The 55,534-nt window shown below is 70.9% G+C and carries 53 protein-coding genes and 3 pseudogenes (2 of these 56 cut by a window edge); 25 read left to right on the top strand and 31 right to left on the bottom strand.

Translation table 11 applies throughout. The features are described from left to right. The 3 genes from treS to AAFF41_RS05425 form a co-directional block, all read right to left on the bottom strand. Positions 1-880, bottom strand: partial view of a maltose alpha-D-glucosyltransferase gene (treS, locus tag AAFF41_RS05435; protein WP_343323580.1) — the 5' portion only. Its footprint begins 860 nt before the window's first position; only the first 880 of its 1,740 coding nucleotides appear in the window; it begins with the start codon at positions 878-880; its stop codon lies beyond the left edge, outside the window. Further along, positions 877-2,880 (bottom strand): alpha-1,4-glucan--maltose-1-phosphate maltosyltransferase, encoded by a 2,004-nt coding sequence (locus AAFF41_RS05430; protein ID WP_319754796.1) that lies wholly within the window; start codon positions 2,878-2,880, stop codon positions 877-879. The genes treS and AAFF41_RS05430 overlap by 4 nt, the downstream gene beginning before the upstream one ends. A gap of 77 nt (positions 2,881-2,957) precedes the next feature. After that, entirely contained in the window at positions 2,958-3,269 is a 312-nt protein-coding gene (locus tag AAFF41_RS05425) for a DUF5133 domain-containing protein (protein WP_319754795.1), read from the bottom strand. A 304-nt stretch (positions 3,270-3,573) separates the two neighbouring features. Between AAFF41_RS05425 and AAFF41_RS05420 the strand changes: the two genes are divergently transcribed. Together AAFF41_RS05420 and AAFF41_RS05415 are read left to right on the top strand one after the other, a co-directional pair. Further along, positions 3,574-4,089 (top strand): pep a2, encoded by a 516-nt coding sequence (locus tag AAFF41_RS05420; RefSeq protein WP_343323579.1) that lies wholly within the window; start codon positions 3,574-3,576, stop codon positions 4,087-4,089. Positions 4,090-4,225: 136 nt separating this feature from the next. Continuing rightward, a complete protein-coding gene (locus AAFF41_RS05415) occupies positions 4,226-5,623 on the top strand; it encodes an FAD-binding oxidoreductase (protein WP_343323578.1) in 1,398 nt (465 codons plus the stop codon). Here the strand turns inward: AAFF41_RS05415 and AAFF41_RS05410 are convergent, their stop codons facing one another. The 4 genes from AAFF41_RS05410 to AAFF41_RS05395 all read right to left on the bottom strand — a co-directional run bounded on the left by AAFF41_RS05410 (position 5,624) and on the right by AAFF41_RS05395 (position 8,248). Continuing rightward, the gene (locus AAFF41_RS05410; RefSeq protein ID WP_097282833.1) at positions 5,624-6,433 is read right to left on the bottom strand and encodes an SAM-dependent methyltransferase; all 810 of its coding nucleotides are present in this window, start codon (positions 6,431-6,433) and stop codon (positions 5,624-5,626) included. A gap of 54 nt (positions 6,434-6,487) precedes the next feature. After that, positions 6,488-6,964 carry a hypothetical protein gene (locus tag AAFF41_RS05405; RefSeq protein WP_343323577.1) on the bottom strand — a complete coding sequence of 159 codons (477 nt, stop codon included), beginning with the start codon at positions 6,962-6,964 and terminating at the stop codon, positions 6,488-6,490. A 213-nt stretch (positions 6,965-7,177) separates the two neighbouring features. Then, entirely contained in the window at positions 7,178-7,423 is a 246-nt protein-coding gene (locus AAFF41_RS05400; protein ID WP_054229261.1) for a DUF397 domain-containing protein, read from the bottom strand. A 3-nt stretch (positions 7,424-7,426) separates the two neighbouring features. Continuing rightward, on the bottom strand, positions 7,427-8,248 hold the full coding sequence (locus AAFF41_RS05395; protein ID WP_054229271.1) for a helix-turn-helix domain-containing protein: 822 nt from the start codon (positions 8,246-8,248) through the stop codon (positions 7,427-7,429). 295 nt (positions 8,249-8,543) lie between these two features. Between AAFF41_RS05395 and AAFF41_RS05390 the strand changes: the two genes are divergently transcribed. Then, entirely contained in the window at positions 8,544-9,956 is a 1,413-nt protein-coding gene (locus tag AAFF41_RS05390) for an NsdA family TPR-like regulatory protein (RefSeq protein WP_343323576.1), read from the top strand. A gap of 194 nt (positions 9,957-10,150) precedes the next feature. Here the strand turns inward: AAFF41_RS05390 and AAFF41_RS05385 are convergent, their stop codons facing one another. Continuing rightward, positions 10,151-10,963: an SDR family NAD(P)-dependent oxidoreductase gene (locus tag AAFF41_RS05385; protein ID WP_343323575.1), complete on the bottom strand. Its 813-nt coding sequence runs from the start codon at positions 10,961-10,963 to the stop codon at positions 10,151-10,153. 152 nt (positions 10,964-11,115) lie between these two features. Between AAFF41_RS05385 and AAFF41_RS05380 the strand changes: the two genes are divergently transcribed. From AAFF41_RS05380 to AAFF41_RS05370, 3 genes are all read left to right on the top strand, one after another. Then, the gene (locus AAFF41_RS05380) at positions 11,116-11,598 is read left to right on the top strand and encodes an ATP-binding protein (protein WP_319754426.1); all 483 of its coding nucleotides are present in this window, start codon (positions 11,116-11,118) and stop codon (positions 11,596-11,598) included. Next, on the top strand, positions 11,595-12,227 hold the full coding sequence (locus tag AAFF41_RS05375; RefSeq protein ID WP_343323574.1) for a DUF6624 domain-containing protein: 633 nt from the start codon (positions 11,595-11,597) through the stop codon (positions 12,225-12,227). Before AAFF41_RS05380 ends, AAFF41_RS05375 begins: the two co-directional genes overlap by 4 nt. 181 nt (positions 12,228-12,408) lie before the next feature. Continuing rightward, positions 12,409-13,017 (top strand): hypothetical protein, encoded by a 609-nt coding sequence (locus AAFF41_RS05370; RefSeq protein WP_343323573.1) that lies wholly within the window; start codon positions 12,409-12,411, stop codon positions 13,015-13,017. Here AAFF41_RS05370 and AAFF41_RS05365 read toward each other — a convergent pair. Further along, positions 12,947-14,098: an MFS transporter gene (locus tag AAFF41_RS05365; RefSeq protein ID WP_319754436.1), complete on the bottom strand. Its 1,152-nt coding sequence runs from the start codon at positions 14,096-14,098 to the stop codon at positions 12,947-12,949. The two genes, AAFF41_RS05370 and AAFF41_RS05365, sit on opposite strands and share 71 nt — an antisense overlap. A gap of 565 nt (positions 14,099-14,663) precedes the next feature. Here AAFF41_RS05365 and AAFF41_RS05360 point away from each other — a divergent pair. Further along, the gene (locus AAFF41_RS05360) at positions 14,664-15,116 is read left to right on the top strand and encodes a hypothetical protein (protein ID WP_343323572.1); all 453 of its coding nucleotides are present in this window, start codon (positions 14,664-14,666) and stop codon (positions 15,114-15,116) included. 34 nt (positions 15,117-15,150) lie between these two features. Then, on the top strand, positions 15,151-15,717 hold the full coding sequence (locus AAFF41_RS05355; protein ID WP_319751588.1) for a hypothetical protein: 567 nt from the start codon (positions 15,151-15,153) through the stop codon (positions 15,715-15,717). A 90-nt stretch (positions 15,718-15,807) separates the two neighbouring features. Here AAFF41_RS05355 and AAFF41_RS05350 read toward each other — a convergent pair whose 3' ends face one another. From AAFF41_RS05350 to AAFF41_RS05335, 4 genes are all read right to left on the bottom strand, one after another. Beyond that, entirely contained in the window at positions 15,808-16,677 is an 870-nt protein-coding gene (locus AAFF41_RS05350) for a LysR family transcriptional regulator (protein WP_319751589.1), read from the bottom strand. A gap of 97 nt (positions 16,678-16,774) precedes the next feature. Then, positions 16,775-17,455, bottom strand: coding sequence for a response regulator transcription factor (locus AAFF41_RS05345; RefSeq protein ID WP_319751590.1), 681 nt, complete (start codon positions 17,453-17,455; stop codon positions 16,775-16,777). Continuing rightward, positions 17,452-18,666: a sensor histidine kinase gene (locus AAFF41_RS05340; RefSeq protein WP_343323571.1), complete on the bottom strand. Its 1,215-nt coding sequence runs from the start codon at positions 18,664-18,666 to the stop codon at positions 17,452-17,454. The genes AAFF41_RS05345 and AAFF41_RS05340 overlap by 4 nt, the downstream gene beginning before the upstream one ends. 203 nt (positions 18,667-18,869) lie before the next feature. After that, positions 18,870-19,469: a TetR/AcrR family transcriptional regulator gene (locus AAFF41_RS05335; protein ID WP_319751593.1), complete on the bottom strand. Its 600-nt coding sequence runs from the start codon at positions 19,467-19,469 to the stop codon at positions 18,870-18,872. 305 nt (positions 19,470-19,774) lie between these two features. On the opposite strand from AAFF41_RS05335, the gene AAFF41_RS05330 reads away from it, so the two are divergent. Further along, on the top strand, positions 19,775-20,353 hold the full coding sequence (locus AAFF41_RS05330) for a MarR family winged helix-turn-helix transcriptional regulator (RefSeq protein WP_319751594.1): 579 nt from the start codon (positions 19,775-19,777) through the stop codon (positions 20,351-20,353). 251 nt (positions 20,354-20,604) lie between these two features. Further along, positions 20,605-21,300, top strand: a complete 696-nt coding sequence (locus AAFF41_RS05325) for a response regulator transcription factor (RefSeq protein ID WP_343323570.1) — start codon at positions 20,605-20,607, stop codon at positions 21,298-21,300. A 184-nt stretch (positions 21,301-21,484) separates the two neighbouring features. On the opposite strand, the gene AAFF41_RS05320 is transcribed toward AAFF41_RS05325, so the two are convergent. Then, the gene (locus AAFF41_RS05320; protein ID WP_319751596.1) at positions 21,485-22,165 is read right to left on the bottom strand and encodes a TetR/AcrR family transcriptional regulator; all 681 of its coding nucleotides are present in this window, start codon (positions 22,163-22,165) and stop codon (positions 21,485-21,487) included. 112 nt (positions 22,166-22,277) lie between these two features. Here AAFF41_RS05320 and AAFF41_RS51485 point away from each other — a divergent pair. Together AAFF41_RS51485 and AAFF41_RS51480 are read left to right on the top strand one after the other, a co-directional pair. After that, positions 22,278-22,481, top strand: a pseudogene (locus AAFF41_RS51485) (AMP-binding protein); the annotation flags it as partial. 232 nt (positions 22,482-22,713) lie between these two features. After that, positions 22,714-23,166, top strand: a pseudogene (locus AAFF41_RS51480) (amidohydrolase family protein); the annotation flags it as partial. 12 nt (positions 23,167-23,178) lie between these two features. Here the strand turns inward: AAFF41_RS51480 and AAFF41_RS05310 are convergent. Both AAFF41_RS05310 and AAFF41_RS05305 read right to left on the bottom strand, forming a co-directional pair. Continuing rightward, positions 23,179-23,949, bottom strand: a complete 771-nt coding sequence (locus tag AAFF41_RS05310) for an SDR family NAD(P)-dependent oxidoreductase (protein ID WP_319751599.1) — start codon at positions 23,947-23,949, stop codon at positions 23,179-23,181. Between the two features lie 5 nt (positions 23,950-23,954). After that, positions 23,955-24,353: pseudogene (locus AAFF41_RS05305) on the bottom strand (acyl-CoA dehydrogenase family protein); the annotation flags it as partial. Between AAFF41_RS05305 and AAFF41_RS05300 the strand changes: the two are divergent. Next, positions 24,283-25,569, top strand: a complete 1,287-nt coding sequence (locus tag AAFF41_RS05300; protein WP_343323568.1) for a CaiB/BaiF CoA transferase family protein — start codon at positions 24,283-24,285, stop codon at positions 25,567-25,569. The pseudogene AAFF41_RS05305 and the gene AAFF41_RS05300 overlap by 71 nt on opposite strands. Positions 25,570-25,642: 73 nt before the next feature. Then, the gene (locus tag AAFF41_RS05295; RefSeq protein ID WP_343323567.1) at positions 25,643-25,855 is read left to right on the top strand and encodes an enoyl-CoA hydratase/isomerase family protein; all 213 of its coding nucleotides are present in this window, start codon (positions 25,643-25,645) and stop codon (positions 25,853-25,855) included. Between the two features lie 16 nt (positions 25,856-25,871). Here the strand turns inward: AAFF41_RS05295 and AAFF41_RS05290 are convergent, their stop codons facing one another. After that, positions 25,872-26,414, bottom strand: a complete 543-nt coding sequence (locus AAFF41_RS05290) for a hypothetical protein (protein WP_319751604.1) — start codon at positions 26,412-26,414, stop codon at positions 25,872-25,874. Between the two features lie 139 nt (positions 26,415-26,553). On the opposite strand from AAFF41_RS05290, the gene AAFF41_RS05285 reads away from it, so the two are divergent. Next, a complete protein-coding gene (locus AAFF41_RS05285; RefSeq protein ID WP_319751605.1) occupies positions 26,554-27,126 on the top strand; it encodes a YbhB/YbcL family Raf kinase inhibitor-like protein in 573 nt (190 codons plus the stop codon). Positions 27,127-27,378: 252 nt separating this feature from the next. Beyond that, positions 27,379-28,029, top strand: coding sequence for a DUF4360 domain-containing protein (locus AAFF41_RS05280; protein ID WP_099924705.1), 651 nt, complete (start codon positions 27,379-27,381; stop codon positions 28,027-28,029). 110 nt (positions 28,030-28,139) lie between these two features. Here the strand turns inward: AAFF41_RS05280 and AAFF41_RS05275 are convergent, their stop codons facing one another. After that, positions 28,140-28,346: a hypothetical protein gene (locus AAFF41_RS05275; protein WP_095856636.1), complete on the bottom strand. Its 207-nt coding sequence runs from the start codon at positions 28,344-28,346 to the stop codon at positions 28,140-28,142. A 196-nt stretch (positions 28,347-28,542) separates the two neighbouring features. Between AAFF41_RS05275 and AAFF41_RS05270 the strand changes: the two genes are divergently transcribed. Then, a complete protein-coding gene (locus tag AAFF41_RS05270) occupies positions 28,543-28,776 on the top strand; it encodes a chaplin (protein ID WP_319751606.1) in 234 nt (77 codons plus the stop codon). 875 nt (positions 28,777-29,651) lie between these two features. Here the strand turns inward: AAFF41_RS05270 and AAFF41_RS05265 are convergent. Both AAFF41_RS05265 and AAFF41_RS05260 read right to left on the bottom strand, forming a co-directional pair. Next, complete coding sequence (locus tag AAFF41_RS05265; protein ID WP_343323566.1) at positions 29,652-31,181, bottom strand: M81 family metallopeptidase; 1,530 nt, start codon at positions 31,179-31,181, stop codon at positions 29,652-29,654. Next, the gene (locus AAFF41_RS05260; protein ID WP_319751608.1) at positions 31,178-32,416 is read right to left on the bottom strand and encodes an ROK family transcriptional regulator; all 1,239 of its coding nucleotides are present in this window, start codon (positions 32,414-32,416) and stop codon (positions 31,178-31,180) included. The genes AAFF41_RS05265 and AAFF41_RS05260 overlap by 4 nt, the downstream gene beginning before the upstream one ends. A gap of 193 nt (positions 32,417-32,609) precedes the next feature. Here AAFF41_RS05260 and AAFF41_RS05255 point away from each other — a divergent pair, with 193 nt between their 5' ends. The 8 genes from AAFF41_RS05255 (at position 32,610) to AAFF41_RS05220 (ending at position 41,455) form a co-directional block, all read left to right on the top strand. Next, positions 32,610-34,403, top strand: a complete 1,794-nt coding sequence (locus AAFF41_RS05255; protein WP_343323565.1) for a peptide ABC transporter substrate-binding protein — start codon at positions 32,610-32,612, stop codon at positions 34,401-34,403. 4 nt (positions 34,404-34,407) lie between these two features. Next, positions 34,408-35,367, top strand: a complete 960-nt coding sequence (locus tag AAFF41_RS05250) for an ABC transporter permease (RefSeq protein ID WP_343323564.1) — start codon at positions 34,408-34,410, stop codon at positions 35,365-35,367. Then, positions 35,364-36,245: an ABC transporter permease gene (locus AAFF41_RS05245; RefSeq protein WP_319751611.1), complete on the top strand. Its 882-nt coding sequence runs from the start codon at positions 35,364-35,366 to the stop codon at positions 36,243-36,245. The genes AAFF41_RS05250 and AAFF41_RS05245 overlap by 4 nt, the downstream gene beginning before the upstream one ends. Then, positions 36,242-37,906 (top strand): ABC transporter ATP-binding protein, encoded by a 1,665-nt coding sequence (locus AAFF41_RS05240; RefSeq protein ID WP_319751612.1) that lies wholly within the window; start codon positions 36,242-36,244, stop codon positions 37,904-37,906. Before AAFF41_RS05245 ends, AAFF41_RS05240 begins: the two co-directional genes overlap by 4 nt. 32 nt (positions 37,907-37,938) lie before the next feature. Then, positions 37,939-38,853 (top strand): ROK family protein, encoded by a 915-nt coding sequence (locus AAFF41_RS05235; protein ID WP_319751699.1) that lies wholly within the window; start codon positions 37,939-37,941, stop codon positions 38,851-38,853. 132 nt (positions 38,854-38,985) lie between these two features. Continuing rightward, complete coding sequence (locus tag AAFF41_RS05230) at positions 38,986-39,867, top strand: hypothetical protein (protein ID WP_319751613.1); 882 nt, start codon at positions 38,986-38,988, stop codon at positions 39,865-39,867. Between the two features lie 107 nt (positions 39,868-39,974). Then, positions 39,975-40,226 carry a hypothetical protein gene (locus AAFF41_RS05225; RefSeq protein ID WP_054235283.1) on the top strand — a complete coding sequence of 84 codons (252 nt, stop codon included), beginning with the start codon at positions 39,975-39,977 and terminating at the stop codon, positions 40,224-40,226. Positions 40,227-40,237: 11 nt separating this feature from the next. Next, the gene (locus AAFF41_RS05220; protein WP_319751614.1) at positions 40,238-41,455 is read left to right on the top strand and encodes an SPFH domain-containing protein; all 1,218 of its coding nucleotides are present in this window, start codon (positions 40,238-40,240) and stop codon (positions 41,453-41,455) included. Between the two features lie 501 nt (positions 41,456-41,956). On the opposite strand, the gene AAFF41_RS05215 is transcribed toward AAFF41_RS05220, so the two are convergent. From AAFF41_RS05215 to AAFF41_RS05165, 11 genes are all read right to left on the bottom strand, one after another. Further along, positions 41,957-43,450 carry an NADase-type glycan-binding domain-containing protein gene (locus AAFF41_RS05215; protein WP_343323563.1) on the bottom strand — a complete coding sequence of 498 codons (1,494 nt, stop codon included), beginning with the start codon at positions 43,448-43,450 and terminating at the stop codon, positions 41,957-41,959. After that, a complete protein-coding gene (locus AAFF41_RS05210; protein WP_060901264.1) occupies positions 43,447-44,004 on the bottom strand; it encodes a phage tail protein in 558 nt (185 codons plus the stop codon). Before AAFF41_RS05210 ends, AAFF41_RS05215 begins: the two co-directional genes overlap by 4 nt. After that, positions 44,001-45,959, bottom strand: coding sequence for a putative baseplate assembly protein (locus AAFF41_RS05205; RefSeq protein WP_343323562.1), 1,959 nt, complete (start codon positions 45,957-45,959; stop codon positions 44,001-44,003). Before AAFF41_RS05205 ends, AAFF41_RS05210 begins: the two co-directional genes overlap by 4 nt. Continuing rightward, positions 45,959-46,399, bottom strand: coding sequence for a GPW/gp25 family protein (locus AAFF41_RS05200; protein ID WP_319751618.1), 441 nt, complete (start codon positions 46,397-46,399; stop codon positions 45,959-45,961). Before AAFF41_RS05200 ends, AAFF41_RS05205 begins: the two co-directional genes overlap by 1 nt. A 40-nt stretch (positions 46,400-46,439) precedes the next feature. Further along, entirely contained in the window at positions 46,440-48,356 is a 1,917-nt protein-coding gene (locus AAFF41_RS05195; RefSeq protein ID WP_319751619.1) for a VgrG-related protein, read from the bottom strand. Then, a complete protein-coding gene (locus tag AAFF41_RS05190) occupies positions 48,356-49,081 on the bottom strand; it encodes a CIS tube protein (protein WP_097282743.1) in 726 nt (241 codons plus the stop codon). The genes AAFF41_RS05195 and AAFF41_RS05190 overlap by 1 nt, the downstream gene beginning before the upstream one ends. Positions 49,082-49,096: 15 nt before the next feature. Beyond that, on the bottom strand, positions 49,097-49,522 hold the full coding sequence (locus AAFF41_RS05185) for a phage tail protein (RefSeq protein ID WP_054235291.1): 426 nt from the start codon (positions 49,520-49,522) through the stop codon (positions 49,097-49,099). 3,615 nt (positions 49,523-53,137) lie between these two features. Further along, on the bottom strand, positions 53,138-53,296 hold the full coding sequence (locus AAFF41_RS05180; RefSeq protein ID WP_095856654.1) for a DUF6760 family protein: 159 nt from the start codon (positions 53,294-53,296) through the stop codon (positions 53,138-53,140). Beyond that, positions 53,293-53,769 (bottom strand): hypothetical protein, encoded by a 477-nt coding sequence (locus AAFF41_RS05175; RefSeq protein ID WP_319751621.1) that lies wholly within the window; start codon positions 53,767-53,769, stop codon positions 53,293-53,295. The genes AAFF41_RS05180 and AAFF41_RS05175 overlap by 4 nt, the downstream gene beginning before the upstream one ends. After that, entirely contained in the window at positions 53,769-54,212 is a 444-nt protein-coding gene (locus tag AAFF41_RS05170) for a phage tail protein (protein WP_054230236.1), read from the bottom strand. Before AAFF41_RS05170 ends, AAFF41_RS05175 begins: the two co-directional genes overlap by 1 nt. A gap of 65 nt (positions 54,213-54,277) precedes the next feature. Continuing rightward, positions 54,278-55,534: the 3' portion of a phage tail sheath subtilisin-like domain-containing protein gene (locus tag AAFF41_RS05165; protein WP_319751622.1), read on the bottom strand. Its footprint extends 324 nt past the window's final position; the window shows 1,257 of its 1,581 coding nt (coding positions 325-1,581); its start codon lies beyond the right edge, outside the window — the gene reads right to left on this strand; it ends in the stop codon at positions 54,278-54,280.

Raw genomic sequence — 55,534 nt, 5'->3', positions numbered from 1 at the left:
TCCGCGGCATGACGGGGAAGTGGAACGCCATGTGGCACTCGTCGCCGCCGGAGGGGAAGTCGCCGAAGTAGTCGACGACGTCCTCGGGCCACTGGTTCGCCTCCGCCAGCAACACCGTGTCCGGGTACTGGGAGTCGATCTCCTTGCGCACCCTTTTCAGGAACGTGTGCGTGGCGGGGAGGTTTTCGCAGTCGGTTCCTTCGACCTGGTAGAGGTACGGCACCGCGTCGAGGCGGAACCCGTCGATTCCGAGGTCCAGCCAGAAGCGGAGGGCCGCGAGGATCTCTTCCTGGACGGCGGGGTTCTCGTAGTTGAGGTCGGGCTGGTGGGAGAAGAAGCGGTGCCAGAAGTACTGCTTGCGGACCGGGTCGAAGGTCCAGTTGGAGGCCTCGGTGTCGACGAAGATGATCCGGGCGTCCTCGTACTGTTTGTCGTCGTCGGCCCAGACGTAGTAGTCGCCGTAGGGTCCGTCGGGGTTGGTGCGGGACTCCTGGAACCACGGGTGCTGGTCGCTGGTGTGGTTCATGACGAAGTCGATGATGACGCGCATGCCGCGCTGGTGGGCGGCGTCGACGAACTCGACGAAGTCGGCGAGGTCACCGAACTCGGGCAGGACGGCGGTGTAGTCGGAGACGTCGTAGCCGCCGTCCCTGAGGGGTGATTTGAAGAACGGGGGCAGCCACAGGCAGTCGATGCCCAGCCATTGCAGGTAGTCGAGTTTCGCGGTGAGGCCCTTGAGGTCGCCGATGCCGTCGCCGTTGCTGTCCTGGAAGGAGCGGACCAGGACCTCGTAGAAGACGGCGCGTTTGAACCAGTCGGGGTCGCGGTCCCTGGCCGGGGTGTCCTCGAAAGTGTCCGGGACGGGCTCGTTGACGATCATGTGGTGGGTGACCCTCCGATCCGCGGTGAGGTGTCGACGGCGAGGACATGCGCACCGCCCGGCCCCAGTCGCACGAAGTTGGCCCTGCCCCAGCGGTAGGTCTCGCCGGTGAGCTCGTCGTGCACGGGCACGGACTCGTGCCAGTCCAGGCCGAGTCGCGGCATGTCCAACGAGACCGTCGCCTCCTGGGTGTGGTGGGGGTCGAGGTTGGCCACCACCACGACCGTGTCGTCGCCCGAGCGCTTGCTGTAGGCGATCAGGGCCTCGTTGTCGGTCTGGTGGAAGTGCAGGTTCCGTAGCGCGTGCAGAGCCTTGTGGCGCCGTCTGATCCGGTTCAGCTCCGTGATCAGCGGTGCGATCGTGCGGCCCTCGCGCGCGGCGGACTCCCAGTCACGGGGACGCAGTTCGTACTTCTCGGAGTTCCGGTACTCCTCGCTTGCGGGCCCGACCGGAGCGTTCTCGCACAGCTCGTACCCGGCGTAGACCCCCCACGAGGGCGAGAGGGTGGCGGCGAGCACGGCGCGTACCTCGAAGGCGGGCCGGCCGCCCCGCTGGAGATGGCCGGGCAGGATGTCGGGGGTGTTCACGAAGAGGTTGGGCCGCATGAAGGCGGCCGTTGCGCCCGACAGTTCGGTGAGGTAGTCGGTCAGCTCCTGCTTGGTGTTGCGCCAGGTGAAATAGGTGTACGACTGCTGGAAGCCGACCGCCGCGAGCGTGTGCATGATCGCGGGCCGGGTGAACGCCTCGGCCAGGAAGATCACGTCCGGGTCGGTGCGGTTGATGTCCGCGATGACCCGCTCCCAGAAGACGACCGGCTTGGTGTGCGGGTTGTCGACGCGGAAGATCCGCACACCGTGGTCCATCCAGTGCCGCAGCACCCGCAGCGTCTCCTGGATCAGCCCCGGCATGTCCTGGTCGAAGGCGATCGGATAGATGTCCTGGTACTTCTTCGGCGGATTCTCCGCGTACGCGATCGACCCGTCCGCCCGGTGGTGGAACCACTCGGGATGCTTCTGCACCCACGGATGGTCCGGCGAGCACTGGAGCGCGAAGTCGAGGGCGACCTCGAGCCGCAGTTCCGTGGCCCGGCGCACGAACGCGTCGAAGTCGTCGATCGTGCCGAGATCCGGGTGGATCGCGTCGTGGCCGCCCTCGGGAGAACCGATCGCCCAGGGCACGCCGACATCCCGACGGCTCGCCGACAGGCTGTTGTTGGGGCCCTTGCGGAAGGTGGTGCCGATGGGGTGGATGGGCGGGAGGTACACGACGTCGAAGCCCATCCCGGCGATGGCGGGCAGGCGTTCGGCGGCGCTGCGGAACGTGCCGTGCACCGGCGGATCGAGCTGTCCGCTCTCCGAACGCGGAAAGAACTCGTACCAGGCGCCGTACAACGCCCGCTTCCGTTCCACGAGCAGAGGCATCGGCAGCGAGCGGGAGACCCGTTCGCGCAGGGGGTGTGCGGTGAGAACGGCGACCGCTTCCGGGGCCAGGGCGGCGGCGAGACGGGCCGTCGGCCGCCAGGAGTCGTCGCGCAGGGCGTGCGCCGCGGCGCGTACGACCGCTTGGCCGGCCGGGTCCGGTACCGCGTCCGCGGCCCGCTCGTACAGCGCGGCGCCCTCCTCCAGGACCAGACCGGCGTCGATCCCGGCCGGGACCTTGATCGCGGCGGTGTGGCGCCAGGTGGCCACGGGATCGCTCCAGGCCTCCACCAGACAGGTCCAGTGGCCCACGGATTCCGGTGTGACCTCGGCGCCCCAGCGGTCGGTGCCCGGGGCGAGTTCACGCATCGGGGCGCGCGGGCCGGGCCGGCCGCTCTGGTCGCACAGGACGACTTCGGCGCCGAGCACATCCCGGCCCTCGCCGAAGAGGGTGGCGGTGACCTCGAAGGTCTCCCCGACGACCGCCTTCGCGGGGCGCCGGCCGTGCTCGACGACCGGCTGGACGTCCACGATCGGGATACGGCCGATCGGGTCACGGCCATGGGCCGGATGTGCCTCCATGTTTCGCCTCCGCCGTCCTCGCGCCCTGCCCCCTCGGTTCAGAGCTGCACCGAAAATTCCCGACACCACGGTCCGCCTCAGCGACGCCTGCCGACCGCTCGACCCGCTCCCCGCCCCGGAGGCTCCTGGGAGAGCTGAGAGCCCCGCGCGCCGTGCGCCACCGTCATCGACGACAGCGCGGCAGCCGGTGCCTCGTCCCGCAGATAGTGCTCGGCGGCGTCCACCGCCTCCCGCGCGCAGCGCTTTCCCATCAGCACGCACAGGGTGTACCCCGCGTTCTCGAAGTTGCCCCGCACCGTGTGGTCGGCGGGGGCCACGAGCAACAGGCGTTCCCAGGCCCGGTATTGCTCCAGATGCCTGGCGACCTCGGCTTTGGCAGGAAGCAGCATGGGCCGGTCACCTTTCCACTCTCGCGACTGCGCACGGGACACCCGGCTGATGCCGGAGGGCCGTGCACGGAAGGGCACCGGCCCATTACGGAGGGCGGTGCCCTCACTCATGGTGCCCGCACGGACACTCAGCGTCTTGTTGGCTCTTCAATCACATGGGGTCGGGCTCTCGTGTTGCACGAACGGAGTAGTGCTCGCACTCTGGGAATGACTCAAAAGCGATCAGTGCTCACGCTTCGTGATCGGGGCTCGGTCCGAGAAGGGCGAGGAGAGGCGAGAGCTTCGCCGTGAGGAGCCAACGAAGATGAAACCTGCAGTGCCCTGCTACTACCACCTCGACGTGGAGGTCAGCCCGGAGCGGGTTGGCCAGGTCAAGCGCATATTGGGGGCCCATCTCCGGTACTGGAACCTGGATACGCTCGTCGATTCCGTCTGTCACTGTGCGGAAGCGTTGCTGCACACGATCGACCGGCACGCGACGGACAAGAACACCACCATCGAGATGTGGTGGAACGGTTCCCACCTCATCACCGCGGTCTCCGACAACGACCAGGATCTGCGCCCGCACAACGAGCCCCAGGGCTGTCTGGCGCAGATCGCCGCACTCAGCGACGGCTGGGGCTGCTGCGCCACCGGCGCCGGTGGCAAGATCATCTGGTTCTCCTGGCGGGCCCGCGCCGCCGAGCATGCTCCGCTGGTCCCGACCACGCCCATGCCCAGCCTGCGCGAGGCGCGCCGGACGCCGCGTCAGGAGGCGTTGCCGGAACCGGCGCTCGCGGTGTCCCGTCATGGCACGGAGGCCGTGATCGCCGTGACGTGATCACGGCGACCGAGGGGCGGGGACCACCCGCCCCAGCGGTTGCGCAGAACAGGCGCGTCGGATCCATCGGAGAGAGACTGGAGCCAAGGCCCCGGACACGGGTGCCCTGAAACCGGCCCCCAGGCGGGGGAGACGTATGTCCATCACGACGGCAGCGGCAGCGCGCCAGGAACTGACGGCATTCAAGGGGCAGTTGATCGGTCCCGGCGACTCCGGGTACGACGAGGCACGCACCGTCTACAACGCGATGATCGACCGGCGGCCCGCCCTGGTGGCGAGGTGCACCAGCGCCGAGGACGTCTCCCACGTCATCGGCTTCGCCCGCGACCACGGCCTCCCGCTCGCCGTGCGGGGCGGCGGCCACCACGGCGCGGGCCTGGGGGTCTGCGACGACGGCGTGGTCCTCGACCTCTCACCGCTCAAGGACATCGAGGTCGATCCGGGGGCCCGTACGGTACGGGTCGGAGGCGGCTGTGTGTGGGGCGAGGTCGACCGTGCCACCCACGAGTACGGTCTGGCCACACCCGCCGGCATCATCTCCACGACGGGAGTCGCCGGCCTCACCCTGGGCGGCGGCATCGGGCATCTCTCCCGCAAGTACGGGCTGACCGTCGACAATCTCCTGGCGGCCGACCTCGTCCTGGCGAGCGGCGAGCGCGTGCGCGCGAGCGACACGGAGAACACCGACCTGTACTGGGCGATCCGCGGGGGCGGCGGCAACTTCGGAGTCGTCACCTCGTTCCTGTTCCGGCTGCGTGAGGTGAGCACCGTCGTCGCCGGCCCCACCTTCTGGCCCGCCGAAGTCGGCGCCGAAGTCCTCACCACCTATCGAGACTTCCTCCCGGACGCCCCCCGCGAACTGAACGCCTTCTTCCTGTTCGGCTCCGTGCCGCCCGGCCCGCCGTTCCCCGAGGAGATCCATCTGCGCAAGGTCTGCGGGGTCGTCTGGTGTCGCGTCGGGGACGACACCGAGGCGGCGGCCGCGGAGATGGCACCTCTCCTCGACGCCGTGCCCGAGCCGCTGCTGCACGGAGCCGCGCCGATGCCGTACCCCGCGCTCCAGTCCGCGTTCGACGGGATCTACCCGCCCGGCGACCAGTGGTACTGGCGCGCGGACTTCGTCGACGAGATCCCCGACGAGGCGGTCGCGTCACACCTCGGATACGGCACCGAACCGCCGACCTGGAAATCGACGATGCACCTGTACCCGATCGACGGCGCCGTCCACGACATCGCACCGGCGGACACCGCCTGGAGCTACCGGAACGCGCGCTGGGCGACCGTCTACGCGGGCGTGGACTCCGATCCGGCCGGCGCCGAGCGCGTCAAGCGGTGGAGCGTCGACTACTCCGACGCCCTGCACCCGTACTCCGCGGGCGGGGCCTACGTGAACATGATGATGGACGAGGGCCAGGAGCGCGTACGGGCCAGCTACCGCGACAACTACGCCCGCCTGGCCCGAATCAAGGCCGACCGCGACCCGGACAACCTGTTCCGCCTCAACCTGAACATCCACCCGGCGCCGCGCACCTGATCACGGCTTGAGCGCCACCCCGCCGTGCACGTCCGTGGGCTCCGGTGCGGTGCCGGGCTCGGGGCGCCACAGGGGGCAGGAGACGATGCCGGGTTCGATCAGCTCCAGGCCCTCGTAGTACGCGGTGATCTGCTCCGGGCTGCGCAGCACGTAGGGGACGGCGCCCGTGTCGTCGTAACCCTGCTGGGCCTGCTTGAGCGCGGCGTCGGTGTCGGTGCTGTCGTAGTGGACGAAGTAGCTGCCGGAGGGCAGGGCGGCCTGGAGGGTGCGGACGATCGACTTGGCCTCCTCGTAGTCCTGGATGTGACCGAGGATGCCCATGAGCATCAGGGCGACGGGCCGGTCGAAGTCCAGGATCCGGCTCGCCGCCTCGACGATCTTCTCGGGCTCGTGCAGATCCGCGTCGATGTAGTTGGTGACGCCCTCGGGAGTGCTGGTCAGCAGCGCCTGGGCGTGACGCAGCACCAGGGGGTCGTTGTCCACGTAGACGATGCGCGACTCGGGCGCCACCCGCTGGGCGACCTGGTGGGTGTTGTCGTACGAGGGCAGACCGGTGCCGATGTCCAGGAACTGGCGGATGCCGAGCTCACCGGCGACGAAGGTCACGGTCCGGATCAGGTACTCGCGCGAGGCCCGGGCCATCGTCTCGATGTTCGGCGCGACCTCGCGGTAGGCGTCGCCCGCGATCCGGTCGACCTCGTAGTTGTCCTTCCCGCCCATCCAGTAGTTCCAGATGCGGGCCGAGTGCGGCACCGTGGTGTCGATCTTGGACAACGCCTCTTGGTCGGGGTTGGGTCGGCCGTCTGCCATGGATGTCTCCTGCCTCCGTCACGCGGTCTGTCGCTAACCTACCGTCAACTGCCTCTAGCGCAGCTCGAGTTGATGCTCCGGGCAGGCAGGGCCGCGGATGGGGTGGCCGAGGTCTTTGGCCTCCAGGGTCACCACGGGAACATGCTGGGCGAGGGTGTGCAGCGCCCGCTCGTACGCGTCGACCGCCTCCGTGTCGTCCGTCTCCCCGGTCACATGGACGAGGGCTCCGTCGCGTTCCGCCACTGCTTCGGCGAAGTCGAGGGCCTGGATCCAGGTCACCCGGGAGCGTCCGCGGCGCAGCGGTCCGTAGACCAGCTCGTGGACGAGACTGCCGTCGACGGCCAACCGGCCGGACGCGGCGAGGAGTTCGCGGTACGGCTGGGTGGGGTCCACGTGATGGAGGGGCCCGCGGCAGAGCCGGACCAGGAAACCGTGCCGGGCCAGCTCGGCGATCAGGGCGCCTCTGCCGATGCCGTCCGGACCGTCGACGACCAGGGTCCGGCACTGGGCGAGGGCCTGGCCGAGGATCATCCCCGCTCCTCGCGACAAGGACCGGCGCGCATACCGCTCCCTCCGGGACGACCGATTCCCTCAGTGTGAACGGACGACCCGCACGGCGGGAGGGGGCGTGCGGGTTGTCCGGTTGTGCGGGCGTAGTGGTGGTGCGGGCGTGGTGACGGTGCGGCTCCGGTGGTTGCCCGAGGGGCGGACGGCTCTCCCGGCCTCAGGCGGTCTGCCGGCGCCTCAGGCGACGAGGAAGTCGGCCTGGCCGGACTTCGCGCCTTCGAGGAACGAGATCATCTCGTCCCGGGTGTACACCAGCGCGGGCCCGTCCGGGTCCGTGGACTGGCGGAAGGCCACACTGCCGTCGGGCAGCCGCTTGGCCTCGACACAACTCCCGCCGTTCGTACCGCTCCAGGGCTTCTCCCAGCCCTCGGTGCCCAGGTCGACGGCCGGCATGCCACTGTAGATGGGGCCCTTGGATCCCATGGATCACAACTCCTTACGCAATTCAGCCAGGATGGCCCTGGTCCGAGCGACCGGTTCCGCCTGCACGGACATCCGGTCCAGTACTTCGAGATAGGTGACGACGTCGCCGGGCCGGTCGACATAGACCGCGCCGGCGAGGCTTTCCGTGTAGATGACGTCGGGCAGCTCGGAGAAGCCGAAGCGGAAGTGGTGGAACGGGCCGAAGGCGCCGGGGTGTGCCCCCACCCCGAAGCGCATGACCTGGATCCGGACCTTCGGCATGTCCAGGACCTCGTGCAGCCGGTCGATCTGAGCCCGCATCACCTCGGCCCCGCCCACAGGCCGGCGCAGCACCGTCTCGTCGAGGATGGCCCATATGGCGGGCGCGTCCGGCTTGGCGAGCAGGTCCTGCCGCCTGGTCCGCAGGGCGACTCGACGGGCGACGTCCTCCTTCGACTCGTTGGGGAAGCCCACGCGCATGAGCGCGGTGGCGTAGTCGTTCGTCTGCAACAGGCCCGGGACGTAGTGGGGTTCGTAGAGACGGATGACGCTGGCTTCGCTCTCCAGGCTCACGTAGGCGCTGAACCACTCGGGCAGCACGTCGCGGTACTTGTACCACCAGCCCGGCTGGTTGGCCTCCCGGGCCAGCGCGAGGAAGTCGTCGATCTCCGTCGCCGGCACCCCGTAGGTGCGCAGCAACTCCTTCACATAGGGGATCCGGAGGCCGACCTCGGCCTTCTCGATCCGGCGGACCGTCAGTGGAGTGACCTCGATCGCCCGTGCCGCCTCCTCGAACGACACTCCCGCCTGTTCCCTCAGCTGCCTCAGCCGCTTGCCGAGAACCATCCGCAGGACCGTGGGTGCGCTGCCGCCCGAGCGGTTGTCACTCACGTCCTACCTCCCGGTACGGCTGTATCACAGCGTGCAGTGTGCCACGCGGTCGTTGACAGAGACAGGGTGATGCGGATCGTTCTGAAATTATCAGAACGCCGGTTGCGTGTTGAGCCTGTCGGCGACCATAGTGATCGGGCGACCGGTCGCACAGTCCCTGGCGGCATACGTTCAACTGTGCTGTGTCGCAACGGAATTGCTGGATCAGCAGATACGGGCGCAGCCGTACGGACCGTGATGTGAGACCTGGGTGGCCACCGTGACCGACGGACAATCAAGGAGCGCGGGAAAGGGCCCTGGCGGGGCCAACTCGGCGCTGGCGGTCGCTCTCAAGGAAGCCGGTTGCTCCTACGCCTCCCTCGCCCTCAGGGTCAACGAACTGGGCCGCCGCCAGGGCGTGGACTCCAACTACGACAAGGCGTCGGTCACCCGCTGGCTCCAGGGGCAGCAACCACGCGGCACCACACCGGAGTTGATCGCCGCCGTGCTCTCCGGGCGGCTCGGCCGCGCCGTGTCGCCCGCGGACCTCGGCTTCCCCTCCGATCAGCGGCGCCCGGTCTCGGGCCGGGCCCTGGTCTACGGCGAAGACGTGGCGGAAACCCTGCACACCCTGGCCGAACTGGGCTCCACCGACATCTCCCGCCGCAGCCTCCTCGGCTCGGTGCCCTTCGTCGCCGCCGCGCTGACGAACCCCCAACGCCAATGGCTGCTGTGGCTGTTGGAGCAGCAGGATGCCTTCCGCCCTACGGCGGTGACGAGCGGCGGGCCGGTCGAGCAGGTACACGCGATGATCGCCATGTTCGACCAGATGGACAACCACTACGGCGGTGGCGGGGTGCGCACCAGCATCGTGCACTACCTCTCCACCGAGGTCGTCCCCATGCTCCAGCGCCGCGGCACCCCGCCACAGCTGCAACGGCAGTTGTACGCCGCGGCCGCGCGCCTCGCAGCGATGGCCGGCTGGAGCTCGTACGACGCGGGGGAGTACGGGCTCGCGGAGCGGTACATGATCCAGGGGCTGCGCCTGTGCGCCGAAGGGCGCGACCGGGTGCTGGGCGGCCAGATCCTGGCCGGGCTCTCCCATCTCGCCACCAACCTCGGCCGCCCCGACGAGGGGGTGGCACTGGCCCGGGCCGGAGTCGCCACCGCGAAGGGGGCGGGCAGCCCGCTCGGACTGATGCGCCTGTACGCCATGGCGGCACGCGGACATGCCGCGCAGGGGCACTCGTGCGAGGCCTCGGAGGCGCTGCGCCTGGCGGAAGGGCAACTGGACACGAGCCGGGGCCCCGACCAGGAATCCGTCTGGGTGCGCTACCTCGACCACCACTATCTCCAGGCCGAGGCCGCCCTGTGCTTCCGTGACCTGGGGCTCGCCGCCCAGGCCGAACGTACGGCGAGCGAGTCGCTGAGCGCGAACGCCGACCGGCGCAGACGCCAGGCCATCAGCCGCTCGGTGCTCGCGACCGCGCATCTCCAGCAGGACCGGCTCGACGAGGCCGTCGGTACGGCCACCGAAGCGCTGGACACCCTCAGTACCGTGCACAGTGAACGGTCGATCCAGGCCCTGCGCGACTTCCGTACCCGTTTGGAGCCACGCCGCCACGAGCCGATGGTGCAGGAGTTCGAGCGCAGGTCCCGTGCGGTGCTGGGGGCGGTCGCATGACGGGGAGTGCGGCGGTCGGTCCGGTGGGTGACTTAGCGGGAGCGGTCGCTGAGACGGGAGCGGTCCCCGAGATGGATGTGGCGCCTGAGGCGGGAGCGGTCGCTGAGACGGGTGTGGCGCCTGAGGCGGGAGCGCTCCGCGAGACGGATGTGGCCCCTGAGACGCGAAGGGTTCCTGAGGCAGGAACGGTCTGCTCAGTAGCCGTCCGGCGAGGGTGCGTTCTGGGCGCGGTCGACGGGGAGGTGCGCTCCGGAAATACCGCTCGACCAGTCGGACAGCAGAAACGCCACCACCCGGGCGACCTCCTCCGGAGCGACCGGCGCTCCGCTCGGAAGCTCCGTCGCCACGAATCCCGCGTACGCCTCGGGGTCCTCCCGGCGCATCCGGTCCCAGCGCCTGCCCGGGATGAGCATCGATCCGGGGGAGACGGCGTTCACCCGGATTCCGTCCGTCCCCAGTTCACGGGCGAGCGAGGCGGCCAACTGGATCTGGGCGGACTTCGCCACCCCGTACTGGACGGGCGGCCCCGGCTTCCAGCCGGAGATCGACGAGATCACCACGACGGATCCGCCCCCAGCGGCCCGCAGATGCGGCACCGCGGCCCGGACGAGGCGCGCGGCATGGCCGACGTTCACCTCCCAGGTCGCCGCCCAGTCCTCGGCGTCCGTCTCCTCGAAGCGGCCGCCGCGCGAACCGCCCGCACAGGCCACCACCCCGTCGAGCCCGCCGAAACGATTCGCCATGGCCGCGACGAACTCCTCCAGGCGCTCCGGCTCGGTGACGTCGAGCGCCTGGGTGAACAGCGGGGAGTCCAGCGATGCCGCCAGCGCCGCCAGATCGCCCGCGCCGCGCGCGCAGGTCGCCACCCGGGCCCCTTCGGCCGCGAGCAGCCGCACGATCTGTTCGCCCAGACCCCGCGTTCCACCGGTGACCAGGACGCGCTTGCCGCGCACCCCCGACCACCCGGTGGGATCGCCTGGGCGCACCGGCGTCCGGCTCCCGCTCACGTTCCTCACCTGATCGAACATACATCCCATGCCACTACGTGCCTGCAACCGGACAACCCCGATACCCCCTGGTCGGCGGGGGGCCGTGCCCTGTTGGCTGCACGGGCAGCCATCGAGCACATCCCCCACCGCGCTGCGATGAAGGAGGACCGATGACGGCATCCAGGGCTCATCGCCGCGGGCCGTCGCCCACACCGCAGCACGACGCCGCCGTGCTGCCCAGGACGCACCCCAGCCTGGTGCGGACCACGGTCCCCGCCCAACCCTCGCGCGCGGCCGGCGTGCGGGACATGGTCGCCGAGCACCTCACCCCTCTGCGCCTGCCCTCCGAGTGCCTCGACAACGCTGTCCTCGCCACGGACGAGCTGTTCGCCAACGCGGTCAGACACGGCAGTCCCGGCCCCCGCGACACGATCACCGTCACCCTGGAACACCTCGGGCACGAGCTGCGTGTGACGGTCGCCGACCGTTCGTCCGCACTGCCGCGAGCACGCGACACGGGCGGCGCCGAGGAGTCGGGACGCGGACTGGCCATCGTGGCCGCTCTGACGGACGACTGGGGCATCGCACCGGCCGACCCCGGCACCACGGGCAAGAAGGTGTGGTTCACCCTGGCGCTCCGGGGCATGCCATGAAGCGATCACCGGGGCACTTGACGGTCGGCGCGCGGGTGGAGCCGGACGGAGCGCCGGTGGAGCCGGACGGAGCGCCGGTGGAGCCGGACGGAGCGCCGGTGGAGCCAGTGCCCGCGTCGCCGGGGATCCTCCCGGCACTCGCCGCCGCGCTCGCCCGGGAACTCTCGCGCCGGGCCGACGAGGAGCGGCACCTGATGCGGCAGGCGCGGACGAACCCCACCCCACAGGTCCGGCGCGGCCTCGTCGAATGCCGCAGGACCAATGCCGACGCCCTCGGGACGATCGTCCGCCGACACGGCTGGCCGACCGCGGACCTGGTCGGCGCGCCGGCCTCGACCGCGGCCCTGATGATCCTGCTGCACGCCCCGGACCTCGACTTCCAGCTCCGCTGCCGCGACCTGATCGCCCTGGCCACCGCGGACGGCCGCTGCCCCGGTCCGCACCACGCCTACATCGCCGATCACTGCGCGGTCGAACTGGGCCAGCCCCAGTTCTACGGCACCCGGGTCGACCCCGCGACCTTGCGCCCGTATCCGATCCGACGGCCCGAGACCCTCGAGGAGCGGCGCCGCGACGTCGGCCTCGGCCCCCTCGACGAGCAGATGCGGGCGCTGCGCCGCGGCGCCTGAGAACGTGATGTGCAGCACGCACGGAAATGTCCTCGCAACGGCGGGGACACGGGTTCTGGCTGGGCACGGCTTGATCGCCGATCCAGGCGGGCGAAAACGCTGGCCACGGTGCGTTCCGCCCATTTGACACCCCGTTGAGGGCCCCGATAGGAAACAGCTCTCTGAGGTGGAGAGGTGGACCGTGCACGAACCGAACGTGGTCGGGGACTGGCAGGAGTACGACGAGCACGCCGGCCTGCGCGTCCGCGTCCACGGGGTGGAGCGGGCGGAGCCGCCGCGGGGACGCGACGACGCCGCCGAAGGGCTGACGTACTTCCGGTGCCGGGTGACCGTCGAGAACCGTGGTGGCGAGCACTTCGGCATCCATCTCGAGGACGGCCAGATGGACATCCGGGTCGGCCCCGACGGCGAGAGCGCCTTCCTGGACTGGCGGAACTCCCAGTTCATCGAGGGCTACGACGTCTACCCCCTGCGCCGGGCCACCGCGGTCCTCTTCGCCGCGGGCCCCGACGCCTCCCTGCCCCGGGTGGACATCCAGATCCAGCTGAAGGTCGACGACGAGTGGACCGACCGGTACCTGTGGGTCGGCGGCATCGACCTCTACGAGGGTTCGGTCGACGCCGCCGCCCGCTCCGACTCGGCGCGGGACAGCCTCGCCTGTCAGGTGAGCAACTTCCTGCGGGGGAAGCGGGATCGTGACCCGCTCCCGGGGTCACTGATCAGGCCGTACGGCGTTCCGTCGTCCAGTGGAGCAGGCCCAGCACCGGCAGGGCGGCGCCCAGGACGGTGACCGCGGTCCAGCCGGCCGCGTGGTAGGCGATCGAGCCGAGCTGGGAGCCGAGCGCGCCGCCGACGAAGAAGATCGCGATGAACGCGCTGTTGAGGCGGGCGCGGGCGTTCGGGTCGAGCTGGTAGATGGTGTGCTGGCCGAGGATCAGGGTGGACTGTACGGCCGTGTCGATCAGGATCGCGGCCAGGGCGATCAGGGTGATGTGGGACTGACCGAAGCCCGCGAGCGCGAAGGCCAGGGCCGCGACGGCGAAGGCGATCCCGGTCATGGGACGGACGAGCCCGCGGTCGGCCCAGTGACCGGCCAACGGGGCGACGGCCGCACCGGCCGCGCCGACGAGCGCGAAGAGGCCGACACCGATGGGGGAGTAGTGGAAGTGGGGGCCGGTCAGGACGTACGACACGGTGGTCCAGAACGCGCTGAACGCACCGAACATCGCCGCCTGGTAGAGACCCCGGCGCAGCAACACGGGGTGGCGGCTTACCAGTTGGAGCGTGGAGCGCAGGACATGGGCGTACGGAATGGTCGTGGTCGGCGCGTGCTGCGGCAGGGCCGCGCGCAGGGCCAGGGCCAGCAGGGCCATCAGGACGGCGGAGCCGAGGTACACCACCCGCCAGCCCGCCACGTCGGAGACCAGGCTGCTGAGGGTGCGGGAGAGCAGGATGCCGGTGAGCAGGCCGCTCATCACCCTTCCGACGATCCGGCCACGGGCGTGGTCGGGGGCGAGGCTCGCCGCGAAGGGGATCAGTATCTGGGCGACGACCGAGGTGCCTCCGCTGATCAGGGAGGCGATCAGCAGCATGGGGAAGTTGGTGGCGAGACCCGCGGCGACCAGGGCGAGCGTGGTGACCGTCAGGAGCACGCTGATCAGTCCGCGCTTCTCCAGCCGGTCGCCGAGCGGGACCAGGAAGAGCATGCCCAGGACATAGCCGATCTGGGTGAGGGTGATGAGTCCGCCGGCGGCCGCCGTGCCGACATGGAACACGTCGCGCAGCGAGGACAGCAGGGGCTGGGCGTAGTACAGGTTGGCGACCGTCATGCCGGAGGCGACGGCGAAGAGGGCGACCAGCCAGCCCGGCACGCCGTGCTCCGCCTGCGCGGTGGCGGACTGGCCCGGTGACTTGAGGACGGGGGACTTGGACACGGACACCTTCTCGGGAAGGGAACCGGTGGGAGCGGTTCGGGAAACGCTGGGTGGTGGTCGAGCGGCCTCGTTGCCGCTCGCACGGTTTCCTCAGCGCCCGTGGAGCCTCCGTGCTTCCTCTGCCGTGGCGATGATTTCGAATGTCAGTCATCTCCGAACGAGATGGGCGGAAACTCCGTGAACACACCGATCGTCGAGGACGGGTGGGAATCGGCGACGTGAGGTGCACGGCCGCCGTCCGTCCGGCCCGGTCCCGTCGCTGTACCTCGGACACCACGGACGTGGAGCGGCAGGCCGTCGCGGCGGTGCAGCCGTGGCCGGCATGGCCGGACGGCCACGGCGGGCGGCCGGAGGAGTACTGCCGCTGGACCGTGTGGCCGCTGTGGCTCGACCGCCCCCGTGACCCCCTCCTGGCGCTCGTGCCGGCGGAACCGTTTCACCGGGCGCCGTGTCCTCCTTCGCGGAAGGTGGTTCCACGCCGCGGAACCATCTGCGAAGGGGGATGGCCATGGGGCAGGTACGCGAGGGGGCACGGTTAGGGGCTTGGGCCGTCGCCGGGGTCATCGGCCTGGCGGTGTTGTACGTGATCGGGGCGTTCGCCTTCGGCGCCGCGGGGTGGATCACCGCCCCGTTCCGCGGTGAGGCGGCCAAGCGCGAGAACACCGTCGGCTCGGGCGAGTTCCGGCAGACCACGTACGAGGAGTTCTTCGATCTGTGCGAGGCCGTGCAGAACGCCGAAGGGACGATCCAGGTGCTCCAGGACGAGCGGAAGACCGCTTCGGAGACTCGCACGACGCAGATCGACCAGTCGATCACCGCGCTGAAGGCCAGTCGGATCGAGTCGGTCAACGACTACAACTCGAAGGCCGCCCAGGAGCACCGCGCACCCTTCCGTGACAAGGATCTGCCGTACCGGCTGGATGCCAGCGCCGAGCGCACGACGTGCACCAACTGATCCCCATCTCATCCCGGGAAGAGGGCAGCACCGCATGAAGAACTTCGTACGCATGGGCCTGGCCACCGTCGTCGCGCTCGTCCTGGGCCTTGCCCTGACGTCCTGCACCGAGGACTCCAGCCAGGACAAGGAGAACAAGGCCAAGCAGGACACCTACGACCACCTCGTGGCCCAGCAGCCGGCGGGCCGCATGGAGTACTCGCCGACCCGCGAAGCGATCAACCAGTGGATCAAGACGTGGGGGAAGCGGGGCAAACTCTCGTACGTCTACATCCAGAACGCCAACGGCGAGTACGGGTACTTCATCATGAAGGGACTGCCGGTGCCGCGTTGCAAGATGCTCACTCCGACGGAGAGGGTGGAGTCCTACTCCAACGGCGTCGCGGTTCTCTCGCAGCCCGGCATGGACGGCACGTACACGACGGGTTCCACCTGCAACGCCTACTACGGTTTCGACGCCACGACGGGCGCGTACATGGAGTTCACGGTCGGCACGAACCAGTCGTTCTTCCTGTTCGACAAGCCCATGACGATGCCGGAGTACGCCAGCGCCAAGCAGTTGGGGCCGACCTCGGTGAAGGACGTCGAGAAGCAACCTTGAGCGGTCGGGGGGAGTTTGTTCGCGGAGGCTGAGGGATTGAGACGAGGGACGATCCACTTCGTCCCTCCGTCTCCTCTCACGCCACACCCGTCAGGCCATGTGCCGCAGCAGGGCCGCGACCGCCGGGGGCGCCTCCCCGCGTGGCTGGACCACCATGACCTTCCAGCTCGGCGCGTGCCGGTCGAACCGGTGCTTGTCCAGGTCGGGGAAGCGGTCGGCGATCGAGATGGGCATGACGCACACACCGAGGTCGGCGCGGACGAGTTCGGACGCCGCGACGATGTCGTTCACCTCGAAGGTCGACTCGCGCTCGACGGTGGCGGCACGGAACGCCCGGTCGACGGCGAGGCGGATCGCCCAGCCGGGCGTGAAGTCCACCAGCGGCAGCCGGGCCGCTTCGGCCAGCGTGACCCTCCCGTCGGGCCCGGTCCCGCCCAGGACCCGGCCCGGCGCGGACACCAGCACCATCTCCTCCCGGGCGAGCAGCCGGGTCACAAGACCGCGCTGCTGCTGACGGTCGAGGGCGACCACCGCCAGATCCACCGTGCCCTCGCGCAACGCCTGGCGGATGTCGGTCACGGCCCCCTGCCGCAGCCGCACCGCCACTCCCGGGTGCTCCGCGCGCAGCGCGGCCAGCGGGCGGTGCAGGTCGGCCCACACCCCCTGCATGGTGCCGACCGTCACCCGTCCGCGCAGCTGTCCCCGGGCGGCGTCGACCGCCGACCGCGCCTGTTCGGCGGCCCGCAACGTCGCCCGCGCTGCCGGTAGGAAGGCCTCGCCCGCCGGAGTCAGCGACACCCGGTGCGTGGTGCGGTCGAACAGCGGGGTCCCGAGCTCCCGCTCCAGTGCGCGCACGGTGCTCGACACGGCGGACTGCACCACGTGCAGCCGCTGCGCCGCGGCGGTGAACCCGCCCTCCTCGGCCACCGCGACGACGACCTCCATCTGCCGCAGATCCATGTCCTCTCCCGATGCCCCGGTCCATCTCTCACAGAGATGGTGTTCCTTCTGGGTTATCACAGAACGGGGCGGGGCCGCCTCCCGGCGTGGTGCGGGGTCAGGGGGTGGGGGGTGCGGGGGTGACGAGGCCGGTCTGGTAGGCGATGACGACGAGTTGGGCGCGGTCGCGGGCGCCGAGTTTGGTCATGGCGCGGTGGATGTGGGTGCGGACGGTGAGGGGGCTGACGGTGAGTTGGTCGGCGATGTCGTTGTTGGAGTGGCCTTCGGCGGCGAGGGCCATGACTTCGCGTTCGCGGGCGGTGAGGGGGGTGAGGGCTTCGGGGGGGGCGAGGGGGGCGTTGGGGGTGGGGGTGGTGAGGAAGCGGGTGATGAGGGTGCGGGTGGCTTGGGGGGAGAGGAGGGTGTCGCCGGCGGCGACGGTGCGGATGGCGTCCAGGAGGGCGTCCGCGCCGACGTCTTTGCCGAGGAAGCCGCTGGCTCCGGCGCGCAGGGCCTGGGCGACGTATTCGTCGATTTCGAAGGTGGTGAGGATGAGGACACGGGTGGTGTCGAGGTCGGGGTCGGCGCAGATGGTGGCGGTGGCGGTGAGGCCGTCGGTGTGCGGCATGCGGATGTCCATGAGGACGATGTCGGGTTTGTGGATGCGGGCGAGGTCGACGGCTTCTTTGCCGTTGGTGGCTTCGTCGACGACTTCGAGGTCGGGGCAGGAGTCGATCAGGATGCGGAAGGTCGCCCGGAGCAGGGCCTGGTCGTCGGCGAGCAGCACACTGATGGTCATGGGGTGCGGTCCTCTTCCGGGGTGGGGGTGTACAGCGGCAGATCCGTGGTGACCTCGAAGCCGCCCCCGGCCCGGTGATCGGCCCTGAGCCCGCCGCCCACGGACAGGGCGCGCTCACGCATGCCGATGAGACCGAACCCGTGGCCCGGGGCCGGAGCGGCGGTCACCGTGCTCGCCCCCTCGTCGGTGACCGTGATGGTCAGCCGGTTGTGGGAGTAGACGAGCCGCACGTGTGCGCTGTCCGAGGCGGCGTGCTTGGTGACGTTGGTCAGCGCCTCCTGGATGATGCGGAAGGCGGTCAGGTCCACTCCCGGTGACAGCGGGCGCGCCGCGCCCGCGGTGGTGACGTCGACCTTGAGCCCGGCGGTCGCGAACGCGGCCGTGAGTTCCGGGAGCCGGTCCAGGCCCGGGGAGGGTTCCAGCGGCGCGTCGGGGTCGTTGGTCTGGCGCAGCAGCCCGACGGTGGCCTTGAGTTCGCGCAGCGCCGACGCGGTGGTGCCGGCGAGGTCGTCGAGGATTCTCTGCACCTGCTGGGGATGGGTGCGCTGGAGATGGGCGGCCGTCCCGGCCTGCGCGTTGGCCAGTGCGAGGTGGTGGGCGACGACGTCGTGCAGCTCACGGGCGATGCGCATGCGCTCCTCGGCCACCCGGTGCCGCGCCTCCTCCTCACGGGTGCGCTCGGCGATCTCCGCGCGGGCGTGCACGGCCTCCAGGTAGTCGGCCCGCAGCCGGGTCGCGGTGCCCCAGGCGATGGGCACCAGCACCCAGAAGACGGGGCCGACCGTCGCGAGGACGAGGGACAGCGGATGGTGAGGGGAGTCGACGACCAGCGCGGTGGTGACCAGCAGCGCGGCGGTGCCGGCCAGACCGATGCGCCCGGTCCTGCGGTCGGTGTGGACGGCCAGCCAGTACAGGGCGGCCATCAGCGGTGCCAGCAGCAGGGGAGTGACCAGATAGCCCAGGGCGTTGGCGGCGTTGGCGGCGGCCGCGGTCACCGCCACCACGGTGAGCGGGTACCTGCGGTGCCACAGCAGGGCCAGGGCCCCGAAGCCGCCCAGGAGAATGCCGGGCCACGGGGTGAGGTGCCGGCCGCTGGGTTCCGCGCTGGTCCAGGTGCTGCCGAGAGCGGCGGCGGCGAACAGCAGCAGAACGACCGTCACCCGCATGACGCGGGGATGGTCCTTGGCGAACCGCTGCCGGCTGGTGTTCATCGGGAGGGTTTTCTGTCGGGTGCTGTGGCCATGGTGAACCTTCTCAGCTTGCCTGAGCAGGGGTGTCCCGTCGTCATGCGCCGGCCGACTCTCCCGGCTACTGAGAACGCAGTAGCAAACGACCGGTATGTCCTACCTGAGCATGACGAGCGGTCCGGCGTGCATGTCTGCCGCACGCGGGGGACACGGGTGCCGGACAGGCTCTAGTCGTCGGTCACCAGGATGAGGTCGAGGAAACGGTTCAGCGGTTCGATGATGTCGAGGCGCTGGTTGAGCAGCCACTGCGCCTGCAGGCCGTTGAGTACCGCTTGGAAAAGGGTCGCCGCACTGTCCGGACCGAGGCCCTCCCGCAGCTTCCCCTCCGTCTCCAGCTCCCGCAGGCGGCGCGTGACATGGGTGCGGCTGCGCTCGTACCGCTCGACGAAGTAACCGTGCGCGGGGTGGTCCGGCCGCGAGGCGGCCGCCGCCAGCTCCAGCCACAGACGCATCAGCTCGGGGGTCTTCTGGTGGCGCACCAGCAGAGTGCCGAGGTAGGGCGCGAGCGCTTCCAGGCCGTCGACCTCGGCCACGCCCTCCTCCCACTCCTCGGTGTCGCGCTGGGCGAGCACCTCGGCGAGCAGCTCGTCCTTGCTGCGGAAGTGGTGCAGGAGACCGGCGTGGGTGATGCCGGCCCGCTCGGCGATGTCGCGGAGAGAGGCCCGGGCGTATCCGCGCTCGGCGAAGCTGTCGCGTGCCGCGCGCACGATCTCCGCTCGTCGGGCCGGTGTCTTCGCGTACGGTCCACGTGCCTTCCCCTGATCCACCAGCGCATCGTAGCGCTGTGTGAGCGCTTGCTACGGGGACGGCATCAACCCGGTCCGCGCGGCGAGGCTTCGGTGACGAACGCCAGTCACGAACGCCAGTGACGAACTCCGGCTCATGAACTCCGGTCACGAACTCGGGACGCGCACCTCCGGCGTCCGCTTCGGAGTCGGTGTGCTCTGCGCGGTCCTTGTCCGCATCCGCGACCGGCGCGTCCGCGCCTTGCCCGGCGAAACTCGATCGGAGGGGCTCGGCCTATGTCCGCCTCCCAGAACTTACTTGAGTCAGGCAAGTAGTGCTACCGCCTATGCCTGCACCAGTGCCACAGGCATCCGCCTCGTCCGACGTGGTCGAGATCGCGCGAGCCCTCCAGCGCATCTCCTACCTGAACAGCCGGGTCCGGCAGCACGATCGCCTGATGGCCATGGCGGGACTGCGGCTGGACCGTGCCGCCGTGGCGCTGCTGCGGCAGATGGCCGACTCCGATCCCATGCGCCCCGGTGAGCTGGCGGCCCGGTTGGGGGTGGAGGCGTCCCACATCACCCGGCAGGTGCAGCAACTGCAGAAGGCGGGCTATGTGAGCCGCGTGCCGGACCCGGACGACCGGCGGGCCCAGCGCATCGAGCTGACGCCGGCCGGCCGGGACGCGATCGACCGGATCCGCGCGACGAGCTCGCGAGGCGTGCAGAGGGCGTTGGTGGAGTGGGCACCGGCGGAGCTGCAGCGCCTCGCGACGCTGTTCCACGGGATGGTCCACGACTTCCTCGCGCATGCCACCGAGAACGAGGAGAGCGAGGGTCGGGCCGGGGTGGCAGGGCCCTCGGGTGGTGTGGGAGAGGTTCGGGATGGGGTGGCCGGGGGTGGAGGGGTGACGTGGTCGGAGTGATGGTGCGGAGGTATCGCCCTTGAGGGGGAGGGGTGTGGTCGCTCGTGGAGGGGGCCCGTGTGAACTCCAGCCCCTGGGTGGGCGCGGCGTCGATGTGGTGAGCGCCTGGTCGTCCGTCCGCGCGACCCGGCCGGCAGGTCGGCGGCCGTCATTCGGACGTTCTGACGCACCGACCGGCGAGGTCGACCGTGTGAGGTCGTGACGTCGTGATGCTCCAGCTCCGCACGAATGGTCGTTCCAGGGACGGAAACATGAGTGAGAAGCGGTCGCCGGCTCGCGGCGACGGACCACACGTGCTGGTCGTCGTCGAGGACGCCGAGACCACCGAACTGCTCGCGACGACCATGGAGTTGGCGGGCTATCGGGTCAGTACGGTGAGCACCGGCGCCGAGGCCATGGTGCGCCTCGTCGAGGACCGCTTCGACCTGGTCGTCCTCGACGTGACCCTGCCCGATCTGCAGGGCCTCTCCCGCGGGAGCCGCTTCACGCCCGCCGATCGCCCCCCGGTGCTCTTCCTGACCGCCTATCAGACCCTGGGTCGACTCGTCCCCGAACTCGGTGCCGGCAGGGAGGACCACGTCACCAAGCCGTTCCGGATCGCCGAGGTCCTCGCGCGGGCCGAGGTGCTGCTGCGCGACCGGGGTCCCGAACGGGAACGGGAAGGACCGTCCTACGGAGACCTGGTCCTGGACGACGACACCTGTCAGGCGTGGCGCGGCCGACGGGAGATCGACCTCACCCCCGCGGAATACCGACTGTTGCGGCATCTGCTGGTCAACGCCGAGCGGGTGCTGTCCAAGGAGCAGATCTGCCGTCATGTGGGGGGCGAGGGTCGCGCCGACAACGCGATCGAGAAGCTCGTCTCCCGTCTGCGCCACAAGGTGGACCGGGAAGGTCCCGGGCTGATCCACACCCGCAGGGGCTTCGGGTACTGGCTTGGCCACTGACCTCGCCCGGGGTGGTGATCTGCGTCAGTTGCCGCTGGCCCATTGGACGACCCGGTAGTGAGGCCTGGCGTCCGTCGGTACGGTCATGGGAACCCCCTGATCCTCCGGCACAGTGGCGAGAACCATACTCTCCGAAAGGGAGAATGGAACTCCCCAGCGGGAGAGTCAGGGGGACGAACCCGTGTTACGCGGAGGCGGACCTGCCCGCCGTGGCCGGAACGCCCGAGATGCCGCCCAGACAGAACTGCCAGACCTCCTCGGAGGTCACCGGGTGGGCGTGGCTGTCGGCGGGGACGCCGTGGGCCTGCGAGGCGAACATGACCGTCTGCATGACGAGAGCGGCCTGACGGCGGGGTTTCCCGCCGGAGATGACACCGGCCTCGGCGGCCTGCTCGATGATCTCGGTGAAGACCGTGAGCAGCGGGATGTGGGCGGTCGCCACCTGCTCGGGGTGCTTGACCAGCAGTTGCAGCGCGAAGTCGTTGAACAGCGGGCGCTGGACGCCGGGGCTGGGATGCGACTGTTCGTAGAGCGTCTCGACGGCGATCCGCAGGCGCTGCAGCGGGTCGCTCTCGGTGGCGGCCGCCTCACGGACCTTGGCGGCGCCCACCGAGAGGGCGTCCTCGAACAGGGCGAGGAGCAGCTCGTGCTTGCCGTCGAAGTGCTGGTAGAAACTGCGCAGGGACTGCTTCGAGCGGTTGACGACCTCCTGGACGGTGAAGTCGGTCGTGCCCTTCTCGACGATCAACTCCTGTGCCGAGTCCAGGAAGCGCTGCACGCGTTGCTCGGCGCGAAGCTTCGCGGCGCGGGTCGATCGCTCTACGGCGCGCTGGCGCCATGCGGGCTCTTCGGAGACTGCGGTCACTTGCAGAACGATACTCCACTTCAGTGGGAACAAGTTGCGGCGCCCTACCGAATCGCGCATCGCAGAATACGAGACTCTCTCTTGCATTCACTGAGAATGATATTCTCAGTGAATGCATCTGGGATGGCAGGCGAAGCAGCGCCCCGACGCGATCGCGGTCATCGAGAGCGGCGGCAGGACCGTCACGTACGCCGAGCTCGACGCACGGTCCCGGCAGTTGGCGGCGGCGCTCGACCTCAAGCCGGGGGACGCCATCGCGATCCGTATGCCCAGCGGCGCGGCCTTCCTGGAAGTCGCCCGGGCCGCCCAGCGCTCCGGCCACCTCTACACGCCGGTCAACACCCACCTCCTCCCCGCCGAGGTCGAGGAGATGGCGCAGGGCGAGCTGCTCATCATCGAGGAGGTGTACGAGCGCCTGCTCGCGGCGCCCGGTAGGCGGGAGTTCGAGGAGTGCGAGGGGCGCGAGCTCCCCGTCTCGGGAGGGACCACCGGGCGGGGCGCCCCAAGGCCGTGCGCAAGCAGCTCACCGCGGGCCCGATGGGCGATACGGGTCGGTGATCCCGGCCGAGACGATGCCCTGGCTCGCGCGGCTCGGCGTGACGGTCGTGACACAGCCGCACTTTCCCGTGGAGCGGGGACGGGAGTACGCGACCGATGTGGACCCGGACGACCAGGCCCACCTGTACCGCTGCCGGTCCCTGGCCGAGGCGGGGATTCCGCTCGCCGCCGGGACCGACGCGCCGTACGGGAGTGCCGACCCCTGGGCGGTGATGCGGGCGGCCTTCGAGCGGTCCGGTGGCGAGGCGCCGGCCCGGCGCGCGGCGTTGGACCTGTTCACGGGAGAGCCCCGACACCCGTCCCGGGTACGGCGGTTGGCGGTCGGATCGGTCGCCGACCTGTGCCTCCTCCACGTACCGCTGAAGGAAGCCCTCGAGCTCATGTCCGCCGACGTCGTACGCGCGACGTTCGTCGGCGGGCGGCGGATCACGCCGCCGGAGTGAACACCCGGGCCACTAGACGCTGTACCCGCCGTCCACCCCCAGCGCCTGCCCGGTGATGAAACCGGCTCGGTCCGAGGCCAGGAACGCCACCGCCTCCGCGATGTCCTTCGCCTCGCCGAAACGCCGCAGCGGGATGTTGCGCCGGGTGATGTCCAGGGCCGCCGTGTCGAGTTCGCCGGAGCTGATCAGACGGGCGGCGATGCCGTCGGTCAGCATGCCGGGGCCGACGCAGTTCACGCGGACCCCGTAGCGGCCCTCCTCGGCGGCCAGCGCCCGCGCCACCGCCTCGACCGCCCCCTTCGTACCCGACGACAGCCCGTCGCGCACGGGGAACCGGCGGGTGGCCACGGTGGTGACGGCGACGATGGAGCCCCGCGTCTCCCGCAGCCGGGGCAGCGCGGGATGGACGAGGTTGAAGAACGCCACCGCGTCCGCGTCGAGTTGGGCCCGGTACTGACTCGGCGTCACCTTGCTGAGGTGCACCATCGGCACATGCGGGCCCGCCGCGTACACCAGCGTGTGCAGGCCCCCGAAGGCGTCGGACGCCTCGGCGACCGCCTCCGCCGTGGCCCGCTCGTCGCCCAGGTCGAGGCGCAGCGCGAGGACTTGGCGCCCGTACGCCTTCACCTCGGTCGCCAGGGCGTCGGCCCCGGCCTGGCTGGAGCGGTACGTGAACGCCACGTCGCTGCCGCGCTCGGCCAGCATGCGTACGACGGCCGCGCCGATGCCGCCGGTGCCGCCCGCGACGAACGCGACGCCGGTCCTGCTGGAGAAGTCCGCCATGCTGCTCACAGTCCCAGGGATTTGGCGATGATGACCTTCATGACCTCGCTCGTACCGGCGTAGATGCGGGTGATGCGCGCATCCGCGTACAGCCGGGCGATGGGGTACTCCAGGATGTACCCGTACCCCCCGAAGAGTTGCAGACAGCGGTCGACCGCGCGTGCCTGCATCTCCGTGCAGAACAGTTTGACCTTGGCCGCGTCCGCGCCGGAGAGGTCGCCGTCGACGAGCTCGCGCACCGCGCGGTCGAGCATCGTCTGCGCGGCCTCGATCTCGGAGGCCACCGCGGCGAGTTCGAACTTCGTGTTCTGGAAGGAGGCGACCGGAGTCCCGATGACCTGCCGCTCCTTGACGTACTCGAGGGTCGTCTCGAGTGCCGCCTTCGCCTGCGCGACCGAGCCGACCGTCCGGGGCGGCGACTTCGCCCGGCGCTGCGACGACGTGGTGGGCGGCCTCGCGGCCCACTTCGTCTGGCTCAACCGGGGCAAGGAGTCGGTGGCCCTCGACCTCAAGTCCTCGGCCGGGATGGCGGTGCTGCGCCGACTGCTCGACCGCGCCGACGTCCTGGTCTCCCACCTCGCGCCCGGCGCGACCGCGAGACTCGGCATCGCCCCGGCCGACCTGGCCGTGAGTCGTCCCGGGCTCATCGCGGTGGAGATCGACGGGTACGGGTCCGGCGGGCCGCTCTCCCACAAGCGCGCCTACGACCTGCTGGTCCAGGCCGAGTCGGGAGCGTGCGCGACCACGGGCCGACCGGGCGCGCCGGCCAAGGCGGGACCGCCGATGGCCGATGTGAGCACCGGCCTGTACGCCGCCCTGTCGATCACGGCGCTGTTCTGCGGGAAGGAGCGCGGCCGGGTGCGGGGGCCCACGTCCGCCGCGGTCAGCCTGTTCGACACCATGACGGAGTTGATGGGCTATTCGCTGACCTACACCCGGCACACGGGCGTGGACCAGGAGCCGAAGGGCATGGGCTCGCCCGCGGTGGCGCCGTACGGTGCCTGTCCCACGGCCGACGGTCACACCGTCGTCCTCGGCACGACCAACGACGGCGAGTGGCAGCGGCTCGCGCGTGAGCTGCTCGGCCGCCCGGACCTGGCGGACGACGAGCGCTTGCGGAGCAACTCCGGCCGGGTCGCGCACAGCGAGGTCCACGACGCGGAGATCGGCGCCTGGTGCGCGCGTCATGATCTGGCGTACGTCCAGGACCGTGCGGATGCCGCGGGGATAGGGAACTCCCGCTACAACACCCCGAGCGAGGTCGTCGCGCACCCGCATCTGACGGCCCGCGACCGCTGGCGCGAGATCGACACGCCGGGCGGTCCGGTGCCTGCGCTGCTGCCACCCCCGGTCGTCTCCGCTACGAGCAGCCGATGGGGTCGATCCCGGCTCTCGGCGAACACACCGCGGCCGTCCTCGCCGAGCTGGGGATCGGCGCCGACGGGGAGTCGCTGTGAGCGAGGAGCCGGTGCTGCTCCGCGACGACTCGGGCGGCGTACGGACGTTGACGCTGAACCGTCCGCACCGCAGGAACGCGATCGACGAGGAGTTGTGGCGCGCCCTGCGGGACGCGCTCACGGACGCGGGGGAACGATCGGTCCGTACGGGCACTCGTGCTGACCGGGGCCGGTGGCGCGTTCTGCTCCGGCGCGGACATCTCGGGGGACTCAGTGCCGCGCACCCCATGTACCGGATGCGCACCCTGAGCGAAGTGACCCTGCTGCTGCACGAGTTGCCCGTCCCGAGCGTCGCCAGGGCCAGCGGGGCGGCGGTGGGCGCGGGCTGGAACCTGGCGCTCGGGTGCGATCTGGTGGTTGCCACCCCGGAATCGAGGTTCTCGCAGATCTTCGCGCGGCGCGGGCTGTCCCTCGACTGCGAGGAGTGCGAACGCGACGGCCCTGCGTGAGCGTGTGCGACCTGTCCTAGCGGTCCGCGGCCGGGTTGCCCTCGACCCACTGGATGAGGAGCTGGCGTACGTACGGGTTGCCCTCCTGTGCCGAGTGCGCCAGGCGCTCGGCGCTCGCGCGTGCCGCCCGCCAGGCCACCGGGGTGTCCTCGGTGTGCGCGGTGTCGGCGGCGGCCAGCGCGTCGGCCGCCAGGCCCCGGAGATCCTCGGCGAGGTCGTCGTGCGCCGCGGCCCGGTACGCCTCCAGGCGCAGTGCCGTCAGTTCCTCGGCGGTGGGCGCGGGCCGCGCCGGGGGCTGGGCGTAGCCGCTGACCGCGATGACCACGCAGAAGGTCGCCACGTCCCGGCGGCTCTCCCGCTGTCCCCGCGCGATGGCGGGTCCGAGCCAGGCGGCGGCCTTCCAGTGGGCCACGGTGGTGGCCGCGAGGAGGGAGACGGTGAGCGCGGTAAGAGGAATCCAGCCACCGAGGAAGTAGCCGATCGGGCCGAGCACGAGCAGGCAGGCCCCGCTGAGCATCCAGATGCGACGGCGGCCGATTCTGAGGTGTCGGGGCTCCATGCCCTTCAGTGTCGCAGGGGCGCGCAGGGAGCGGTGAGGCGGCGCGGGATTCTCGAAGCGCGCCGCCCGACGCCGGGGAGCGGAGTCGTGCGGCCCGGTTGCCCACCCGGGTCGCACGCCCGGCGCTAACGTGGCGGACATGCGCCGTGGGAACTGGCTCGGAACCGTCGTGACGGCAGCCGTGGTGGCCCTCACCGCGGGGTGCGGGGGTGCCTCGGGGACACCCGCCGCGTCCGCGGCACCGACGCCGGGCGCCTCGAGGGCGATCGCGGTGACGAGCCCGGCCTTCGGGGACGGCGGCACCGTCCCACGCCGTTTCACCTGCGACGGTGCGAACGTGTCCCCGCCGCTGCGTCTCTCCGGTGTGCCGGGTGGCGCGGCCGAGCTGGTCGTGCTGGCCGAGGACCCGGACGCCGCGTCCGGCACCTTCGTGCACTGGCTCATGTGGGGCGTCGACCCGCACGAGACGACGCTGGGTGCGGGCGCCGTCCCGAAGGGCGCCGTGCAGGGCCGCAACGGCTTCGGGCAGCGCCGCTACGGCGGTCCCTGCCCGCCCGCCGGCAAACCCCACCACTACGTCTTCTCGGTCCTCGCCGCCGACGTGAGGCTGCACCTTCCCGGGGACGCCACTGTCGACGCCGTACGGCGTGCGCTGGCCGGTCACACCGTGGGCTCCGGCACCCTGGTCGGGCGCTACGGACGTACGGGCTGAATGGCCGGAGATCGCCCTGCCCAAGCGTGACGGGCGTACATACGATGCGGTCGATCCCGGCCTTCACAGCTCCTTCACAGGGCGGGGTCGCACAGGCATGTGCTTGACATGTCCATGCTTCAACGATCCGCGCTTGATCCAACGCACTGGTCTGCGACGGCGCCGCACGTCCGCGTGAGGCGCCGCACCCCCAATTCACGGTGGCACACGTTCCGTGCCGCCGTAGACACCAACGCAACGGATTGGAGCACCATGGCTGGTGGGCTGCTTCTGGGTGGCGCGATAGCCGCCCTGTTCGCCACCGCACTACCGGGTCCGGACCCGTCCTCCGGGATCGTCGACCCGCCCCCGGACAAGATCGTCATCAAGGTCGCCACCGTGAACGGCTCCGGCTGCCCGCAGGGAACCGCCGCCGTCGCGGTCTCCCCCGACAACACGGCCTTCACGGTCACCTACAGCGACTACCTCGCCCAGGTCGGAGGCAACTCCGACCCCACCGCCTTCCGCAAGAACTGCCAGCTCAACCTGATCGTCCACGTGCCGCAGGGCTTCACGTACGCCATCGCCAGCGCGGACTACCGCGGCTTCGCCGCACTCCAGTCGGGCGCGAGCAGCACCGAGAAGGCCTCGTACTACTTCCAGGGCTCGTCGAGCACGGCGGCCATCACCCACCCCTTCCGCGGCCCCTACAACGACAACTGGCAGTCCACGGACGTCACCGACTGGGCCCAACTGGTGTGGGCACCCTGTGGTGTCCAGCGGAACTTCAACATCAACACCGAGCTGCGTGTCAACGCGGGCACGTCCACGCCCGGCAGCAGCAGTTTCATGACCATGGACTCCACGGACGGTGACATCAGCACCATCTACCACCTCGCCTGGAAGGAGTGTCCCGCCTCCTGACCCCCCGCTCCGTCGGCACGACCTTGACCGGCTCCGCCGCATCGGAGCCGGTCAAGTGGAGCCGGCGAGCTGGGTGGCCGGGTAGGCGGGTAGTCGGGTAGCCGGGCGAGCTAGGGAAGCAGTCGTTCGATGGCTGTGGGTCCGTCCTCCCGCAGCCTGCGCTCGGCCCAGGCGAGGTTCTTCGGACTGAGGTCGCGACCCGCGGCGAGCACCATGTCCTCGGCGGTCACGGGGCCTTCGGAGCCGGTGTGCAGCAGCGTGTCGGGGGTCGCCCTGTCGTCGGACGGTGAGGACGAATCGGGCTGGCTTGTTGGCATGATCTCTCCCTCTTCCACCTGACCTGTTCTCACGCTACGGGCATTCCGCACACCCCGCGCGACACGCCCTGTGCGGACGCTGTTCAGGGAGGGTTCGGGGTGCCCGCGCCCCATTCGGACGTACAACGATGTCGGTCGTCGGTCGCGGAGGTGATGGTGGAAGCACTCGCACCCCTGCGACTGATCGGAGCACGTAATGCGTATTCGTCTGATGGCCGCCGCCGGGCTGGCAGGTGTGGCCCTGCTGGCCACCGCCGGGACCGCCGCCGCCGACCCCAACCCGGTCGGTGTCGCCGCGAACAGTCCTGGTGTCCTGTCCGGCAACGTCATCCAGATCCCCCTCGACCTCGGCCTCAACCTCTGCGGCAACTCCCTCGACCTGCTGAGTCTGCTGAACCCGGCGACGGGGAACACCTGCACGAACAGCTGAACCGGCTGACCGCCGCGCCGGGCAGGTCTTTCCCTGCCCGGCGGACGGCCACCGTTTCCCGGTGGACGGCCGTCTTTTCCTGGCGGACGGCGATCGGTTTGAGCGGGTGGTCTCGTGCCCTGGCGGACGACTGCCGGTCCTGGCGGACGGCCGTCGCGTCGGCGCACGGTCGCCGGTCCCTGGCGGACGGCTACCTGTTCTGGCGGACGGCTGCCGGATGTGGTGGACGGGGACCGGTTCTGGCGGACGGTTCCGGCTTCGGCGCCGGGTCGCCGGTCCTGGCGGAGGTCCTGGCGGACGGCCCGGCTATGGCGCACGGTCGTCGGTCTTGGCGAACCGATGCCGGAGGCCGGCCGGCCATCGGTCCTGGCGGACGATCATCGGCTTCGGCGTGTGTCGTCGGTCTTGGCGGACGGCTGCCCGTTTTGGCGGACGGTCGCCGGTTATGGCGAACGGCTGTCGGACATGGTGGACGGCCACCGGACCTGGCGGACGGCTACGGCTACGGCTTCGGTGCCGGATCGCCGGTCTTGGTAGACGGCCATCGGTTCTGGCGGAGGAGGATCTCACCTGGCGGACTGTCACGAGTGTCGGTGGACCGCTGCTCGCCCTGGCGGATGGCCATCGATCCCGGCGGGCTGCCACCCGACCCGGCGGGCTGCCCCGGGCCCGGCGCGCCGTCACCCGTTCTGGCAGGCGGCCACCGGTCCCGGCGGGCTGTCACCCGCAGGCAGCCACTGGTTCTGGTGGAGCGCTACCAGGCCCCGCGATCTGCCATCCGAGCCGGGGATCTTTCCCCCGGCCCGGCAGTCTGCCCCGACCCGGCGGGCGCCGCCCGTCCCGGTGGGGGGTCTGGGTGAGGGGCGCTCGGTGGGTCACTCGTCCGTTCCGACCAGCGGCTCGTTCGACGCGGGGATGATGCGGGCCGTGAGGTCCGGGTCGGGCATGTGCGGGTCGAAGGGGAACATGGGGCGGCGGATGCGGTGGTGGCCCAGCCGGACGAGGTCCTGGTCGACGCCGCCCGGGGTCAACGCCATCTTCCAGCCGGCGGACATGGCGAACAGTTCCGGTTCCAGATAGCCGATCTTGACCACGACGACGTCGGCGCCGCGCGGGTCGAGCGCCAGGTCGGTGAAGTCGTGCTCGTAGTGGTACGGCTTACGGAGCCGCGTGGTGATCACGTACACGCTTCCGACCCGCAGGACGACCTCCGTCCCGGCGTCCCGGTCCCCGTGCCGGACCGCGTGGACCACCCCGGTCATGGTGAGCGGCCCGGCGTGCCGGTCGTCCACCTCGGCACCGGCCGTGACCGTGACGGTCGCGCCGACGCCCGCCTGCTCCGCGGCCTCGACGGCGGCCGGCCCCGGCACGGAGGCGTAGATGACCGTCGGCCCGGACGGTTCCTTGAACTCCGGCCGGGAGAGGACGCGTTCGAGCCCCCACGTGACATCGCCCGCCCCGCCCGCCGTCGGATTGTCGCCGGTGTCGCTGATGAAGAACGGCCGGGCGTCGGGCGAGGAGGCCAGCGCCTCGGCGAGGCACTCGTCCAGTGACCCGGTCGGCGCGACGAACGCGAACGCGCGCCGCGCCTCCCAGAATCCGCGCGCCAGCCGCTCGGCGCCCCGCCCGACGGCGGCCTCGGACGGCCCGGTGACCACGACCGCGGCGCGGTTGCGCGGCTCGTCCGCCCACGCGTACCCGACCCAGATCGCGGCGTCGGTCACGCCGTCCGTCGCCTCCACCTCGTCGATGGCCGCGTACACGCTCCTGGCGGGCTCGATACGCGTCGAGGTCTGCTCACCGGCCAGCAGCACGGGCACCGGGATCCAGGCCTTGACCGGCCGGGGCGCACCGGTGGTGAGCAGATCCACGAGATGACGGGCGGCCCGCTCCTTCGTCTCCATGTGGTCCTCGTGCGGAGCCATCCGGTAGCAGGTGATGAGGTCGCTCATGTGCGCGAGCTCGCGCGAGACGTTGCCGTGCAGGTCCATGGAGGTGGACACGATGACGTCGGCTCCGACGGTCTCGCGGATCCGGGCGAGCAGGACGGCCTCGGCGTCGTCGACGCCCTCCACCGTCATGGCGCCGTGGATGTCGTACCAGAGCCCGTCGAGGCGCGGCAGCTCCCCGAGCCGCCGCAGGAGTTCCGCGGAGAGCTCCGCGAACGCGGCCGCCGTCACCGTACCCCCGGGCAGCGCCTTGCCGACGAGCGCGCCGCGCCAGGAGGCCGCCGCACGCAGGGGCGTCCCGGGCGTGAGGAAGGGATAGCGCGTGAGGACGTCCTTGCCGCGCTGTGGGTGGAAGGCGGGTGCCTCGGTCCGCGCCGGGGAGAACGTCGACGACTCGATGCCGAGTCCGGCGATGGCGATGACGGGCCGGTCGACGGCGGTACGGGGGTGCGTCATGGCTCCTCGATTCGTATGCGCTGGTCGGTACGGGGTCCCGTTCCTGCTCCCGCTCCGGTCACGGCCTGGAGTGCGTGGACCAGCGCCCGTTGGAGCGCGAACTGGCCCGCGCCGACCAGCCCCGCGTCCGCGCCGAGGCTCGCGCGCTCGATCACCAGGTGCTTGGTCACCAGCGGATGGCACCCCTCGTACAGCTGACTGCGGACGGCGGCGACGAACGGTTCGAGCGTGGAGAGGATGCCGCCGAGGTACACGGCGTCCGGGTTGAAGAAGTTGACGTTGGCGGCCAGCACCATGCCGAGGTAGCGGCCGGCCTGACGGACGGCGCGGGTCGCCTCCGGGTCGGCGTCGGACGCGAACCGGACGACGTCCTCGATCGAGTCGACGTCGAGCCCCCGCTCACGCAGGACGCGCACCAGCGCCGCGCCCGACGCGACGGTCTCCAGACACCCGGTGTTGCCGCAGGAGCAGGGAATGTCGTGTCCCGCCTCGACCCGTACGTGGGTGATCTCGCCGGCGGCGCCGGTCCCGCCCCGGTAGAGCCGCCCGTCGGCGATGACGCCCGCGCCGATCGCGGAACCCATCTTCACCATGATCGACTGGCGGCGCTCGGCCGGCTGGACACTGTGCTCGCCGACGGCCATGCAGTTGGCGTCGTTCTCGATCGCCGCCGGAACGCCGAAGCGGTCCTCGAGCCAGGCCCGGACGGGGAACCGGTTCCAGCCGGGCATGCGCGACGGCAGTGTCACCACTCCGGAGGCGACGTCGACCGGGCCCGGCAGCGAGAGGCCGACCCCCTTGAGCAGCTCCCGTCCATGCTGCTCGGCGAGGCCCTCCAGAGTCTCGGCGAGCCCGGGCAGCGCGGTCTCGGGCCCCTCCGCCGTCGGAAACGGCACCGTCGACACGTCCGTGAGCCCGCCGCCCGGCAGCACGACACCGACGTGCGCGTGTCTGCCCCCGAGTTCGGCCGCGACCGCGAATCCGTCGCTGCCGCCGAGCCGCAGGACCTTGCGCGGACGCCCTCCCGCGGAGGAGCGGGTGCCCTGCTCGGCCACCAGCCCGTGGGCGACGAGCTGACCGACCGTCAGGGAGATCGTCGAGGGCGCGGCCCCGAGCAGATCGGCAAGTTCGGTGCGCGTGGTCGCCTGCCCGGAGGCGAGGAGTTCGAGGACGCGCGCGGCCAGGGACGAGACGCCCGTGGCACCCCTGCGGTGTACCGCACTTTTTTCAGGCATGGACGAAGTAACTTCCGACGACGGGATCGGGATGCCGAGCGTACGTCCCTGAAGCCACCTCTCCACTTTTTTCAGAACAGCAGAAACAGGCTTTTTACAGCAGGGCGTCTGTTTCTTCGAACAGTCGGGTCGTTGACTGGCTCCGCCACGCCCGTTGCCCCTTCGTTCACCCCTGTTCACCCCGAGGAGAGTCATGTCCCCTGCTCGCGCGACACTCGTCGCCGGTGCCGTCGTCTCGGCGGGCACGCTGCTGCTCGCGGGCTGCTCCGGGACGAGCGGCACGTCGTCCACGTCCCCCGACTCCATCAACTACGCGCTGCCCGCGAACTTCACCCCGAACTGGATCCTGCCGATCGGCACGGCGGCGCACCTCAACACCAACAACATCTCCATCGCCAACAGCCTTTGGGAGCCGCTCGTCGCGTACGACGGCTCGACCGGCAAGATCGCCTGGAACAAGAACGGGTCCGTCGCCACCGCCGCCGCCTTCGCCCCCGACGGCAAGAGCGTCACCCTCACACTCGGCGACCGCAGGTGGAGCGACGGCAAGCCGATCACTTCGCGCGACGTGGAGTTCTGGTTCAACCTCATCAAGGCGAACAAGGAACAGTGGGCGGGCTACAACCCCGGCAAGGCGCCGGACAACTGGACGTCGTTCAAGGCCGTCGACGACCACCACTTCACGCTCACGTTCGACAAGGTCTACAACTCCGACTGGATGCTCGCCAACGAGCTGAGCGCGATCAACCCGCTCCCACAGCACGCATGGGACAAGACCGCCGCATCGGCCGCGGTGTCGGACGCCGACCGGACGGCCGCCGGCGCCAAGCAGGTGTGGACGTACCTCAACACCGTCGCGAAGAACATCTCCGGCTATGAGAAGGACGCGCTGTGGAAGACCACCAGCGGTCCCTACGCGGTCAAGTCCTTCTCGACCGCGGGCAAGGTCGTGCTCACCGCCAACAAGAAGTACGACGGTGGTGAGAAGCCGGACATCGCCACCGTGAACCTCCTCCCGTTCACGACGGCGGACGCCGAGAAGAACGCACTGCGCTCGGGGAGCGTCGACTACGGCTACATCGAGGCGACCGACCTCGACCAGAAGGACCGGTTCACCGCCCAGGGGTACACGGTCAAGCCCTGGTCGGGCTGGGCGATCACCTACATGCCGTACAACTTCAACAACCCCTCCATGGGCGCCGTGTTCAAGCAGCTGTACGCCCGTCAGGCGGTCCAGCGGTCGATCGACCAGAGCAGCCTGGCGAAGGTCATCTTCAACGGCACCGCGGTCCCCGGCTACGGCCCGATCCCACAGGCGCAGTCGAGCGACTTCCTCTCGCCCACGCAGAAGGGCAATCCGTACCCCTTCTCGACCGCGGCCGCCAAGTCCCTGCTGACCGGGCACGGTTGGACCGAACAGGGCGGAGTCATGGTGTGCACGGATCCGGGAGCGGGTGCCTCACAGTGTGGTGACGGGGTCGCCCAGGGCACCAGGTTCCAGATGCAGGTGCTGTCGCAGTCCGGCTCGACCGTCACCGACAACATGATGAGCGCGATCCAGTCCTCGTTGGAGAAGACCGGGATCAAGTTCACGATCAAGACCGCGCCCGTGAACTCGGTGCTGTCCCAGACCCCGCCGTGCACCGCGAGCCAGTCGATCTGCGCGTGGCAGCTGTCGTTCTTCGGTACCGCCGGCAGCTGGTACTTCAACGCCTTCCCGACCGGCGACTCGCTCTTCCAGAGCAAGGGCGGCTCGAACTTCGGCAGCTACTCCAACCGGGAGGTCGACCAGCTGATCACGGCCTCCACCACGTCGAACTCCGCGCAGGCCGTACGGGACTACAGCGCGGCCGTCGCCAAGGACCTTCCGGTCATCTGGCTGCCGGAGCCCGACTACCAGATCTCGGTCGTCAAGAACGGCCTCGGCGGCTTCGCACAGGACTCGCTGGCCAACTTCCACCCGGCGCAGTGGAAGTGGAACCGCTGACCGCATGGACACCCTCCTCTATCTCACCCGGCGCGTCCTGCAGTCCCTCGCGGTGATCCTCATCGTGACGGTGGTGGTCTTCTGCCTGCTGCACGCGCTGCCAGGCGGACCCGCGCGCGGGATTCTCGGCCCGCAGGCGACGGCCCAGCAGATCGCGCAGTTCGACCACGAGCAGGGCCTCGACCGCTCGCTCCCCGTCCAGTACCTCTCCTACCTGCGCACCCTGCTGCACGGCGACCTCGGCACCTCGTACACCCTGAACGAGGCGGTCTCCCGGCTCATCGAACAGCGTCTCCCGAAGACCCTGGTCCTCACCGTGCTGTCCGCGCTGACCGGGCTCGCGCTCGCGATCCCGCTCGGCATGTGGCAGGCGGTCCGGCGCAACAAGCCGGTGGACTACGTCATCACGACGCTGAGCTTCGTCGCGTACTCGACCCCCGTGTACTTCCTCGGGCTCGTCCTGGTCCTGGTCTTCACGCAGCTGCTGCCCTGGTTCCCCTCGCAGGCGCCGCAGGGCGACACGCTCGGGCAGGTGCTCTCGCAGCCGAACGCGCTGGTCCTGCCGGTCGTCGCGGGAGCCGCCTCCATGGTCGCCGTCTTCAGCCGGTACATGCGCGCCGCGACCCTGGAGAACCTCTCCGAGGACTACGTACGGACCGCGCGGGCCGGCGGCTCCCGGCCCCGCGCGATCCTGTGGCGGCACGTGTTCCGCAACTCGTTGACCCCCGTCGTCGCGATGCTCGGCTACTACGTGCCCGTCCTCTTCGGCGGGGCCCTCGTCGTCGAGCAGCTCTTCAACTACCCAGGAATGGGGCTGCTGTTCTGGAGCGCCGCGCAGTCCTCCGACTATCCGGTGCTGCTCGGCTGCGTCCTCGTCATCTCCGTCGCGACGGTCGTCGGCACGCTGCTCGCCGACATCGTCCAGCGGATCGTCGATCCCCGAGTGAAGGCGGGCCGGTCATGAGCGCGGTATTGCCGGTGACACCCACCGTGGAGGCGGCCGCCGGCCACCGCCTCGTCCTGCGCAGGTTCACGCGCAACAGGCTCGCGGTCGCGGGTCTGACGGTCGTCGTCCTGTTCCTGCTCTTCTGCTTCGCCGGCCCGCTGCTCCACTCGACCGACCAGACCCACACCCACCTGACCCAGGTGAACCTGGCGCCGAGCGGCGCGCACCCGCTCGGCACCGACGCCGTCGGACACGACGAGCTCGGGCGCCTCATGTACGGCGGCAGGGTGTCCCTTCTCGTCGGCCTCGCCTCCGGCCTGCTCGCGACCGTCATCGGCACGCTCTGGGGCGCGGTCGCGGGCTACGCGGGCGGTTGGATCGACGTCGTGATGATGCGGGTCGTGGACGCCGGAATCGCCATCCCGGCGCTCTTCATCCTCCTCGTCGTCTCCGCCATCACCACCCCGGACTCCTGGGGGCTCGTCGTCATCCTCGGCCTGGTCTCCTGGCTGGTCCCCTCCCGTCTCGTCCGGGCCGAGACACTCACCCTGAAGGGCCGGGACTACGTGCTGACACTGCGCGCCATCGGCGGCACGCACGGCCGGGCGATCGGCCGGCACATCCTGCCGAACTCCGTCTCGACGGTCGTGGTCGCCGCCACCTTCCAGGTCGCCGACGCGATCCTCCTCGTCGCCTACGTGTCCTATCTCGGCCTGGGCGTCCAACCCCCGTCGACCGACTGGGGCGGCATGCTCTCGGCCGGTCTGACAGCCGCGTACTCGGGACGCTGGTGGCTCATCGTGCCGCCCGGCCTCGCCATCATCCTCGTCGTCTGCGCCTTCAACGCCCTCGGTGACGGACTGCGCGACGCCTTCGACGTGAGGGGACGCGGATGACCGCCGACATCCTGCGGATCGAGAACCTGGGCGTCACCTTCTCCACGGAGACGGGTGAAGTGGCCGCGGTACGAGAGGTCTCGCTGCGGGTCCGGCCCGGTGAGACGCTCGCCCTCGTCGGCGAGTCGGGCTCCGGCAAGTCGACCGTCGCGCTCGCCGCGATGGGGCTGCTGCCGGGCACCGCCCGCGCCACGGGCCACGCCGTCGTCGGTGGCACCGACGTCGTCGGCGCCACCGAGGCCGACCTCGCGGGTCTACGGGGTCGCACCGCGTCGATGGTGTTCCAGGAACCCGCGACCGCGCTCGACCCGCTCACCCGCATCGGCGCCCAGATCGCCGAGGTCATCCGCAACCACCGTCCCGTCACGGCCAAGGAGGCCGCCGGGGAGGCGGTCGAACTCCTGCGCCGCGTCGGCATCCCGGATCCGGGGACACGGGCGTCCGCGTTCCCGTTCCAGCTCTCCGGGGGACAGCGGCAGCGCGTGGTCATCGCCATGGCGATCGCCAACGCCCCGAGCCTGCTCATCGCCGACGAACCGACCACCGCGCTCGACGTGACCGTGCAGGCCGAGATCCTCGACCTGTTGCGGTCGCTCGCCGCCGACTTCGACACGGGGGTGCTGCTGGTCACGCACAACATGGGCGTGGTCGCCGACTTCGCGGACCGCGTCGCGGTCATGCTCCAGGGGGAGATCGTGGAGACGGGGCCGGTGGAGGAGGTGCTCCTGCGGCCCACGCACGAGTACACCAAGCGCCTGCTCGGGGCGGTGCCGCGACTGGCCGTCGCCGAGCCGGGGGCCGACTCCCGGCGAACCGAAGGGGATCGGCCCGCCGCGGACCCGGTGGTCGCACTGCGGGACGTGAGCGTGCGGTTCGGCCGCGGGCGTCGCGCCGTCCGCGCACTCGACGGCGTCTCGCTGACGGTCGGGGCCGGTGAGACCGTGGGTCTGGTGGGGGAGTCGGGCTCGGGCAAGTCGACCGCGGCGCGCGTCGCGCTGGGCCTCGTACCACCGTCGTCCGGCTCGGTGTCGCTGTTCGGCGCCGACCTCGGCAGGATCCGGGGGCGGGCCCGGCGCGCCCTGCTGGCCGGCGTCGGCGTGGTCCTGCAGGACCCGGTGGCCTCGCTCGACGCACGCATGAGCGTGGCCGAGTGCGTAGCCGAGCCGCTGCGCGTGCACCGCCGGGGCATGCCGGCGGCCGAGCGCCGGACCCGGGTCGGGGACGCACTCGAACTCGTCCGTCTGCCGAGGGAGTTGGCCCGGCGGGGTCCGCGCGAGTTGTCCGGTGGCCAGCGGCAGCGGGTGAGCCTCGCCCGGGCGCTGGTCCTCGAGCCGCGGCTGTTGGTCGCGGACGAACCGACGAGCGCGCTCGACGTGAGTGTGCAGCAGTCGGTCCTCGAGGTGATCGCGGGGCTCCAGGGCGAGCTGGGGTTCGCCTGCCTGTTCGTGTCCCACGACCTCGCCGTCGTACAGCAATTCGCCCAGCACGTGGTCGTCCTGCGGGCCGGGCGCATCGAGGAGGAGGGCAGTACCGCGACCACGCTCCTGCACCCGCGCACGGACTACACGCGACGGCTCATCGCCGCCGTGCCCGTGCCGGACCCGGTGCTGCAACGCCGTCGGCGCGAGGAACGGCGGTCCGCCACGGGGGTCACGGCGTGACCGTATCCGGGGACCGCACCCCGACGCCCGAGGTGTACGCCGGTGTCGACATCGGCGGTACGACCACCCAGGTCGTGCTCTGCGCGGCGGACCTGACCGTCGTCGACTCCGTGGAGGTGCCGACACCGGCGGCCGAGGGTGGACGGGCGATGGTCGGCGCCGCGCTCGCCGCTCTGGATCTGCTCCGCGAACGCGTGCCCTCGCGGCTGCTCGGCGTCGGCGTCGGCGCGGCAGGTGTCGTCGACAGCCGGGCCGGCCGCGTCCTCGTGGCGAGCGACTCCTTCCGCTCCTGGGCCGGGTTCCCCGTGACGGCGAGGGTCGAGGAAGTGCTCGGCGTACCGGCCTTCCTGGACAATGACGTCAACGCCTTCCTGCGCGGGGAGGTCGCGAAGGGGGCCGTCGCGGGAGAGCCCGCCGCACTCGGGATGACGCTCGGCACCGGGGTCGGGGGCGCGCTGTGGCTGGACGGCGCGCTGTTCGAGGGGGCGCACGGGGCGGCGGGCGAGATCGGCCATCTCCCCGGTTTCGGCGATCTGCCGTGCACGTGCGGCGGTCGTGGCCACCTGGAGACGCTCGCCTCCGGCCGCTCCCTGGCGGCCCGCTACGACGAGCGGACGGGGCGCTCCCTGACCGCCCGGGGCATCGCCGGGGCGGCGGTCGACGGCGACCCCGACGCGCTCGCCGTCTACGAGGCCGCGGGGGCGGGAGTCGCCCGCGCGATCCTGATCACGGCGGGTCTGGTGGACCTCACGACCTTCGTGATCGGCGGCGGGGTCAGCCGGGCCTGGGACCTCCTCGAACCGTCGATCGCCGCCGCGCTCGCCGCCGAGCCACCGGTCAGCGGACAGCCGGTCCGGGTCGTACGGGCCCGGCTGGGGAGCCGTGCGGTGGCGATCGGCGCGGCGTCCCGGGCCCGGACGGAACTCGGGGCGGTGACAAGGGTGTAGGGGGCGGGGCGGGTAACTGCCGTTGGCCGGTCGGTGAGTTGACGGCCAACGCTCCTTAATTGGTCTGTACATGACCGCAGTTGACGGGTCAGACTGTGCGCCGAAACCGCACCCCCCACCGAGGAGCACCTCATGCGCATGCCCGCCCGGCAACGTTGTCACGCGGTCCTGGCCGGACTCGTCACCCTCGCCACGGCCGCCGTGCTGTCCGTCTCCGTCACCACGCCCGCCGCGGCCGCCGACACCTGGACCGAGGTGGGCTCCGACCGCGCCGACCCGCTGACCGAGAGCCAGGGCCTGACCTCGGTCGAGGTCCCGGCCGGCAGCCCCAACCACTACACCGGGATCGGCACCATTCCGATCGGCGTCAGCAGCCGCGGCTGGAACCACGTCGGTGACCCGGACGCCTCCTACAACGGCTACTACGTCGAGCCGTACCAGGCCGACTCCGGCAGCGCCAAGATGTTCCGGGTACAGGCGCCCGGCGGTGCCTGGTCGGAGTACGTCCACGCGCTGAGCCCCGGCGAGGCGCTGAACAACTCCTTCGACACCATCTCCCCGGACGGCCAGTGGATGGTGTCGGGGGAGTGGGGGACGATGACCCGGCTGCTGGTGTTCCCCACCCCCGGCGTGAACCCGAGCACCTCCCCCTCGGCCAACCTCCCGCAGGCCTCCACCATCAACCTCGACCACGCCGTCCGTGACGTACAGGGCTGCGACTTCGTCACCGCGACCCAGCTGCTGTGCTCCTCCGACGACCCGGCGGGCACCCTCTTCGGCATCACCAAGCCGCTGCTGCAGATCGACCTGTCCGCCGCTCCCGGTGGCAGCGGCGATGTGACGGGCCATGTCACCGCCCTGCGTCAGCTCCCGCTGCGCAGCTCCTGCTCGGGCACCTTCGAGGCCGAGGGCATCGACTACGACCGGCGCACCGGCACACTGCGCGTGATCGTCGTGTCGCCCGGCTTCTGCGTACTGACCGACAGCAAGACCTACCGGTTCACCAAGAGCTGAGCGCCGCACGCGGGGAGTGACACGGGCAGCGACGGGAGCGTAGGCGTCCGAGGTGGGGGAGGTCTAAGGTCGGAAGCAGAACCAGAGCAATGGGGAGGCGGCCGACAGTGGTGCAGGACGAGGCCGTGATCGGTTGTACCGGGGAGCTGCTCATCGGCACACGGGGAACCGCCGGTCCCGGCGAGATCCTCGTGCGGATCAGAGGCGGATCCGAGACCTTCCTCGCCTGGTCGCAGGAGCCCCTGCCCATAGGGGCTACCGTGCTCGTGGTCGAATCCCGAGGATGCCGTGAGGTCGACGTCATCCGCTGGGTCGATCCGCTGGACGCGTTGGACGGCGACTCCGTCGACGCCGGTTAAGGAGAAACAGGATGTTCGGTTACCGCGTTCCCGCTCCCGACGAGGCGATGCTGATCTCGGGAGGCAGGCGGGGACTGGGGGGCGCGCCGTTCCGAGTGGTGACGGGGCACGGAAAGTTCGTGCTCCCTGTCTTTCGCAAGACCCGCTTCCTCACGTTGTCGATGTGCGAGGCCGAGGTCACCGAGACCTGTGTGACCCGGCAGGGCATCGCGTTGCACGTCCGCGCCGTGATCGCGTTCAAGGTCGGAAACGACCACGAGAGCATCATCAACGCCGGTCAGCGGTTCCTCTCCGATCAGGACCAGATGTCGGTGCTGACCGGCCGGATCTTCGCCGGTCATCTGCGCGCCATCATCGGCTCGATGACCGTCGAGGAGATCGTCACCGAGCGGCAGAAGCTCGCCGCCGAGGTCCTGGACACCTCGAAGGTCGAGATGGCCAAGATCGGCCTGATCGTGGACTCGTTGCAGATCCAGTCGATCGACGACGGCGACGTCGGTTACATCGAGGCCATGTCCGCACCGCACAAGGCGGCCATCCAGCGCCAGGCCCAGATCGCGCAGGCCCAGGCCACCCAGGCGTCCGTCGAGGCGGAACAGGTGGCCGCGCGCAACCAGGCCGAGTACGCCCGGCAGACCGCGGTCGTCAAGGCGGAGTACTCGGCCGAGGTGGACCGCGCGCAGGCGCAGGCCGCCCAGGCCGGACCGCTGGCGCAGGCGCACGCCCAGCAGGAGGTGCTCGCCGCGCAGACCGAACTGGCCCAGCGGGCGGCCCAGTTGCGTCAGCAGCAGCTCGTCGCCGAGATCGTCAAGCCCGCCGAGGCCGAGGCGGAGCGGATCAAGGTGCTCGCCATCGCCGAGGCGGAACGCATGAAGATCCAGGCGGAGGCCGCCGCCTCGCACGACCGCGTGGCGCTCGACCGGATGCTGATCGACCAGCTCCCGCTGATCGTGAAGGAGGCCGCGGGCGGTCTCGCCGGCGCCAACGTCAACGTCCTGAACGGCGCGGACGGCCTGGGTGAGATCGCCGCCGGGCTGGTCGCCCAGGGCCTGACGATCCTGGACTCGGTCCGCCAGAACCTGAACGGTCAGAACACGGGCGACCACAAGTCCGGGGGTCGTTCGGAGAAGACGGAAGGACTGCTGGAGCTCCAGAGCTACCGGCGGACCCCGGAACAGCAGGACAGGGACGGGAACGAGCCGGAGGGCGGTCCGTCCTCGACGACCTGACCCGAAGTTCCCGTACCGCAACGGCGCGGGCGCCCGGTTCGGCGATGGACGAGTGACGGAGTGAAGCGGCCGCCGTTCCCTGGGGACGGCGGCACGCTCCCACCCGGGCGGCACAGCGGAGTTGACGTACCGTCAGGAAAGCCAACCGGTGGAGCTGTTCCCGGGAGGAAGAGACGGGGGCAGCGCGCGAGGGCCGGGGCCCGGAGCGCCGGGCGGTCTCGGGAGGAGACCGCCCGACGAGGGATCCCTGTTGAGGATCCATTCGAGATCGCGCTGGATTCTGCGGGCCTCGTTGCGGACCTGCAGGGGTATGTCCCCTCGTTCGGAGATCAGTTGGGCGTAGATCGGTGCGTCGTGCACAGGTGGCGCTTCTCCTCGGGTCTGGTGCCTTCCCTCTACGGTAAGGCCGCGGCGGTACCGCGGGAGTCATCCTCCCAGTTCGGCCAGAACCGGAAGCACCCGACCAAGGAATGGCACCTTCCCCACGAGCCTTCGGTGTGCCTACGAGTCGTTGGCGCTCGACGGACCGAACAACTCGATCTCGGCTATGGAGACCTGCTTGTCCCGGGCGGTGCCATAGGCCGAGCGGATGATGAAACGGACCGAGGTGACATCACCCACGCGGAACTTGCGCTGCTGACCGCCCGCAACCTGGTCGAGGGTGAGGAAGCGGGTGCTCGTCTTGCCGTTCGCCGTGGTGATCCGGGCCTCGATACGGTGCGGCAGCGCCGACTTCGTGAGCTGGTCCGCGCGGGCGGAGGTGCCCGAGGTGATGATCACGTCCAGCAGCCGGGTGGGCTGTTCGAAGCGGGCCTCGAGCCACTCTCCGTCCCCGGACTCCGAGACGCCGGGTCCCCACCAGGTGTTGTTGAGCTTGTCGAAGGCGAGCCCCGCGCCGTGACCGGCGAAGGAACGGGACGCCTTCACGTGGTCCGGGCCGACCGGAACCCGCTTGGCGAAGTGGTCCTTCACCGCCTGCACGGCCGTCCCCGTGTTCGTCACGGCGAACACCAGCAGGCCGAGCACCACCGCGCCGACCACCCAGTTCATGACGCGTCCGAGGCCCCGCCGCAGTCGCGGCCGGTCCCCGGCCCACGGCACCTCACCGTTGCGGGAGTTGAGCACCCGACGCCACCAGGGCAGCCGGCCCGGCGCCTGCCGTTCCCCGGCCATGGACAGCGCGCAACGTCCGCAGAAGTGCCGGTCCGGCCGGTTGGGAGTGGCGCACCAGGGACAGGGCACACCCCCGTCCGCACCGGGCTCCGCGACCGGGGTACGGACCTGTGGGCGGCTCGCCGCGGGGCGGCCGGGCAGTACGGGTGCCACCGACGGCGCGACGCGCGGTTCCGGGTCTGCCACCGGCACCAGCAGGGACCTGGCCCGCTCGGCCGCGGAGTCCCGGTCGGGGGCGGCGGAGGGCAGGGGCTCGGTGGCCGCGGTCTCGTCCGGCCGCGCGGGAGCGGCCGGTACGGAGCCGTGGGCGGCGACGGGGGCCGGGTGGGGACGCGCGGTGTCGTCGCTCATCGGGCTCGGATCCGCCGCGTCACCGAATACCGGCGCACTGGGGGCCGACGCGTCCGGTGCGCTGCCGACGGCATCGTCCTCGTGCGGGTCGGGTGAGGGTCGCGCGGTGCCTGCCCTGCCGGCACTCACGGTGTCCGCCTCCGCGATGGAGCCCGCCGTGTCGTGTGCCGTACGAGCCGTTCCCGTACCGGCGCCCGGTCGCGCGAATGCGTCCCAGCCCGGCTCGCCCTCGGCCGACCCGGCGGATCCCGCCGCCCGGGAGCCCTCGTCGCCGGCCGTCGGCGCCGCCTCGTCGGCGGCAGCCGCGGGACGACGGGTCCGGGCCGCGACCCCCGCCGGAGCCGGTTCCCCGGCCCAGTCGAGCACCGCGCCGCAGGCGTCGCAGAAGGACTGGCCGGGCTCCGCCCGGGTGCCGCACTCGGCGCAGGCCGGGGCGCGCCCGGGGCCGGTGCCTGGGGTCTGGGTGGTCATTTCTCGGGGATCCTTTCGGCGGCGGTCACCTGGACCGTGTAGGGCATGTGGGCGGGACGGGCGGCCGCCACGAGGTTCTCCAGCCGGTACTCGTCCGCCGGGGTCGGCTCGGGCAGCCGGAGCGTGACGTGCAGCCGGGGGCGGCGGTCGCCGGGGACCGGGCCGAGCGGACGCGGGTCCCAGGCGGCGGCGCCGCTCTCGGTGATCTCCGGCTCGACACCGAAGGCGAGGCGCACCGCTTCGGACAGGCCGCGGCGGGTGCCTCGTACGCGATGCAGATACGCGGCGGCGGCGACGGCCGCGCGCAGCCGCGCGTCCGGTTCCGTCCCGTCGACCTCGGCGCCGACCCAGGTGCCCAGCCATCGGGCGAAGTCGGCCGGTGCGAGCGCCGGGTCGAAGTAGGTGTGCAGACAGTCGAGGGCCAGCAGGATCGGCGCGACCACCTCGTCAAGCCCCGCGACGAAGCGCAGCGCCAGGTCGTCGTCGGCGAAGACCGCGGGGAGCATGCCGCCGATCGGCGCCGAGGACTCCAGACCGTCGATGGAGCCCCTCATGAGCCGTCTCCGATGACGCGGACCCGGTGGTCGAAGGAGAACACCAGCGAGGGGGCCTCCAGGTCGATCCGGTCGGTCGGGTCGCCGCGCTTGCCGGTCAGCGGGTCGGCGGGGTGGAGCTGCACCGCGTCGACGAGTTCGACGCCGGGCACACGTTGCAGCACCGCGAAGACCTCGCCCGCCTGCACGGGCCGGCCGAACGGCCAGCCGGTGCCGTCCGCGCCGCCGGTGAGCGGGTCCAGATGGCGGTAGAGCGCGTCGTGGGTCTGGCGGCGCACCCGGTCGGTGTCGACCCCGCGGAAGGCGTGCACGGTGGCGACGACGGTGACGCCCTGGTAGAAGGGCGGCCCGACCGCGAGCCGGGTGCCGATGAGCCGGCGCTCGTCGAGGTGGCGGGTGATGCGCTGCAACAGGGCGTCGCCGGGGACGAGTTGCTCGAAGCGCAGCCGGCCGCCGGGGTCGGGCACGGCCTGCGGGACGACCAGGACGCGGACCGCGTAGGCGCCGTGCTCGCCCTCCTCGCCCTCCAGGCAGGTGATACGTGCCGTCTCGGGGGCCGCGCGCCGGGCCAGTTCCTCGTAGTCGCGCAGGGTCACGGCCCGCTCCTGGGCGCGCAGCGTGATCGGCGCCCGGGTCTTCGCCTCCTCGACCGTCTCGCCCTCGACGCCGCCCCGGGCGGCCTCCCGGTTGACGACGTCGGCCACGTACGGCACCGAGCTGCGCAGCACCTGGACAGCGCCCCGGGCGACGTTCCCGGCCCGGCCGCCACCGGTGCGGTAGCGGCGGGCGCGGATCACGGCCCCCTTGGGCGCCGCCGTCCCGTACTGGCGCAGCGTGCCGTCGGCTTCGCGGACGGCGGGCCCGAAGGCGATCTCGCCGGTCGCCGCGTCCAGGGTGATGTGCCGGTCGGTGGGACCCGACGCGGCGAAGTGCGGGACGACGTCCCAGTCGACCCAGCCGTCGCGCTCGGCGGTCTGCAACAGCACCGGCGGGGTGTCGCCCACGACGGGGAAGTGGGCGAGCCGCAGTCGCTGCCCGGGCAGACCGGTGGACTCGCCGAGCGCCTCGTCCTGGACGGTCTCCGCGTGGATGGCCGAGGTGGTCCCGCCGAGGGTGAACGCCTCGGCGGACCGGATCGTCGGAGACGTGGTGTAGAAGGGCTGGTCGGACAGCGGTTCGGTGACCCGGCAGCGCAGCCAGCCCGCCTCCTGACCGCCGGTGCGCGACAGGGTGTGGCCGCCCGGGATGTGCAGGACCACCTCACCGGGCCGGTTCAGACCACCGGTGCCGTCCCGGTCCACCTCGCAGGCCGCCCAGCCGTCCTCGGTCCACGCCTCCCAGACCAGCGGTGGCTGCCGCGGATCGACACCGACACCGTCGACCCGGCTGTCGAGCTCCAGGCCCAGCGCGCAGTGCGGTACGGCGGCGGTGAGGCCCAGGAGCATGCAGTCACCGGGGCTCGGCGACTCCGCGAAACACAGTACGTCCTTGCCCTCGGCGAGATCGGCGGTCCGGTCGGTGACCGCGCCACCGTTCTGCTGTACGACGAGACGACGCAACGAGCAGGGAACCATGGTCAGTTCGCGCTCGGTCGCGAAGACGACCGCCTCCTCGTTCTCGGTGCGCACGGTGGCGGCCTCGGTTCCCACGGGCAGCACGATGGGTTCCTCGTGCGGCGCGGACAGCCAGAACGTGAGATCCGTACGGGCGGCCGAGGGCGGGAACAGCGTGATGCCGACGAGGTCGAGGAACGCCAGGTGGTTCTTCTCGGGGACGCGGTTGAGTCGGTAGACGATCTGGTCGGCCATGTGGGCGACCGTTTCCACGAGGGTGACGCCGGGGTCCGACACGTTGTGGTCGGTCCATTCGGGGGCGCGCTGCTGGATGTAGCGCTTGGCGTCGTCGACGAACTGCTGGAAGCGGCGGTCGTCGAGGTTCGGGGAGGGCAGTGCCATCAGCGGTCGCTTTCAAGGGAGTTGCCCGTGCCCAAGGCGTCGGGCTCCTCGTGGGATGGGATGACGTAGAACGGAAAGACCAGGCTGCGCGGGTTGTTGGTGCCGCGGATCGAATAGCGCACGTCGATGAAGAGCACGCCCTGGTCGGGCCCCGCGGTCACCTCGACGTCGTTGACCTCGATCCGCGGCTCCCAGCGGTCGAGGGTCGTGTACACCTCGTGCTGGATCCGGCCCGCAGTCGCCTCGTTGACCGGCGCGAACACCAGGTCGTGGATGGCGCAGCCGAACTCGGGCCGCATCGGCCGCTCGCCCGGCGCGGTGGCCAGCACCAGCCGGATGGCCTCCTCGATCTCCCGCTCTCCGCTGACCATGGCGATGCCCCCGGTGGGACCGATGCGCATGGGGAACGCCCAGCCGGATCCAACGAACTGCTCGGCCATCAGAGGGCCACCCGCCTACTCCTGAAGTACGTCCCGGCCGTCACGGCAGCGGATACGGCTTGTTGTTGACCAGCACCACACCCTGCAAGGCGAGCGTGATGGCCCGAATGCCCACATTCGCGATGGAGTTGACCTGCACGCTGCCACCGGCGGTGAGCGTCGCGGCGCCTATCGCCTTGAGGCTGAGCGCCCCCATCGCGTCGACGGTGACCGCACCGGCGAGCGACTTGAGGTTGACGAGCCCGCGGCCCTCGATGTTGAGCGGGCCGCCGCTCTTGATGGTCAGACTCCGGCGCGCGCTCAGGGTGAGATCGGTGCCGGCCTCGACCGACACCGACCGGGTGCCCTTGATGGTGACGGACCCCTTGCTGTCCACGGTGATCTCGGTCTTCGTACGATCGAGATTGATGATCAGCCTGTCGTTGCCGGAGGCGATCCGCACCCCCTGCTTGCGGGCACCGGTCTGCTGGCTGAGCAGGTCCACCCGGTTGCCCTTCCGGTCGGACAGGGTGTGCCGGATCGCCTGCTTCTTCAGCCCGTCGTGCAGCGGTACGTCACTGACCACGGTCGGTTTGTCCTTGCCGTTGTAGAGGCCACCGATGACGAACGGGTGGTCCAGGGCGCCGCGGTCGAAGGCCACCAGCACCTCGTCGTTGACGTCGAACGGGAACACCCCGCCACCGCCCTTCCCGCCGAGCTGCACGGTCCGCGTCCAGTCGCTCTCGTACGCGTCGTCCAGCCAGGGGAACTGGAGCTTGACCCGTCCCTGCTTCAGCGGGTCCTGCACATTCGTCACCAGGGCGTTGGCCACGCTCGGCAGCTTCGGGGCGGTGGCCGAGCCCCCGCCGGACGTGAGGCCGTACAGGGAGCGCCACTGCCGGCCGCTGACGGTGATCCAGGTCTGGTAGTGCTCGTCGTAGCCGAAGACGTGCCGCACGGATGTCACCGTGTACTTGCCCTCGAACGGCTTGCCCACGTCGGTCAGCGTGACCGGAACGCCGGGACGCAGCTTGGGGTTGCCGAACACCATGACCTCAAGCTCGGCGAAGGAGGACGTCACGTCGTCGGCGAGGGCCTTGGCGGCGACCTTCACCTCGGCCAGGCGGTCGTAGGGTGTGTCGGTCTCGACCAGCTTGGCCGTCTTGAACTTCTTCGCCGTCTTCTGCGGGGTGGTGCCGATCGCGAAGCCGTCGTTGGACGTGGCGGGCGACATGGCGGTGAGCTTCTTCTTGGTCGTGACGTTCCAGCCGCGCGCCTCGGTCTTGGCCACCTGGTCGGCAGAGGTCACCGCGGCCCGGCAGCGCAGCACGTCGACGCCGCCCTGCAGCACGAAGGGGCTCTTGTCGCCGGGGGTGCTGGTCGGCGGCGCGGTGGAGGCCGGGTCGGCCTTGGCGAACTGGAACTTCCCCTCGGAGTCCAGCGACATGACCACCTCGTTCTCGTCGGCGAGCCGGGCGAGGAAGTCCCAGTCGGTCACGTTGGCCTGACTGATGAACTCGTAGACCGTCGTGGTGGGCTTGATGCCGCCCTTCCCCCTGCCGATCGGAATGCCGTTCATCGTGGCCAGCTTCTTCGCGATGTCCGCGGCCGTCTGGTTGCGGTACGCGGCCACCCTGCGCTGGCGCATCAGGCGGTGGCCCATGTCGTAGCCGCGGATGACGGTGAAGGTGCCGGTGCCGTCGTAGTCGGTCTCCATGCCCGTAACCTCGCCGGTCAGCAGCGGGGAGGCCGCGCCCTGGCCGTCCGCGACCGGCGCGAGCGTCACCGGGGTGCCGCACTGGATGCCGAGTTCGCCGAGCACCAGCCGGTCCGGGTCGCGGAAGGTCAGCCGGAACGCGGCCGGCACCCCCGCCCCGAGGTCGACCCAGCAGCCGACGAGGTCGGAGGCGATCTTCTCCGGGACCGGACTGCCGTCCACGGTCACGTGGACGACGTTGGAGTACGAAGGCTGGACCATCAGAAACCCACCTCTTCGGCGGCGGGCAGCACGAGCTCGGTGCCGTTCGAGAGCCGGTTCGGGTCGTCGATGTTGTTCGCCTCGGCGATCGCACGCCAGGCCGCCGCGTCCCCGTACTCCCGCCACGCCAGCGACTGCAACGAGTCGCCCGCGACGACCCGGTGCACACGCTGCGCGGTGAGCGCGCCCGACGTCGGGTTCTGCCCCTTGGTCTTGCTGGGGATCTCGTGCAGATGCACCTGACAGGTGGCGCGGATCGGCACGCCCGTCGTGCCGAACAGGGAGTAACTGGCGTCCACCGAGCTGACGTACGCCGTGAACCGCGCGGTCGAGAACGACCCCCACTGGAACACCACCCACGGCGTGGACGGCTGCTTCGCCGCGATGCTCTTCGTCGTCACCTCGCAGCAGGAGAACAGCGCCTCGACCTTCTTCAGCACCGAATTGCTGGTCGGGTCGTCGGACGAATCGAGGAAGATCTCGACGGTCATCTCGCGGGGCTCGGGCCCCATGAACTCCGGGAGGGAGCCGTCCCGCACGGCCGCGGTCGGGGTGGTCTTCCACCGGGCGCGCCGGCTCAGCGAGAGCGTCGAGGGGTTGAAGTCGAAGTTGAACGTCTTGATCAACCCGCCCGGAGTGGTGCTGCGGCCGATGGGCGGCTCGTGAATGGCCAGCGTGGCCCTCACAAGGCTCTTGCCCGCGCCCTTTCCTGACTTGCCTGCCATGTTCTTCGCCGTTCCCTAGTCCGTGAACCCGTGGTGGGTGATTTCCAGCACCTCCGTGGCCACGGCCGGGCTGGCCGGGTCGAGGGAGGGCCCCTGCCAACTGACCGGGAGCACGTCGAGCAGACCCCAGCGGGCCACCTCCGAGCCGTCCGCGCGCAACGCCGCGATCTGCGCCGTCGGCCGCTTGACCCCCGTGGTCACGGAGGACACCCAGGCCGCGACCTTCGCCGTGTCCGGTGTCAGGGGGCGGGTCAGCCGGATGTTGGAGAAGGTCACGCGGGACGGAAGCTGCCACACGAACCCGTTGTTGCCGCCCTCCTGGCGCTGCTCGATCTCCACCTGCGACGAGAGTCCTTCACACCCGTTGAAGTAACCGAGGCTCTCGCCGTCGATGGTGAGGGTGAAGAAGATGGTGGAGCCCGGGTCTCGATCGGTGGCCATCGGGGATCGGCCTTTCTTGGGGTGGCGTGTCGTACGGGGTGGTGGGGGGTCAGCGACGGGGATCGCGCAACTTGCCGATCCGCTCCCGCTCGAGGCGGAGTTCGGTCCGCAGCAAGCGGGTGATCGGCCCGGCCATCTTGTGGGTCAGCTCGTCGATCTGACCCTGAGTCAGGGACCGGGGATCGAAATCGACGGCGGTGTACGTGGGCGGGGCCTCTTCGCGCTCGGCGTGCGAGGGCAGTGGCAGACGGGGTGGCTCGGTCGCGGAGTACGGGGAGGGGGGCCGCTCGGAGGAGGCGGCGGCGGTGGCGTCGGCGGAGGCGAGGCGGGCGAGTACGCGGGAGGGGACATCGGGTTGACGTCCCGCTGGACCGAGGGCAGGGCCGGGGGCATGGCAGGGGTGGTGGGCGTGGTGATGGTGGTGGGTGCGGTGCCGAGGGTGGTGGGTGCGGGAAATGCGGGGGGCGCGGGAAGTACGGGAGGTACGGCCGAGGAGCGCTGTACCGGCAGGGCTACGGGTGCAGCGGCGGGGGTGGCGTGGAGGGGAACGGCTGCTGTGGGGGTGGGGCTCGCGGAACTCACCCGGGGCGCTGGGGGTGCCGGCTGCGCTCGGGTCGTCGACTTCATGAGCTGAATCGGTGACGTCGGTCGCGTCGGTCGTGTCGGTCGCGCCGTGTCTGTCGGGTCTGCCGGAAGGAGGAGTCCGTCCGACGGGCGAGGCATGGGCGCGCTCGGAGTGGAGGAACGCCGTACGACGGGGGTGGCGCTGTGCGTCGCCGGGGGCGTGAGACCGGGGAAAACGCCTTCGGCGGGCAGCGGGTGCGCAGGGGTGTGGCGAGCGGTCGAGCGCTGAACGGCGGGTGTGTCGGGTGCCTGCCGCGGCGGAGCGGGCTCGGAGGCGACTCGCTGGACGACAGGGGCGCCGAGGCCGAGGCGACGCGGGGTCGAGGCAGCGGAGCGAGGAGCGCGGTGCTGCTTCGCGGACACCTGGGGTTGGGGTGCGGGTGTCGAGGTCTCGGGCTGCCGAACTGCCGAGCGCTGCACGGGGGAAACGGGGGGCATGGCGGCCCCGGCGACATGCGACCGGGCGATGCCGGCATCCTCTGGTACTGGTACTGGCGCTGGAGTCGGCACAGATGCGCGAGAGGCGAGTGGTCCTGTGGCGCCGGTGGGTGTTGCCGGTGACGCACTCGCGCGGGGCAGCGGTGCCGACGGAGTCGAGGAAGTGGGGGGAGCCGAGGGAGTCGAGGAGGCAACGCGCCGGACCGCAGGGGCAGTTGTCGTCGGTGAGCCAGGCGTCGACGGCCTCGTAGGACCTGCGGAGGCCGAGCTGCGTCGCGCCGACGAGCCGCTCGCAACGGCGCCGGGTTGAGCAAGGGGGACGCCGGCAAGGCGCCGGAGGACCGGAGCACCGGCGCCGGGAGCCTCGGGGCCGTGCGCTGCCTGACCGCCGTGGGCACCGGCGACGCGCCCGCCGACCGAGGGTGGCGACACTGCCCGCTGCACCACGGCACCGGTGCCACTGGGAACCCCAGGCGCCCTGGTCGACGAAGGTGCCGTTCCCGGTGCCTCGGGCGATCGGCGTATCGGACCGGGTACCAGACTGCCACCGGGCCCGGGACGGGTCCCGGCCGCCGAGGAACGTTGTACGGCCGGGGTCGGGGCCGGCGGCGACGTCGGGGACGTTCCGGCTGCGGCCCCACCGGGGGCGATGGACGTGCCCCCTGTCGGGCCGGCTGCTCCTGCCGGCCCGGCCCCGTCGGAGCGCCGCGCCGACGGGCCGTTCGTGGAACCGCCGTCGGAGCCGCCGGAACGGGACCCGCTACGGCCGTTGTCGGCTGTGGTGGCGCGCCGCAGCGGTACGGCCGCGGGAGCGGTACGGCGCTGTACGGCGGCGGCAGGAGGCGTGCGGGGCAGCAGCGAGGTCAGTGCGCGTGCGGGAGCGAGCGGGCGCACCGGTGGACGCGGCGACGGCGGGGAAGCGGGAGCGACCGGCTCCGCGCCACCGTCCTGCCGGGGGACGACGGGCCGACTGCCCTCCGGACTCTTCGCCGTTCCCTCCACCGCACTCGTACGTTCCTGAGCGCGAGGTTTCGCCACGACGGCCCGCTGTACGACAGAGCTGCTCACCGTGGCCGTCCCTGACGCGGCGGAAACTGCCGGAGCCGGAGCCGGAGCCGGGGTCGGAGCCGGGGTCGGGGTCGGGGTCGGGGAAGATACCGCACGCTGAACAGGCAGGTCCCCGGACGGGGCTCCCGCCTCGGGAATCTCCAGTCGAGACGGTGCCGCACCTGATGACGACGAACCCGAACGTGGCGTCCCTGGCTCTGGGGACGGCCTCCTGGGAGACGTCGTCGCGGAGGGAGCGGGGGGAGTCGTCGCACCGGTGTGTGCGGCCGGTCGCCCCGTTGGGGTTCCCGCCGCACGCTGCACCGGACGTCGTACCGGCGTGGCGTGCGAAGGCGGAGTGGACAAGGGCGCGCCCAGCCCCGCGCGTCGACGGGGCGGCCCCGCAGCAGTCGGGCTGCCGCCCGGAGTCACCGGAGCCACCGGAGCGGTCGGTGCCGCCGGTGCCGCCGATGCCGCCGATGCTGCCGGAAGGGGCGACGCCGGTACGGATGCCGCGGCCGACGGCTCGTCCCCAACGGGCGGCGCCTCCAGCGCCGTACGTCCGGAAACGCCCGACGTACTCCGCTGGACCGGAAGATCGGCCCCGGCGGCGGAACCGTCGCGCGATCGCGACACGGAGACGCGAGGCGCGGCCGGGCCGACGGAGGCAGCCGGTGTCCCGGAACCCGGGAGCGGGGCGGCGGGAGCCGAAGCCCGGGGAGCGGTGCCCGATGTCCGGGAAGCACTTACCGAAGCGGCAGAACCGACCGACGTTCCCCCACTGCCGCTGTCGCGGCCACCGGAAGCCGGGACGGCGACGGCGGGCGCCGACGACGGCTGCGGTACGGACGGCTGCGACACGGACGGCAACGGCGCGGACGGCTTCATCGCCGGCAGAGCCCGTCGCTGTACCGCGGGCCTGGCCGGTGCCTTGGTCAGCGAGGTCGGCCGCGTGGCCCGGGCAGCGGCGGGCGTCACCCGTGGGCCTGCCGGGCCGAGGGCCGCCACCGGGGAACTCATGCGCTGCACGGGCAGCGCACCGGTCTCCTCGCCCGACTCCACGGGCGAGGCCACCGGCAGGGAGAGCGAGGGGAGTTCGAGCCCGGAGGCAGGTCCCACCGGGGCGGCGAGCAGGCCCTTGACCAGTCCGCCGGGCGCGCCGTCGAGGACGGCGTGCGACAGCGTGCCGGTGAAGGAGGGGTTCTGCCAGGTCGTCAGCCGGCCGCCGAACCCGGCGTCGGCGACGGCGCCCGGCCGGTCCGTGGCCCGCTGGATCGGCGGCAGCGCGGGCCAGGCGGCAGGCCGGACCACCCGCGCTCCGGCTCCCCGCCCCGCATCGCCCGCCGTGGACGTACCGCTCACCCCGGCATCCGTACCGCCTGCCGAAGCCGAAGCTGGAGCGCCCGCCGGTCCGGAAGCGGACGCGGCGGCGGAACCGCTGCCGGATCCCCGCTCGGGTCCGCCGCCCCCGCCGCCGCGCAGCCGATCAAATAGCCCCACGCCGTGTCACCCTTCTCCGGCGCCGCGGTTGACGAGTGCCGCGATCTGTTCCGTGTAGCCGCGCCGGTCGCGGTGTTCGAGATCCAGGATGGTCTCCAGGCTCCAGTGGAAGTGATAGGCGATGTACGCGATCTCCTCCTGGATGCGGTCGGTCGCGTACGTCACGATTCCCCCAGGCGGCTCCCGCCGAGTTCGACCTCGAACGGCTCCTCGCAGTGCGGGCAGGTCACGGCGGCACGGGTGTGGCCCTCCGCGTTGACCTGACGGTAGAAGTCCTGCAGGAAGGCCAGGTCCGAGGCGAACATGTTCTCCACCACCCCGTCGTGCACCAGCGGAAGCGTGCCGAGCCGGGTGATGACCCGGCCGAGCAGCACGACCGACAGGTACGCAGGGTTCTCCTGCACCCGCATGTCCCGCAAGGGGACCAGCTCGTCGCGAGCGGTGGCGAGCCGCATCACGCCGTGCCGGTGCACGGTGCCGGAGTCGTCCACGTACCCGCGCGGCAGCTCGAACTCGAACTCGGTGCGCAGCGGTTGCGCGGCTGCGGTCGGGGCGGGGCCCGGCGCCGGAGCCGGAGCAGCGGTCTGCTCCGGCTCCGGTTCGGCGACGGCCGCGGCCCTGGGAGCCGTACGGCGCATTACTCGATGACCAGTTCTTCGAAGGTGATCGTCACGGTCTCGGTGAGCGCGGACGCCTCGCCGGCCTTCACGGTGCTGGTGTCGATCTTGCTGCACCAGGCGTTGCGCATGTTGTACCGCTTGACCGGGTTGTTCATGTAGTCCATCACCATGATGGTCGCGTTCTTGCGGGCGGTGCTCATCTGACCGGCGACGGATTCGGTGATCCACTGGTTGAAGGCCGCCGACTGCGTCATACCGCGGACGACCGTGCAGGTGCCGGCCTTCTTCACACCCGGCAGCTTCTTCGTGACGGGGATGCCCTGAGAGGAGACCTGCTGGTACTCGATGACGTCCTGCTCGATGCTGAGGCCGCTGACCTCCGCGAGGTACTCGACCATCACACCGTCGATCTGGAGGCCGAAATTGTGTGAAGTAAGGGCGTCACCCGGCTGGAGACTCATCTGTTCTCTGTCCTTCTACGGTTTCTTGGGCGTACGGGGCGGAGCTGGTGGCCGAGAGGGCGGTACTACTCCTCCAACTCACCACTGCCGCTGGAGAACTGGGCCAGCCGGAAGATCACGAACTCGGCGGGCTTGACCGGCGCGATACCGATCTCGCAGATGACACGGCCGAGGTCGACCGACTCCGGCGGGTTGGTCTCCTCGTCACACTTGACGTAGTACGCCTCCTCCGGCCGCGAGCCGAAGAGGGCGCCGTTGCGCCACTCGTTGACCAGGAAGGCGGAGACATTGCGCCGGATCCGGGCCCAGAGGGCGTGGTCGTTCGGCTCGAACACCACCCACTGGGTGCCGATCAGGATCGACTCCTCCAGGTAGTTGAAGTACCGGCGGATGTTGAGGTAGCGCCAGGCCGGGTCGGAGGACATGGTGCGGGCACCCCAGACGCGGATGCCGCGGCCGGGGAAGGCGCGGATGCAGTTGACGCCGATGGGGTTGAGCAGGTCCTGCTCACCGCGGGTGATCTGGAGCTCCAGGTCCACCGCTCCGCGTACGACCTCGTTCGCGGGCGCCTTGTGCACTCCGCGCTCGGAGTCGTTGCGGGCCCAGATGCCGGCGACGTGCCCGCTCGGCGGGATCAGCCGGGACTGACCGGTGGCCGGGTCGAAGGCCTTGACCCAGGGGTAGTAGAGGGCGGCGTACTTGGAGTCGTAGCCGGCCGTCTCCTGGCGCCACACCCGGATCTGACGGGCGTTGAGGCCGGGCGGCGGGTCGATGACCGCGACCCGGTCGCCCATCAGCTCGCAGTGCGCGATCAGACCGAGCTGGACGGCCTTGACGGCCTCCAGGTCGATGGCGCCGCGCTGGTAGGCGGCCATCAGGTCGGGGACGGCGACCATCGAGACCTCGTCCACGGCCTCCAGGCCGCCGAAGCCGGTGCGGTCGGCGGAGTCGCCGAGGTACTGGGCGGGGCCGGGGTGGCCGCCGTCCGTGGTCGCCGGGACGGCGGGGGCGGAAGCGGACGGGGCCGCGAGCGCCACCGTCTGGTTGTCGGGGCGGGCCAGCTGGGCGGCGGGCGCGGCCTCCTGCACGGCGACGAGCTTCGAGCGCTCCTTCACCTGGGTGACCACATAGTTGCGACCGCCCTTCTTGGCGGTCACGTCGAAGGTCTCGGCGACCTTGTCGCCGTCCTTGACGATCAGCTTGAACCGCTCGGCCGGGCCCTCGCCCTCGGGGTCGGCGACCTCGACGCTCAGCCTGCCGCCCGCGACGGCGCTCACCGAGAACGTGCCGAGCTGCTTCGGCTCACCCGGCGGCAGCGCGGC

The sequence above is a fragment of the Streptomyces mirabilis genome (assembly GCF_039503195.1).
In the GTDB taxonomy this organism is placed as follows: Bacteria; Actinomycetota; Actinomycetes; order Streptomycetales; family Streptomycetaceae; genus Streptomyces; species Streptomyces mirabilis_D.
This window is presented reverse-complemented; position numbering and strand designations above follow the sequence as displayed.

Excerpts from the sequence above, each read along its gene's own strand:
- AAFF41_RS05355 (WP_319751588.1), top strand. The coding sequence starts at position 15,151 with ATGAAGAACTTCGTACGCATGGGCCTGGCCACCGTCGTCGCGCTCGTC.
- AAFF41_RS05295 (WP_343323567.1), top strand. The coding sequence starts at position 25,643 with ATGCGCACCCTGAGCGAAGTGACCCTGCTGCTGCACGAGTTGCCCGTC.
- AAFF41_RS05205 (WP_343323562.1), bottom strand. The coding sequence starts at position 45,959 with ATGGCACTGCCCTCCCCGAACCTCGACGACCGCCGCTTCCAGCAGTTC.
- AAFF41_RS05400 (WP_054229261.1), bottom strand. The coding sequence starts at position 7,423 with ATGGGATCCAAGGGCCCCATCTACAGTGGCATGCCGGCCGTCGACCTG.
- AAFF41_RS05300 (WP_343323568.1), top strand. The coding sequence starts at position 24,283 with ATGACCTGCCGCTCCTTGACGTACTCGAGGGTCGTCTCGAGTGCCGCC.
- AAFF41_RS05230 (WP_319751613.1), top strand. The coding sequence starts at position 38,986 with ATGCGCATGCCCGCCCGGCAACGTTGTCACGCGGTCCTGGCCGGACTC.
- AAFF41_RS05360 (WP_343323572.1), top strand. The coding sequence starts at position 14,664 with ATGGCCATGGGGCAGGTACGCGAGGGGGCACGGTTAGGGGCTTGGGCC.
- AAFF41_RS05290 (WP_319751604.1), bottom strand. The coding sequence starts at position 26,414 with ATGGAGCCCCGACACCTCAGAATCGGCCGCCGTCGCATCTGGATGCTC.
- AAFF41_RS05350 (WP_319751589.1), bottom strand. The coding sequence starts at position 16,677 with ATGGATCTGCGGCAGATGGAGGTCGTCGTCGCGGTGGCCGAGGAGGGC.
- AAFF41_RS05430 (WP_319754796.1), bottom strand. The coding sequence starts at position 2,880 with ATGGAGGCACATCCGGCCCATGGCCGTGACCCGATCGGCCGTATCCCG.
- AAFF41_RS05195 (WP_319751619.1), bottom strand. The coding sequence starts at position 48,356 with ATGGTCCAGCCTTCGTACTCCAACGTCGTCCACGTGACCGTGGACGGC.
- AAFF41_RS05380 (WP_319754426.1), top strand. The coding sequence starts at position 11,116 with ATGACGGCATCCAGGGCTCATCGCCGCGGGCCGTCGCCCACACCGCAG.
- AAFF41_RS05270 (WP_319751606.1), top strand. The coding sequence starts at position 28,543 with ATGCGTATTCGTCTGATGGCCGCCGCCGGGCTGGCAGGTGTGGCCCTG.
- AAFF41_RS05185 (WP_054235291.1), bottom strand. The coding sequence starts at position 49,522 with ATGGCCACCGATCGAGACCCGGGCTCCACCATCTTCTTCACCCTCACC.
- AAFF41_RS05175 (WP_319751621.1), bottom strand. The coding sequence starts at position 53,769 with ATGCGCCGTACGGCTCCCAGGGCCGCGGCCGTCGCCGAACCGGAGCCG.
- AAFF41_RS05410 (WP_097282833.1), bottom strand. The coding sequence starts at position 6,433 with ATGGCAGACGGCCGACCCAACCCCGACCAAGAGGCGTTGTCCAAGATC.
- AAFF41_RS05415 (WP_343323578.1), top strand. The coding sequence starts at position 4,226 with ATGTCCATCACGACGGCAGCGGCAGCGCGCCAGGAACTGACGGCATTC.
- AAFF41_RS05215 (WP_343323563.1), bottom strand. The coding sequence starts at position 43,450 with ATGACCACCCAGACCCCAGGCACCGGCCCCGGGCGCGCCCCGGCCTGC.
- AAFF41_RS05425 (WP_319754795.1), bottom strand. The coding sequence starts at position 3,269 with ATGCTGCTTCCTGCCAAAGCCGAGGTCGCCAGGCATCTGGAGCAATAC.
- AAFF41_RS05280 (WP_099924705.1), top strand. The coding sequence starts at position 27,379 with ATGGCTGGTGGGCTGCTTCTGGGTGGCGCGATAGCCGCCCTGTTCGCC.
- AAFF41_RS05190 (WP_097282743.1), bottom strand. The coding sequence starts at position 49,081 with ATGGCAGGCAAGTCAGGAAAGGGCGCGGGCAAGAGCCTTGTGAGGGCC.
- AAFF41_RS05285 (WP_319751605.1), top strand. The coding sequence starts at position 26,554 with ATGCGCCGTGGGAACTGGCTCGGAACCGTCGTGACGGCAGCCGTGGTG.
- AAFF41_RS05420 (WP_343323579.1), top strand. The coding sequence starts at position 3,574 with ATGAAACCTGCAGTGCCCTGCTACTACCACCTCGACGTGGAGGTCAGC.
- AAFF41_RS05220 (WP_319751614.1), top strand. The coding sequence starts at position 40,238 with ATGTTCGGTTACCGCGTTCCCGCTCCCGACGAGGCGATGCTGATCTCG.
- AAFF41_RS05395 (WP_054229271.1), bottom strand. The coding sequence starts at position 8,248 with ATGGTTCTCGGCAAGCGGCTGAGGCAGCTGAGGGAACAGGCGGGAGTG.
- AAFF41_RS05210 (WP_060901264.1), bottom strand. The coding sequence starts at position 44,004 with ATGAGGGGCTCCATCGACGGTCTGGAGTCCTCGGCGCCGATCGGCGGC.
- AAFF41_RS05405 (WP_343323577.1), bottom strand. The coding sequence starts at position 6,964 with ATGATCCTCGGCCAGGCCCTCGCCCAGTGCCGGACCCTGGTCGTCGAC.
- AAFF41_RS05255 (WP_343323565.1), top strand. The coding sequence starts at position 32,610 with ATGTCCCCTGCTCGCGCGACACTCGTCGCCGGTGCCGTCGTCTCGGCG.
- AAFF41_RS05200 (WP_319751618.1), bottom strand. The coding sequence starts at position 46,399 with ATGGCCGAGCAGTTCGTTGGATCCGGCTGGGCGTTCCCCATGCGCATC.
- AAFF41_RS05260 (WP_319751608.1), bottom strand. The coding sequence starts at position 32,416 with ATGCCTGAAAAAAGTGCGGTACACCGCAGGGGTGCCACGGGCGTCTCG.
- AAFF41_RS05325 (WP_343323570.1), top strand. The coding sequence starts at position 20,605 with ATGAGTGAGAAGCGGTCGCCGGCTCGCGGCGACGGACCACACGTGCTG.
- AAFF41_RS05265 (WP_343323566.1), bottom strand. The coding sequence starts at position 31,181 with ATGACGCACCCCCGTACCGCCGTCGACCGGCCCGTCATCGCCATCGCC.
- AAFF41_RS05245 (WP_319751611.1), top strand. The coding sequence starts at position 35,364 with ATGAGCGCGGTATTGCCGGTGACACCCACCGTGGAGGCGGCCGCCGGC.
- AAFF41_RS05340 (WP_343323571.1), bottom strand. The coding sequence starts at position 18,666 with ATGAACACCAGCCGGCAGCGGTTCGCCAAGGACCATCCCCGCGTCATG.
- AAFF41_RS05240 (WP_319751612.1), top strand. The coding sequence starts at position 36,242 with ATGACCGCCGACATCCTGCGGATCGAGAACCTGGGCGTCACCTTCTCC.
- AAFF41_RS05170 (WP_054230236.1), bottom strand. The coding sequence starts at position 54,212 with ATGAGTCTCCAGCCGGGTGACGCCCTTACTTCACACAATTTCGGCCTC.
- AAFF41_RS05275 (WP_095856636.1), bottom strand. The coding sequence starts at position 28,346 with ATGCCAACAAGCCAGCCCGATTCGTCCTCACCGTCCGACGACAGGGCG.
- AAFF41_RS05250 (WP_343323564.1), top strand. The coding sequence starts at position 34,408 with ATGGACACCCTCCTCTATCTCACCCGGCGCGTCCTGCAGTCCCTCGCG.
- AAFF41_RS05310 (WP_319751599.1), bottom strand. The coding sequence starts at position 23,949 with ATGGCGGACTTCTCCAGCAGGACCGGCGTCGCGTTCGTCGCGGGCGGC.
- AAFF41_RS05330 (WP_319751594.1), top strand. The coding sequence starts at position 19,775 with ATGCCTGCACCAGTGCCACAGGCATCCGCCTCGTCCGACGTGGTCGAG.
- AAFF41_RS05345 (WP_319751590.1), bottom strand. The coding sequence starts at position 17,455 with ATGACCATCAGTGTGCTGCTCGCCGACGACCAGGCCCTGCTCCGGGCG.
- AAFF41_RS05375 (WP_343323574.1), top strand. The coding sequence starts at position 11,595 with ATGAAGCGATCACCGGGGCACTTGACGGTCGGCGCGCGGGTGGAGCCG.